This window comes from Massilia consociata (genome assembly GCF_042432755.1).
Classification (GTDB): domain Bacteria; phylum Pseudomonadota; class Gammaproteobacteria; order Burkholderiales; family Burkholderiaceae_D; genus Telluria; species Telluria consociata.
The window spans coordinates 1-57,177 of record NZ_JBHLWP010000014.1; the positions used below are offsets into that span (position 1 = coordinate 1).

48 protein-coding genes and 1 pseudogene (1 of these 49 only partly in view) are annotated in these 57,177 nt (G+C 66.0%); 24 read left to right on the top strand and 25 right to left on the bottom strand.

Going from position 1 to position 57,177, the window contains the following annotated elements; genetic code table 11:
• Positions 1-259: 259 nt before the first annotated feature.
• On the bottom strand, positions 260-3,109 hold the full coding sequence (gene uvrA, locus ACFFJK_RS16500; protein WP_379680571.1) for an excinuclease ABC subunit UvrA: 2,850 nt from the start codon (positions 3,107-3,109) through the stop codon (positions 260-262).
• 460 nt (positions 3,110-3,569) lie between these two features.
• Between uvrA and ssb the strand changes: the two genes are divergently transcribed.
• The 3 genes from ssb to ACFFJK_RS16515 all read left to right on the top strand — a co-directional run bounded on the left by ssb (position 3,570) and on the right by ACFFJK_RS16515 (position 5,518).
• Positions 3,570-4,067: a single-stranded DNA-binding protein gene (ssb, locus tag ACFFJK_RS16505; RefSeq protein ID WP_258827380.1), complete on the top strand. Its 498-nt coding sequence runs from the start codon at positions 3,570-3,572 to the stop codon at positions 4,065-4,067.
• 106 nt (positions 4,068-4,173) lie between these two features.
• Positions 4,174-5,010: a helix-turn-helix domain-containing protein gene (locus tag ACFFJK_RS16510; RefSeq protein WP_379680573.1), complete on the top strand. Its 837-nt coding sequence runs from the start codon at positions 4,174-4,176 to the stop codon at positions 5,008-5,010.
• 91 nt (positions 5,011-5,101) lie between these two features.
• Entirely contained in the window at positions 5,102-5,518 is a 417-nt protein-coding gene (locus ACFFJK_RS16515; protein ID WP_379680575.1) for an SRPBCC family protein, read from the top strand.
• A 12-nt stretch (positions 5,519-5,530) separates the two neighbouring features.
• On the opposite strand, the gene ACFFJK_RS16520 is transcribed toward ACFFJK_RS16515, so the two are convergent.
• From ACFFJK_RS16520 to ACFFJK_RS16555, 8 genes are all read right to left on the bottom strand, one after another.
• A complete protein-coding gene (locus ACFFJK_RS16520; RefSeq protein WP_379680577.1) occupies positions 5,531-7,567 on the bottom strand; it encodes a tetratricopeptide repeat-containing diguanylate cyclase in 2,037 nt (678 codons plus the stop codon).
• Between the two features lie 182 nt (positions 7,568-7,749).
• The gene (gene mnhG, locus ACFFJK_RS16525) at positions 7,750-8,154 is read right to left on the bottom strand and encodes a monovalent cation/H(+) antiporter subunit G (protein WP_379680579.1); all 405 of its coding nucleotides are present in this window, start codon (positions 8,152-8,154) and stop codon (positions 7,750-7,752) included.
• Positions 8,151-8,429, bottom strand: a complete 279-nt coding sequence (locus ACFFJK_RS16530; protein ID WP_379680580.1) for a K+/H+ antiporter subunit F — start codon at positions 8,427-8,429, stop codon at positions 8,151-8,153. Before ACFFJK_RS16530 ends, mnhG begins: the two co-directional genes overlap by 4 nt.
• Positions 8,413-8,946 carry a Na+/H+ antiporter subunit E gene (locus ACFFJK_RS16535; RefSeq protein ID WP_379680582.1) on the bottom strand — a complete coding sequence of 178 codons (534 nt, stop codon included), beginning with the start codon at positions 8,944-8,946 and terminating at the stop codon, positions 8,413-8,415. Before ACFFJK_RS16535 ends, ACFFJK_RS16530 begins: the two co-directional genes overlap by 17 nt.
• A complete protein-coding gene (locus tag ACFFJK_RS16540; RefSeq protein ID WP_379680583.1) occupies positions 8,943-10,589 on the bottom strand; it encodes a monovalent cation/H+ antiporter subunit D in 1,647 nt (548 codons plus the stop codon). The genes ACFFJK_RS16535 and ACFFJK_RS16540 overlap by 4 nt, the downstream gene beginning before the upstream one ends.
• Positions 10,586-10,930 carry a Na+/H+ antiporter subunit C gene (locus ACFFJK_RS16545; RefSeq protein ID WP_379680584.1) on the bottom strand — a complete coding sequence of 115 codons (345 nt, stop codon included), beginning with the start codon at positions 10,928-10,930 and terminating at the stop codon, positions 10,586-10,588. The genes ACFFJK_RS16540 and ACFFJK_RS16545 overlap by 4 nt, the downstream gene beginning before the upstream one ends.
• Entirely contained in the window at positions 10,930-13,854 is a 2,925-nt protein-coding gene (locus ACFFJK_RS16550) for a monovalent cation/H+ antiporter subunit A (protein ID WP_379680585.1), read from the bottom strand. The genes ACFFJK_RS16545 and ACFFJK_RS16550 overlap by 1 nt, the downstream gene beginning before the upstream one ends.
• 33 nt (positions 13,855-13,887) lie before the next feature.
• Positions 13,888-14,763 (bottom strand): universal stress protein, encoded by an 876-nt coding sequence (locus tag ACFFJK_RS16555; RefSeq protein WP_379680586.1) that lies wholly within the window; start codon positions 14,761-14,763, stop codon positions 13,888-13,890.
• A gap of 181 nt (positions 14,764-14,944) precedes the next feature.
• Between ACFFJK_RS16555 and ACFFJK_RS16560 the strand changes: the two genes are divergently transcribed.
• The 5 genes from ACFFJK_RS16560 to ACFFJK_RS16580 all read left to right on the top strand — a co-directional run bounded on the left by ACFFJK_RS16560 (position 14,945) and on the right by ACFFJK_RS16580 (position 21,322).
• Complete coding sequence (locus ACFFJK_RS16560; protein ID WP_379680588.1) at positions 14,945-16,705, top strand: ABC transporter ATP-binding protein; 1,761 nt, start codon at positions 14,945-14,947, stop codon at positions 16,703-16,705.
• A 538-nt stretch (positions 16,706-17,243) separates the two neighbouring features.
• Positions 17,244-18,398 carry an MFS transporter gene (locus ACFFJK_RS16565; protein ID WP_379680589.1) on the top strand — a complete coding sequence of 385 codons (1,155 nt, stop codon included), beginning with the start codon at positions 17,244-17,246 and terminating at the stop codon, positions 18,396-18,398.
• 247 nt (positions 18,399-18,645) lie between these two features.
• Positions 18,646-19,305, top strand: coding sequence for a DUF4254 domain-containing protein (locus tag ACFFJK_RS16570; RefSeq protein WP_379680591.1), 660 nt, complete (start codon positions 18,646-18,648; stop codon positions 19,303-19,305).
• The gene (locus ACFFJK_RS16575; protein WP_379680593.1) at positions 19,302-20,156 is read left to right on the top strand and encodes a glycosyltransferase family 2 protein; all 855 of its coding nucleotides are present in this window, start codon (positions 19,302-19,304) and stop codon (positions 20,154-20,156) included. Before ACFFJK_RS16570 ends, ACFFJK_RS16575 begins: the two co-directional genes overlap by 4 nt.
• Complete coding sequence (locus ACFFJK_RS16580) at positions 20,153-21,322, top strand: glycosyltransferase family 9 protein (RefSeq protein WP_379680594.1); 1,170 nt, start codon at positions 20,153-20,155, stop codon at positions 21,320-21,322. Before ACFFJK_RS16575 ends, ACFFJK_RS16580 begins: the two co-directional genes overlap by 4 nt.
• Before the next feature lie 37 nt (positions 21,323-21,359).
• Here ACFFJK_RS16580 and ACFFJK_RS16585 read toward each other — a convergent pair whose 3' ends face one another.
• From ACFFJK_RS16585 to ACFFJK_RS16595, 3 genes are all read right to left on the bottom strand, one after another.
• Positions 21,360-22,337 (bottom strand): glycosyltransferase family 9 protein, encoded by a 978-nt coding sequence (locus ACFFJK_RS16585; RefSeq protein WP_379680596.1) that lies wholly within the window; start codon positions 22,335-22,337, stop codon positions 21,360-21,362.
• A gap of 169 nt (positions 22,338-22,506) precedes the next feature.
• Complete coding sequence (locus ACFFJK_RS16590; protein WP_379680598.1) at positions 22,507-23,859, bottom strand: N,N-dimethylformamidase beta subunit family domain-containing protein; 1,353 nt, start codon at positions 23,857-23,859, stop codon at positions 22,507-22,509.
• Positions 23,856-25,535 carry a carbamoyltransferase family protein gene (locus ACFFJK_RS16595; RefSeq protein ID WP_379680599.1) on the bottom strand — a complete coding sequence of 560 codons (1,680 nt, stop codon included), beginning with the start codon at positions 25,533-25,535 and terminating at the stop codon, positions 23,856-23,858. Before ACFFJK_RS16595 ends, ACFFJK_RS16590 begins: the two co-directional genes overlap by 4 nt.
• A gap of 227 nt (positions 25,536-25,762) precedes the next feature.
• On the opposite strand from ACFFJK_RS16595, the gene nudC reads away from it, so the two are divergent.
• Positions 25,763-26,584, top strand: coding sequence for an NAD(+) diphosphatase (nudC, locus tag ACFFJK_RS16600; protein ID WP_379680601.1), 822 nt, complete (start codon positions 25,763-25,765; stop codon positions 26,582-26,584).
• 18 nt (positions 26,585-26,602) lie between these two features.
• On the opposite strand, the gene ACFFJK_RS16605 is transcribed toward nudC, so the two are convergent.
• Positions 26,603-27,463 (bottom strand): hypothetical protein, encoded by an 861-nt coding sequence (locus ACFFJK_RS16605; RefSeq protein WP_379680603.1) that lies wholly within the window; start codon positions 27,461-27,463, stop codon positions 26,603-26,605.
• Positions 27,464-27,605: 142 nt separating this feature from the next.
• On the opposite strand from ACFFJK_RS16605, the gene folE reads away from it, so the two are divergent.
• The 3 genes and pseudogenes from folE (at position 27,606) to ACFFJK_RS16620 (ending at position 29,327) form a co-directional block, all read left to right on the top strand.
• Positions 27,606-28,172, top strand: a complete 567-nt coding sequence (gene folE / locus ACFFJK_RS16610; RefSeq protein ID WP_379680605.1) for a GTP cyclohydrolase I FolE — start codon at positions 27,606-27,608, stop codon at positions 28,170-28,172.
• A gap of 96 nt (positions 28,173-28,268) precedes the next feature.
• Positions 28,269-28,544, top strand: a pseudogene (locus ACFFJK_RS16615) (transposase); the annotation flags it as partial.
• 174 nt (positions 28,545-28,718) lie between these two features.
• A complete protein-coding gene (locus ACFFJK_RS16620; RefSeq protein ID WP_379680607.1) occupies positions 28,719-29,327 on the top strand; it encodes a phosphatase PAP2 family protein in 609 nt (202 codons plus the stop codon).
• A gap of 174 nt (positions 29,328-29,501) precedes the next feature.
• On the opposite strand, the gene ACFFJK_RS16625 is transcribed toward ACFFJK_RS16620, so the two are convergent.
• Positions 29,502-29,915 (bottom strand): hypothetical protein, encoded by a 414-nt coding sequence (locus ACFFJK_RS16625; RefSeq protein ID WP_379680608.1) that lies wholly within the window; start codon positions 29,913-29,915, stop codon positions 29,502-29,504.
• A gap of 121 nt (positions 29,916-30,036) precedes the next feature.
• Between ACFFJK_RS16625 and ACFFJK_RS16630 the strand changes: the two genes are divergently transcribed.
• The gene (locus tag ACFFJK_RS16630; RefSeq protein WP_379680609.1) at positions 30,037-31,287 is read left to right on the top strand and encodes an RtcB family protein; all 1,251 of its coding nucleotides are present in this window, start codon (positions 30,037-30,039) and stop codon (positions 31,285-31,287) included.
• Positions 31,288-31,312: 25 nt separating this feature from the next.
• On the opposite strand, the gene ACFFJK_RS16635 is transcribed toward ACFFJK_RS16630, so the two are convergent.
• The 7 genes from ACFFJK_RS16635 to leuA form a co-directional block, all read right to left on the bottom strand.
• Positions 31,313-31,942, bottom strand: a complete 630-nt coding sequence (locus ACFFJK_RS16635; protein WP_379680610.1) for an HAD hydrolase-like protein — start codon at positions 31,940-31,942, stop codon at positions 31,313-31,315.
• 141 nt (positions 31,943-32,083) lie between these two features.
• Complete coding sequence (locus ACFFJK_RS16640) at positions 32,084-32,563, bottom strand: MSHA biogenesis protein MshP (RefSeq protein ID WP_379680611.1); 480 nt, start codon at positions 32,561-32,563, stop codon at positions 32,084-32,086.
• Positions 32,560-33,414, bottom strand: coding sequence for a prepilin-type N-terminal cleavage/methylation domain-containing protein (locus ACFFJK_RS16645; protein ID WP_379680612.1), 855 nt, complete (start codon positions 33,412-33,414; stop codon positions 32,560-32,562). Before ACFFJK_RS16645 ends, ACFFJK_RS16640 begins: the two co-directional genes overlap by 4 nt.
• On the bottom strand, positions 33,411-33,866 hold the full coding sequence (locus tag ACFFJK_RS16650; protein WP_379680613.1) for a type IV pilus modification PilV family protein: 456 nt from the start codon (positions 33,864-33,866) through the stop codon (positions 33,411-33,413). The genes ACFFJK_RS16645 and ACFFJK_RS16650 overlap by 4 nt, the downstream gene beginning before the upstream one ends.
• Positions 33,856-34,371 (bottom strand): pilus assembly FimT family protein, encoded by a 516-nt coding sequence (locus ACFFJK_RS16655; RefSeq protein ID WP_379680614.1) that lies wholly within the window; start codon positions 34,369-34,371, stop codon positions 33,856-33,858. The genes ACFFJK_RS16650 and ACFFJK_RS16655 overlap by 11 nt, the downstream gene beginning before the upstream one ends.
• Positions 34,368-37,112 carry a DUF6701 domain-containing protein gene (locus ACFFJK_RS16660; protein ID WP_379680615.1) on the bottom strand — a complete coding sequence of 915 codons (2,745 nt, stop codon included), beginning with the start codon at positions 37,110-37,112 and terminating at the stop codon, positions 34,368-34,370. Before ACFFJK_RS16660 ends, ACFFJK_RS16655 begins: the two co-directional genes overlap by 4 nt.
• A gap of 144 nt (positions 37,113-37,256) precedes the next feature.
• Complete coding sequence (gene leuA, locus ACFFJK_RS16665) at positions 37,257-38,939, bottom strand: 2-isopropylmalate synthase (protein WP_379680659.1); 1,683 nt, start codon at positions 38,937-38,939, stop codon at positions 37,257-37,259.
• Positions 38,940-39,666: 727 nt separating this feature from the next.
• Here leuA and infA point away from each other — a divergent pair.
• From infA to ACFFJK_RS16685, 4 genes are all read left to right on the top strand, one after another.
• Positions 39,667-39,930: a translation initiation factor IF-1 gene (gene infA / locus ACFFJK_RS16670; protein ID WP_379680616.1), complete on the top strand. Its 264-nt coding sequence runs from the start codon at positions 39,667-39,669 to the stop codon at positions 39,928-39,930.
• Positions 39,931-40,082: 152 nt separating this feature from the next.
• Positions 40,083-41,264 (top strand): DesA family fatty acid desaturase, encoded by a 1,182-nt coding sequence (locus ACFFJK_RS16675; RefSeq protein WP_379680618.1) that lies wholly within the window; start codon positions 40,083-40,085, stop codon positions 41,262-41,264.
• A gap of 93 nt (positions 41,265-41,357) precedes the next feature.
• Positions 41,358-42,986 (top strand): ATP-binding domain-containing protein, encoded by a 1,629-nt coding sequence (locus ACFFJK_RS16680; protein ID WP_379680619.1) that lies wholly within the window; start codon positions 41,358-41,360, stop codon positions 42,984-42,986.
• 164 nt (positions 42,987-43,150) lie between these two features.
• Positions 43,151-44,236 carry an NHL repeat-containing protein gene (locus ACFFJK_RS16685; protein WP_379680620.1) on the top strand — a complete coding sequence of 362 codons (1,086 nt, stop codon included), beginning with the start codon at positions 43,151-43,153 and terminating at the stop codon, positions 44,234-44,236.
• A 17-nt stretch (positions 44,237-44,253) separates the two neighbouring features.
• Here the strand turns inward: ACFFJK_RS16685 and ACFFJK_RS16690 are convergent, their stop codons facing one another.
• On the bottom strand, positions 44,254-44,811 hold the full coding sequence (locus tag ACFFJK_RS16690; RefSeq protein WP_379680621.1) for an NMCC_0638 family (lipo)protein: 558 nt from the start codon (positions 44,809-44,811) through the stop codon (positions 44,254-44,256).
• A gap of 246 nt (positions 44,812-45,057) precedes the next feature.
• On the opposite strand from ACFFJK_RS16690, the gene ACFFJK_RS16695 reads away from it, so the two are divergent.
• On the top strand, positions 45,058-46,284 hold the full coding sequence (locus ACFFJK_RS16695) for an extracellular catalytic domain type 2 short-chain-length polyhydroxyalkanoate depolymerase (RefSeq protein ID WP_379680622.1): 1,227 nt from the start codon (positions 45,058-45,060) through the stop codon (positions 46,282-46,284).
• A 279-nt stretch (positions 46,285-46,563) separates the two neighbouring features.
• Positions 46,564-47,850 carry an MFS transporter gene (locus ACFFJK_RS16700; protein ID WP_379680623.1) on the top strand — a complete coding sequence of 429 codons (1,287 nt, stop codon included), beginning with the start codon at positions 46,564-46,566 and terminating at the stop codon, positions 47,848-47,850.
• A gap of 68 nt (positions 47,851-47,918) precedes the next feature.
• On the opposite strand, the gene gyrB is transcribed toward ACFFJK_RS16700, so the two are convergent.
• The 3 genes from gyrB to dnaA all read right to left on the bottom strand — a co-directional run bounded on the left by gyrB (position 47,919) and on the right by dnaA (position 53,339).
• Entirely contained in the window at positions 47,919-50,396 is a 2,478-nt protein-coding gene (gene gyrB, locus ACFFJK_RS16705) for a DNA topoisomerase (ATP-hydrolyzing) subunit B (protein WP_379680660.1), read from the bottom strand.
• Between the two features lie 213 nt (positions 50,397-50,609).
• Entirely contained in the window at positions 50,610-51,716 is a 1,107-nt protein-coding gene (dnaN, locus tag ACFFJK_RS16710; RefSeq protein ID WP_379680624.1) for a DNA polymerase III subunit beta, read from the bottom strand.
• Positions 51,717-51,938: 222 nt separating this feature from the next.
• A complete protein-coding gene (gene dnaA / locus ACFFJK_RS16715; RefSeq protein ID WP_379680625.1) occupies positions 51,939-53,339 on the bottom strand; it encodes a chromosomal replication initiator protein DnaA in 1,401 nt (466 codons plus the stop codon).
• Positions 53,340-53,709: 370 nt separating this feature from the next.
• Between dnaA and rpmH the strand changes: the two genes are divergently transcribed.
• From rpmH to mnmE, 5 genes are all read left to right on the top strand, one after another.
• A complete protein-coding gene (rpmH, locus tag ACFFJK_RS16720) occupies positions 53,710-53,844 on the top strand; it encodes a 50S ribosomal protein L34 (protein WP_040378179.1) in 135 nt (44 codons plus the stop codon).
• 30 nt (positions 53,845-53,874) lie between these two features.
• Positions 53,875-54,273: a ribonuclease P protein component gene (rnpA, locus tag ACFFJK_RS16725; RefSeq protein WP_379680626.1), complete on the top strand. Its 399-nt coding sequence runs from the start codon at positions 53,875-53,877 to the stop codon at positions 54,271-54,273.
• Positions 54,270-54,542 (top strand): membrane protein insertion efficiency factor YidD, encoded by a 273-nt coding sequence (gene yidD, locus ACFFJK_RS16730; protein WP_379680628.1) that lies wholly within the window; start codon positions 54,270-54,272, stop codon positions 54,540-54,542. The genes rnpA and yidD overlap by 4 nt, the downstream gene beginning before the upstream one ends.
• A gap of 10 nt (positions 54,543-54,552) precedes the next feature.
• Complete coding sequence (gene yidC, locus ACFFJK_RS16735; RefSeq protein WP_379680630.1) at positions 54,553-56,223, top strand: membrane protein insertase YidC; 1,671 nt, start codon at positions 54,553-54,555, stop codon at positions 56,221-56,223.
• Between the two features lie 74 nt (positions 56,224-56,297).
• On the top strand, positions 56,298-57,177 hold the 5' portion of the coding sequence (mnmE, locus tag ACFFJK_RS16740) for a tRNA uridine-5-carboxymethylaminomethyl(34) synthesis GTPase MnmE (protein ID WP_379680631.1). 497 nt of this gene lie beyond the right edge of the window; only the first 880 of its 1,377 coding nucleotides appear in the window; its start codon is at positions 56,298-56,300; the stop codon falls past the right edge of the window.

Below are 57,177 nucleotides of genomic sequence, written 5' to 3' on the forward strand. Positions count from 1 at the left end.
GGGTGGCTGGAAGGGCAGCCCTAGCGAAACCAAGGCTGGCCCTATTACCATGCTGCACGGCCTCCAGCGGTTCAACGGAGTGATGCAGGGTTGGAGACTTGCAAAGATGTGGGGCTAGGTTAGGGCGAAGGCCGGGATCCAAATTTTGGTGCGTATCACTTACATGTAAAGCAGTGAGAACGCAACGGACTTGGGTTCCGGCCTTCGCCGGAACGACGATTCGAACGCTAGCGGCTAGCTTCGGGCGATCGACTACCGCTCAGGCCCTCAACAACGGCTTCAAATACTTCCCGGTCACGCTCGCCTTGTTCTCCGCCACATCCTCCGGCGACCCGCTCGCCACGATCGTGCCGCCCCCCGCGCCGCCTTCCGGTCCCAGGTCGACGATCCAGTCGGCCGTCTTGATGACGTCGAGGTTGTGCTCGATGATCGCCAGCGTATTGCCCTGGTCGCGCAGGCGGTGGATCACCTTCAGCAGCAGGTCGATGTCGGCGAAGTGCAGGCCGGTGGTCGGCTCGTCCAGGATGTACAGCGTGCGGCCCGTGTCGCGCTTGGACAGCTCGAGCGACAGTTTCACACGCTGCGCCTCGCCGCCCGACAGCGTGGTCGCGCTTTGCCCCAGCTTGATGTAGCCCAGGCCCACGTCCAGCAGGGTCTGCAGCTTGCGCGCGATGACCGGCACCGGCTTGAAGAACTCGTGCGCGTCTTCTACTGTCATGTCCAGCACTTCGGTAATGCTCTTGCCCTTGTAGTGCACCTCGAGCGTCTCGCGGTTGTAACGCTTGCCGTGGCAGACGTCGCAGGGCACGTACACGTCCGGCAGGAAGTGCATCTCGACCTTGATCACGCCGTCGCCCTGGCAGGCTTCGCAGCGGCCGCCCTTCACGTTAAACGAGAAGCGGCCCGCCGAGTAGCCGCGTTCCTTCGCGGTCGGCACCGTGGCGAACAAATCGCGGATCGGCGTGAACACGCCGGTGTAGGTCGCCGGGTTCGAGCGTGGGGTGCGGCCGATCGGCGCCTGGTCCACCGAGATCACCTTGTCGAAGTGCTCCAGGCCGTGGATCGCGTCATGCGGCGCCGGCTCGGTCTGCGAACCGTACAGGTGGCGCGACAGGGCCGGGTACAGCGTGTCGTTGATCAGGGTCGACTTGCCCGAACCCGAGACGCCCGTGACGCAGGTCATCAGGCCGACCGGCAGCGTGAGCGACACGTTTTTCAGGTTGTTGCCGGTGGCGCCGGTGATCACCAGCTGGCGTGCCGGATCCATCCTGGTGCGCTTCTTCGGCACCTCGATCTTGCGGCGGCCGTCCAGGTACTGGGCGGTCAGCGAATGCTCGCTCTGCATGATCTCCGGCAGCGAACCGGCCGCGATCACCGCGCCGCCATGCACGCCCGCGCCCGGACCCATGTCGACGATGTAGTCGGCGGTACGGATTGCATCCTCGTCGTGCTCCACCACCAGCACGCTGTTGCCGATGTCACGCAGGTGCTTCAGGGTCGCGATCAGGCGGTCGTTGTCGCGCTGGTGCAGGCCGATCGACGGCTCGTCCAGCACGTACATCACGCCGGTCAGGCCCGAGCCGATCTGCGAGGCCAGGCGGATGCGCTGCGCCTCGCCGCCGGACAGGGTATCCGCGCTGCGGTCGAGCGACAGGTAGTCCAGGCCGACGTTGTTCAGGAACTTCAGGCGCGCCGTGATTTCCTTGATGACGCGCTCGGCGATGTCCTTCTTGGCGCCAGTCAGTTCCAGCGTTTCGAAGAAGGCGAGGGTGTCGCGCAGGGGTTTATCGGAGACTTCATAGATCGCGCGCTGCTGCGCGCCCTGGCCGATTTTCACGTAACGCGCTTCGGTGCGCAGGCGCGCGCCGTCGCAGGCCGGGCATTTCTTCTCGTTGATGAACTTGGCCAGCTCTTCCTTGACCGCCATCGAGTCGGTTTCGCGGTAGCGGCGCTGCAGGTTGTTGACCACGCCCTCGAAGGTGTGCTCGCGGATCACGGTGCGGCCGCGCTCGTTCACATAGCTGAACGGGATCGCGGTCTTGCCCGAGCCGAACAGCACGGCATCCTGCGCCGTCTTCGGCAGCGTCTCGAAAGGTTTGTCGAGGTCGAAGTCGTAGTAGGCCGCCAGGTTCTGCAGCATCTGGTAATAGAACTGGTTGCGGCGGTCCCAGCCCTTCACGGCGCCGGAGGCCAGCGACAGGTGCGGGAAGGCGACGATGCGCTTCGGATCGAAGAACTCGATGTGGCCCAGGCCGTCGCACTCCTGGCAGGCGCCCATCGGGTTATTGAACGAGAACAGGCGCGGCTCGAGTTCCTGCAGCGAGTAGCCGCAGACATTGCAGGCGAACTTGTTCGAGAACACCGTTGCCTTCTCGGTGTCCATTTCATAGGCGACAGCGCGGCCGTCGGCTAGGCGCAGGGCCGTTTCAAAACTTTCGGCCAGGCGCTGCTTGATTTCCGGGTTCACCTTGACGCGGTCGATGACGACGTCGATGCTGTGCTTTTCCGTCTTTTTCAGCTTCGGCAGATCGTCGATCTCATGGATTTTCGCTGCGTTCACGCCGCTCTGGATGCGGAAGCGCACGAAGCCCTGGGCCTGCATGGCCTGGAACAGGTCGCCATGCTCTCCCTTGCGGCTGGCCACGACCGGCGCCAGGATCATCAGCTTGGTGCCTTCCGGCATGGCCAGCACGGCATCGACCATCTGCGACACGGTCTGGGCCGCCAGCGGCTCGTGCGGGTGCTGCGGGCAGTACGGGGTGCCGACGCGCGCGTACAGCAGGCGCAGGTAGTCGTGGATTTCGGTGACGGTACCGACCGTGGAACGCGGGTTGTGCGAGGTCGCCTTCTGCTCGATGGAAATCGCCGGCGACAGGCCCTCGATCAGGTCGACGTCCGGCTTTTCCATCAATTGCAGGAACTGGCGCGCATAGGCCGACAGCGACTCGACATAGCGGCGCTGGCCTTCGGCGTACAGGGTGTCGAAGGCGAGCGAGGACTTGCCCGAACCGGACAGGCCGGTGATGACGATCAGCTTGTTGCGCGGCAGGTCGAGGTTGATATTCTTGAGGTTGTGCGTGCGAGCACCGCGGATCCGAATTTCTTCCATTAGGTTTTTTGCAGGCTTTCAGTAAAGTTTGCAGGGCCGGCGCACAAAAGACTGTCGCGGTGAGCGGGCCAATCAGGGAGAACCTAGTAGTGTAGCGGGTTTTTCGAAGTGCTGTACATGCATCCAGCACTTTTATGCCGCCAAGACACGTTTCGATGATAATCTGGAACCATGCACCCGGTAACAGGTGGCAAGGTGTGCCTGGGCTGTCCTGTATGTGGGCCGTTTGCGCTGCCGTTCAATGACAAAGCGTTCAGATCCAGAAAATTTTCGAGGATTGGCGGGTCAAACCCGGGATTTTCATGCTCGACCTGGCGCAATCGGGCACGTGGTCAGCGCCACAAAATGTCCTTTTTTTCTCTGCCTTTCGGCCCCATAATAGTTGGTTGCAGCACCACGTTCCCTGACGTTGAGTACCCACGCAGAGTCAGGGCTCTACAAAATTTATTGGAGTAATAACATGGCATCAGTCAACAAGGTCATCATCGTCGGCAACCTGGGCCGTGACCCGGAAATCCGCTACATGCCGAGCGGCGACGCGATCGCGAACATCGCGGTGGCCACCTCGTACAAGTCGAAGGACCGCCAGACCGGCGAACAGAAAGAGCTGACCGAGTGGCACCGCATCTCGTTCTTCGGCCGCCTGGCCGAGATCGTCGGCCAGTACCTCAAGAAGGGCTCGTCGGTCTACGTCGAAGGCCGCCTGCAGACCCGCAAGTACACCGACAAGGACGGCATCGAGCGCTACGCAACCGATATCATCGCCGAGAACATGCAGATGCTGGGCGGCCGCCAGGGCATGGGCGGCGGCAACGACATGGGCATGGATGACGGCGGTGGCTACGAGCCGCAGCAGCGTCCGGCCCCGCGCCAGGCCCCGCCGGCCCCGGCCGCCCGCCCGCAGCCGCAGCGCCCGGCGCCGAACTTCTCGGACATGGACGACGACATTCCGTTCTGAACCCGGCTTCCTGTAGCAGGAAGCTCTCTCGAAAGCCACATGCGTCTATGACGCATGTGGCTTTTTTATTACCATGCCGGTTCCGATTTCATACAGGTGGCGGCGCATGAGAAACGTGATCCTGCCGGACGCCCGGCTGGCCAGATATGTCAGGATGTTCATGGTGGGACGCTTCGACGGCGGACTCGTTCACCTGCCGGCGTCGGCGGATATCCAGCTGCTTATCTACCTCGACGGTGGCGCATCGATGCACGATGCGCGAGGCGGCTGCGCGGCACTGCCGGATAGTTTCGTTGCAGGTGCAACGATGCAGCCGCGCTTGTACGCGGTCAGTCCCGGCAGTACTTTTTTCGGCATCGTGTTTCGCCCTGGAGGATTCCGCGCCTGTTTCGGCATACCCGCCGACCTGCTTGCCGGACAGCTTGTCGCGCTCGATGCCCTGCTTCCAGGCAGTGTCGTGCATCGCTGGCGCACCCGGTGCCATGATGCCCGTGGAACGACCGAATTGCTGCAGGCGGCCGCGTGGCTGCTCACCGCGATGGCGCCGGCATCGCGCCCCGTTCCACCGATGCCTGTGCTGCCGCTGGGCGCCCTGCTGCAACCGGTGCCGGGCCTGGCGGCAAGGCTGGGCGTGAGTCCGCGCCAGTTCGAGCGCCGCTTCCTGGCCGACTACGGCATTGCGCTGCGCGATTTCCGGAGGCTGGCACGCTTTTCCTGCAGCCTGGCACGGTTGATGTCGCATTCCACCCGGTGCCGCCCGGTCCTGGCTGATATCGCGGCCGATGCGCACTATAGCGACCAGGCCCATTTCACCCGGGATTTCCAGCAGTTCGTCGGCGCCACACCCGGCCACTACCTGTTGCGCCGCGCGGCAGAGGATTCCATCTATCGCCTGTGGCAATTTGATCGGGACACACTCGACGCTTATACCGACCTGGCGTGATGGGCCCGGGCAAACGCATGTCGCTTCGGTTCAAGCTTTTCCTGCGCGACGATCCTATGCTCGTGCATCGCTCAGTGAGGGAGAAACCAGCATGGAAATTGTCGAGTCCATTCTCATCGAAGCATCCCCGGCAGCCGTGTTCGCCATCTATGCCGACGTCGCGCGCTGGCCGGCATGGGATCCCGATACCCGTGCCGCCAGCATCGATGGCAGCTTCGCCAGCGGCGCCACCGGCCGACTGGCGCCGGCCAAGGGTTTCGAGGTGCCAATGCAATTCATCTCGGTCGAGCCGGACCGGGGATTTACCGTCGCGTCGCGCGTGCTGTTTTCGACGATGCTGTTCGACCACACGTTGCACCCCACGGGCGCCGGGGTCGTCGCGACGCACCGGGTGTCATTCCACGGGCCTTGCGCCTGGTTCCTGCGGCATCTGGTCGGCAGGCGGGTCCGGCACGGCTTGCCGGTCACGATGCGGCGCCTGAAAGCTTTTGCCGAGGGCCGCTCGTAAGGTTTTCCGGCGCTACGCCGGCGCGTCGGGGCTCGGCCCGTGCACGCACACGATCTCGACCAGCCCTTCTGCCGAAGCGGCGCCCGCCGCACCGTCGAGCGCAGCCAGCACCGTTTCCACCGGCGCGCGCATGCCGCTGACGATGCGGGCCTGGTTGCGGCCCTGCGCCTTGCCCTGGTATAGCGCCCAGTCCGCCAAGCGGATCGCGCCCTCCCATTCGCCAATGTCGGCAGCGCACAGCGAGGCCACGCCTGCGGTGAGGGTGACCGGCACACGGCAGGTTTGCGCATCGACCGGCGCGGAACCGACCGCATCGAGGATTCGCCTGGCCAGTACGGCAAGGTGGTCCGGGTCGGTAGCAGGGGCGTAGACCAGGAATTCCTCGCCGCCCCAGCGCAGCACGATGTCGGTATCGCGCACGGCCGCAGCAAGGCGGCGGGCGACTTCCACCAGTACGGCGTCGCCCACTGCGTGGCCCCAGCGGTCGTTGATGCTTTTGAAATGGTCGATGTCCATCAACACGAAGCAATCGGTGCCGGAAGCGGCGCCCGCACGCCGGTCTTCCTTGCTTGCGCTTCGGGTACGCATCTTTTCCAGGAACGCGCGCCGGTTGTGCAGCCCCGTCAGCGGGTCGCGCATCGAATGGTATTCCAGTTGGCGGTTGAGCTGCTGTAGTTGCGCATTGCTGCGTGCCGCGCGACGGTACAGCACATAGACGATGGCACAGGCCAGCACGGTGAGCACGATGGCAAAGCCGGTCGCCCACTGCGCCCTGCGCCGGCTGGCCAGCTCGGCGTCCTTCAGGACGTTTTCGCGTTGCAGGAGTGCGATCTGGCGGGTACGCTGGCTGGCATCGAATTCTTCCTGCAGGGCTGCGATGGCACGATCGCGGGCGCTACGGGCGCTGCGCTGCTGCAGCGCCTGCTGTTCGCGGACGGTCGCCAGCGCGTTGCGGTGCAACCCCGCGGCTTCCTGCATGCGGCCTTTCTCATCCAGCATGGCTTCCAGGTCCGCCACGGCACCGGCTTCGCGCAGCTGGACGATGACGGCATCGACGTATGGCTCGCCTTGCGCCATCTTTCCTTGTCCCATCAGGGCAAAGCCCAGGTTGGCCTTGGCCATGATGATCAGGTTCTCGTCCTTGACCCGGGTGGACACCTCCAGGGCCTTGCGCGCCTCGTCTTCGGCGCGCATGTAATCGCGCTGGCGCAGGAAGTAGTCGGCGATATTGCCGCGGATCGAGGCTTCGATGCCGCCCAGTCCTGCGCGCTCGGCCAGGACCAGCGCCTGCTGGAAGGCAATGATGCCCTCGCCGTCACGCCCCAGCCTGATCAGGGCGATGCCTTCGGTAAGCTGCAGCGCAGCGATCGACGTGGCGGCGGCGCCCGTTTCGGCCACACCCTGGCGCGCCGTTTCGACCGCCTTTTCCGGGTGGTCGGTATTGATGTACAGGTGCGCGATTCGCCCGTACAGGGTGGCGCGGTGGTCGCCCGCGTCGGCCATGCCCTCCAGCTGCCGCAGTGCGCGCAGGTAGGCTTCCAGCGCCTTGTCGAACCGGGCCCGCGCGTTATGGACATCGCCCAGCACGCTGTCGACCGACGCAACGACGGTCGGCGGCGCATCGACCGGCACCTCGGCCACGATATTCTCCAGCACTGCCTGCGCCTTGTCTGCCTGGTGCTGGTCAAGCAGTTGCCGTACTTCGCCAAGGCGGGCACGCGCCGCGGTCGCGCTGTCCTTGTGCGCGAGGGCGAGCGCGCGTATCTTGCGCTCGACGGCGTACGACTGTTCCCGCTGGCCGGCGTCTTCCCTGAGCCAGACTTCGGTGCGCAGCATATCCCGGTGCAAGGCATACGGTACTGTCTCGCCCATGGAGGCTTGCAGGATTTCCAGCTTGCGCAGGGCTGCCCCGGTCGAGCGTTCGGCCAATTCATGGATCGCACGCAGTTCCGCCCGTGCGTCGGCCGAAGACAGGGCGCCATGGGCATTGGTTCCCAGCAGCGAAGCGGCAAGGAGGAGCGCGGAAACAACGCGGCGGGAGGAAAACATGGCGACAATCGGTAAGAACGCTTGGCAAAGGAACTGCGATACACAGTTACCGATTATCGACTGGAATTATTATTGCCTCAATGGAATACTAGACTTGAGGCTTGTACGCTACGTCCATGATGTTCACGCACAACAGTAAGAAAGCGGGCTGGCGTGCGCGCAGCGGGCGGCAGCCGCTGCGCCTACCGGGGTTCGGGCGGAAGCTCGTTTTCTTCCACGCGGGTGGTGATGCTGTACACGTCGCCGGCCGTTGCGCCGGCATCGTGCCGGCGAGCCCGCAGGTCGCGGTAGACCGCGGCGCGCATGACCGTCATGGCCACCACGGGCGCCGTCAGCAGCAGGAACACTGCGATGATGAGCTCGTGGATCACGAGGCGCGACTGCGTCACCGTGAAGTAGATCATCGATGCCAGCAGCAGGCAACCGGCGCCTAGCGTCGTCGCGATCGCGGGGCCGTGAATGCGCTGGTAGAAGTTGCGCAGCCGTAGCAGGCCGAGCGCGCCGGTCAGGATGATGCTCGCGCCCAGTATCAGCAGCAGCGCCACCGGCAACGCGGCCCAGCCGGGAAGGTGTTCGATGCCGCTCATTCGATGATCTCCCCGCGCATCAGGAATTTCGCCAACGCCACCGTTGACACGAAGCCCACCAGTGCGATGAGGATCGCGACCTCGAAGTAGATCTGGGTGCCGAAGCGGATGCCCAGCACGAGCGCCAGCAGCATGCCGCACATCCACAGCGTGTCCAGGGCCAGTACGCGGTCGTGCGCCGAGGGGCCGATCAGCAGGCGTATTGCACAGAAGGCCATCGCCACCAGCACGCACACCAAGGCGTAACCAATCGACAGCTCAAGCAGGGTTTCCATTCTTGTCCTCCGGGTTGTAAGTGTCGCCCTCGAAGATCTCGATCAACGGTTGCTCGTAGCGCAACTTGATGGTGTCGACCCACCACTGCGCGTCATGCAGGTCGAATACGTGCAGCGAGAGTTCGTACCGATCGGGCAGGATCTCGACCCATACCGTCCCCGGCGTCATGTTGATGAGGCAGGACAGCATGGCCAGGCCGTAGGGGTCGCGTATCGTCAGCGGCACGCGGATGAACTGCGAGTTGACGGTCTGGTAGTCCCTGAACAGGATGATGCGGCACACGTTGAAACAGGAACGCACGACTTCGACCAGGGCCATCCCCATCAGCCGCAGGAAGGTGAGCGGCGCGCGCAGGCGTGGGTAGCCGAACGGCTGCAGGCGGCGCGACAGCAGCGGCACCGCGATGCCGAGCGCGGCGCCGAACAGCACATTGGCCGGATCGAGCGCCTGGTTGAGCAGCAGCCACATGGCGCACAGCGCCAGCGACACGATGGGGTAGGGCAGCCACGGCATCATGGTGCCTCCGCAGTGTGGGTGGGCGCCGGCACGGAAGGCGTACCGCGCACCCGGTCGATGTACAGGCCGGGCCGGTGGATGTCGGCGCTGGCCCGCGCCAGGTAGTCGAACACCGGCTGCGCCTGGATCGTGAGCAGCACCGACACCAGCAGCAGCCCGGCCACCGGCATCGCCTCGGCCGCATGCAGGCGCGGCGGCCCCATGATTTCCGCGGCCCAGAAAGTGCGCACGCCAAAACGCATCAATGACACGATGGTCACCAGCCCGGACACGAACACCAGCGCCATCAGGCCCCATCCGGTGCCGTCGATGGCCGGCATGCCCGGCCCCGGGTTGAGCAGGGCGTGGAACATGCCGAACTTGGCGACGAAGCCCGACAGCGGCGGCAGTCCGGCAATGGTGAGGGCGCAGGCGGCGAAGGCCAGCGACAGGAAGGCCATGGCCGCCGGCAAGCCCTTGCCCTTCGGCTCGGCCGGCAAGTCCTCGACCGCGAACGCTTCCATCGTCAGCGCCAGCATCGCCGCGCCGGGCGTGCGGATGCGGTCGATCAGCTCGATCAACAGTACGAAGGCGGCAACCGCCAGGGTCGAGGCGACGAAGTAATACAGGCCAGCCGTCACCAGCAGCGGCTGGCCGTAGCCGATGACCGCCAGCAGCGTGCCCGAGGAGACGATCGCGGCATACCCTGCCATGCGCCCGGCCGTGTCGGTGGCCAGCATGCCGGCGGCGCCGAACACGATGGTCGCCATGCCGCCCCACAGCAGGGCATCGTAGCCGAAGCGCAGGGTGTCCTCGAAGCCCGCTTCGGTACCCTGTGGAAAAACGAGCAGCCAGATGCGCAGGAGCACATACGCGCCGACCTTGGTCATCAGGACCAGCATCACCGCCACCGGCGGCGACGCCGCCGCATAGGTGGTCGGCAGCCAGAAGCCGAGCGGCCACATGGCGCCCTTGACCAGGAAGGCCAGCGCCAGCACCGCCACCCCGGCCTTGAGCAGGCCGGCCTCGGGGTCGACCAAGGCGGGAACACGGCCGGCCAGGTCGGCCATGTTGAGGGTGCCCGTGGTCGCGTAGATCATGGCGACCCCGATCAGGAACAGCAGCGACGCCGCCAGGTTCACCACGATGTATTGCATGCTCGCGCGCAGGCGCGCCACGTTGTAGCCGTGCAGGAGCAGGCCGTAGGAGGCCGCCAGCATCACCTCGAAGAACACGAACAGGTTGAACAGGTCGTGCGTCAGGAAGGCGCCGTTGATTCCCATGAGCAGGAACTGGAACAGCGAGTGGAAGTGCACGCCGATGCGGCTCCAGCGCGGCTGCGCGTAGTGCAGGGCGGCCAGCGCCATCAGCGCGGTCAGCACCAGCATCATGCTCGACAGGCGGTCGGCCACCAGCGTGATGCCGAAGGGCGCGGCCCAGTTGGCGGCGAAGTAGACGCCGATGTTGCCGGTGAAGCCAGGCCCGCCGCCGTCGGCCAGCCATACCAGGGCCAGCGCGTTGGCCAGCAGGGCGAGCACCGAGCCGTAGGCGAGCGCGAACTTCAGGTGGTGCCGGCCTTGGGTGAGGGGCGCCAGCAGCGCGCCGCACAACAGCGGCAGCAGGACCGGGACGACGACAAGGTGTTGGGTCCAGGCAAGCGTCATGCTTCCGGCTCCTCTCCGTCCACATGGTCGGTGCCGGTGATGCCGCGCGAGCCGATCATCACCACCAGGTACAGCGCAGTGGTGGCAAAGCCGATGACGATGGCCGTGAGCACGAGCGCTTGCGGCACCGGGTCGGCCAGGGCCGCCGGGTCGGGCGTGGTGCCGGCGGGCGTGAGCGGCGGCCGGTCCACGGCCAGCCGGCCCATGGCGAAGATGAACAGGTTCACGGCGTAGGACATCAGCATCAGCCCGGTGAGTACCTGGAAGCTGCGCGGGCGCAGGATCAGCCAGATGCCCGATCCGAACACGATGCCGATGGCGATCGAGAGCACGGCTTCCATTACTGGATCTCCTTGGTTGGGGCGAGGGCGGCGCTGGCGGCGCTGCCCGGGTTGCGGGTGGCGCCGGGCGGGACGCGGCGGCTGCGCAGCGACTGGTGCGCGAGCGCCACCAGGATCAGCATCGTGGTGCCGACCACCACGAGGAACACGCCGAGGTCGAACACGAATGCCGAGGGCAGGTGCAGTTCGCCCAGCAGCGGCAGGGTGACGTGGGCGGTATGGCTGGTCAGGAAGGGGTAGCCGAACAGCCAGGCGCCGATGCCGGTGCCGCAGGCCGTCGCCAGGCCCCAGCCGATCCAGCGGTGCGGACGCAGGCGCAGGTGCGATTCGACCCAGTCGGTACCGGCTACCATGTACTGCACGATGAGGGCGGTGGCAAAGATCAGGCCCGCCACGAAACCGCCGCCCGGCAGGTTATGGCCGCGCATGAAGAAGAACACGGCCATCACGCCCATCACCGGCAGCAGGAAGCGCAGGTAGACCGCCTGCACCATCAGGTAGCCGCTGCTGGCCTGCTGCGCCGGTTTCTGGGTGATGGCCGGGTCGGCGTCGCTGGCCTGCTGGAACGGAATGGCGATGCTTTCGGGCGCCGGCCGGAAGCGGCGCAACAGCGCGTACACGGTGAGCGCCACCGCCGACAGCACGGTGATCTCGCCCATGGTGTCGAAGCCGCGGAAGTCCACCAGCAGTACGTTCACGACGTTTGATCCGCCGCCCTCGGGCAGCGCGCGCAGGACGAAGAAGTCGCGCAGGCTGGCGTTGCCGGGCAGGGTCAGCACGGCATAGCTCGCCGCTGCCAGCCCCAGCCCGCCGGCGACCGCCACCAGTGCGTCGCGCGAGCGGCGCACCCAGGTCCCGGGCGGGATGCGTTCGGCCAGGTTCGACGGCCGCAGGCGCGGCGGCAGCCAGCGCAGGCCGAGCAGGATCAGCACCGTGGTCACGGTCTCGACCATCAGCTGGGTCAGCGCCAGGTCGGGCGCCGACAGCCACAGGAAAGTGACGCTGGTGACGAAACCGGTGCCGCCCACCAGCGCCAGCGCCACCAGCCGGTGGTACTTGGCTTTCCAGGCGGCGGCCACCGCGCAGCCGGCGCCGATCAGCCACAGCAGAGCGAACAGCGGGTCGGCCTTGGTCAGCGGCGGGACGATCAGGTCCTGGACCGGCTTCGCCAGCAGCAGGGGCACCGCCACCAGGGCCAGCATCATCAGCAGCAGCTGGGGCTGCAGGCGGCGCGTCCCGGTCCAGCGCAGCAGCCATGCGGCGCCCTGCGACAGGCCGAGCAGGGTGCTTTCGTACATCTGCGCGCCTTTCAGGCGGTGCAGCACGGGCACCCGGTCGCGCTCGCGCAGCTCGAACTGGTTGCGCAGCAGCAAGTAGCACAGCACGCCGCCGCCCAGTGCCACCAGGCTCATCACGAGCGGCAGGTTGAATCCGTGCCAGATTGCCAGGCTGTACTCCGGCATGGCGGGGCCGAGCACCGACTGCGCCGTCACCGCCAGCACGTCGCCCACCACGCGTTCCGGCAGCACGCCCACGGCAATGCACAGCAGCACCAGGCATTCGATCGGCACCCGCATCCAGCGCACCGGTTCGTGCGGTTCTTCCGGCAGGTCGTGCGCGAGCGGCCCGAAGAACACGCTGATGAAGCGCAGCGAGTACACGACGCTGAACAGGCCCATCGCCACGGCGGCGATCGACATCCACCAGTTCTCGGTGCCTCCCACGTGCATGGTCTCGGCAAAGAACATTTCCTTGGACAGGAAGCCGTTCATCAGCGGCACACCGGCCATGGCGGCGCTGGCCACGATCGCCAGCGCCGCCGTGTGCGGCATGGCGCGCCTGAGGCCGCGCAGCATGCGCATGTCGCGCGTGCCGGTTTCGTGGTCGACGATGCCCACCGCCATGAACAGCGAGGCCTTGAACACGGCATGGTTCATCGTGTGGAAGATCGCGGCCACCACCGACAGCGGCGTGCCGATGCCCATCAGGACCGTGATCAGCCCGAGGTGGCTGATGGTCGAATAGGCCAGCAGCCCCTTCATGTCGTGCTGGAAGATCGCAAAGAAGGAACCGATCACGAGGGTGCAGACCCCGGCGCTGCCCAGGAGCCAGAACCATTCCTCGGTACCGCCCAGGGCCGGCCACAGGCGCATCAGGAGGAACACGCCGGCCTTGACCATCGTGGCCGAATGCAGGTAGGCGGAGACCGGCGTGGGCGCGGCCATCGCATGCGGCAGCCAGAAGTGGAATGGGAACTGGGCGCTCTTGGTCAGTGCCCCCAGCGCCACCAGGACCAGGGTCGGCAGGTACCAGTCGTGGGCGCGGATGGTGTCCCCGGCCGCCAGCACCTTGTCCAGATCGTAGCTGCCGACGATATGGCCGAGCAGCAGCACGCCGGCCAGCAGGCACAGGCCGCCGATGGTGGTGACGGTAAAGGCCATGCGCGCGCCGCGCCGCGCGTCGTTGCGCTCCTGCCAGTAGCCGATCAGGAGGAAGGAGGTAGCGCTGGTCAGCTCCCAGAACACGACCAGCTGGATCAGGTTGCCCGACAGGACCACGCCGAGCATCGCGCCCATGAAGGCCATGATGTAGGCGTAGAAGCGGGCGACCGGGTCGCGCCGTGACATGTAATAGCGCGCATAGAGCAGCACCAGCAGGCCGATGCCCAGCACCATGATCGTAAATACCCAGGCCAGGCCGTCCATGCGCAGGACCAGGTCGAGCCCGAGCGATGGCAGCCAGGAGAAGCGCGCCTGCAGCACTTCGCCGGATGCGATGGAACCGAATTGGGAGACGGCCAGCACCAGCGCGGCAACGGTAATGGTGCCGGAGATGGCGGCCGGCCGGTTGCGTGAAGCGGTGGGCATGCACCCGGCCAGGAAGGCGGCGGTAAACGGCAGCAGGACGAGCAGCAGGAGCATCATCGGGCTTGCCCTCCGTGGCGGCAGCGGTGCGGATCAGCCATCGCCGCCTCCTTGTGCCGCGGGCACCACCAGTGTGTCGCAGGCCAGGTGCTGCAGCAGGTCGTCGCTGCGGCTGCCCATGAACACGCGCGCCATGCCGGACTGGCGCCGCACCCCGAGCACCACCAGCTGCAGCGCCTGCTCCAGTGCGTAGCGGGAGATGGTGTCCGGGACGCTGCCGTGGCCGATGAAGGTCGCAATGTGCTCGCGCGCGCCGGCGGGCAGGGCGCAGCTGTCGAGGAAGCGTTCGCTCGCCGCCAGGGCTTCCTGTACCGCGCCGGCCACCGGCTCCGCAACCGCCTCGAGGACATGGAACAGGACGATCCGGCGTCCCGGGAACAGGCGGACGGCGGTGGCGAGCGCGCGCCGCGCCGCGTCCGAGAAATCGTTCGCCACCAGGATCCGGTCGTAACTGCCGCGGGTGCGCTGGCGCACCACCAGCAGCGGCTGCATCAGGCTTTGCGACAGGCGCTCGGCGGTGGAGCCGAGGATCAGCTGCTGGAAGGTGTCTTCGCCGGATGCGCCGGTGACGACCACGGTGTCGTCGAGGGCAGAGGCCGCGCCGAGGATGTTGTCGATGACGTCCCCCTCCATCACTTGCAGGGAGGGGGAAAGTCCGGTGCCGGCGAACTCCGCCTCCAGTTCGCGGCGCGCGGCAAGTTCGAAGGCTCCGGTGGTGCGCTCACCGTCCAGCCACGAGCTGACTTCCTCGGGCGTACGGGGGCCTTCGCGCACGGTCAGGACGACGAGTTCGGCCTGCCATTCGCGGGCCAGTTGCTTCGCGCGGTCCAGTGGACGGTCGCAGCGCGCGCACAGGTCCGTCGCGAGCAGCAATCGCTGGGGGGATGGTCCGCTGGTACTGTCGTTCAAACAAACCTCCATGCTGGAGTGAGTGGCAAATGGCTCTACTTTACTGTTTTTGCATGGGAAAAGGCAACGCGTTACTCTGAAATCAACTTAAATTCGTAGTGGGCGGAACGCGTGCTCGATGCGGGCAACGACCGGGAACGCCGTGCGCCGCCCCGAACGGCCGCGTTGGTAGCATGCCGACATGCACATCCTCTGGATCTACCTGCGCCCGCACTGGCGCCTTGCCGCGCTGGCGCTGCTGCTGGCCGCTGCCGCACAGGTCCTGAACCTGGTCGACCCGATCATCTTCGGGTGGATCATCGACGACTATGCGCTCAACCCCGGCAGCCGGTCCGACGACGAACTGGTGGCGGGCGTGCTGCGCCTGCTGGGCCTTGCCGTGCTGGTGGCCCTGCTGGCGCGCCTGGCCAGGGCGCTGCAGGAATACGTGACGCGCCTGGTCGTGCAGAAGCTGGGGGTGGCGATCTTCAACGACGGGCTGCGCCACGTGCTGCGCCTGAAATACCAGGAATTCGAAGACCTGCGCAGCGGCGAGACGCTGTCGCTGCTGCAGAAGGTGCGCGCGGACAGCGAACGTTTTATCAACACCTTCATCAATACCGTGTTCGCGTCGCTGGTCGGGGTGGGCTTCCTGGTGTGGTACGCGGTGACGAAGCACTGGCTGCTGGTGCCGGTGTTCCTGGTCGGGGTGCTGGTGCTGGGCGGGCTGACCGGATTGCTGAGCCGCGAGATCAAGACCCAGCAGCGCTCGATCGTGCGCGAGACCAACCGCAACTCCGGCTTCATCACCGAATCGCTGCGCAACATCGAACTGATCAAGAGCCTGGGCCTGACCTTTACCGAGATCCGGCGCCTGAAGGCACAGACCGACAGCATCTTCGCGCTCGAGATGCAGAAGGTGAAGCGCATCCGCCTGCTCTCCTTCCTGCAGGGCAGCACCCTGAGCCTGTTGAAACTGGCGATCCTGTTCGCGCTGCTGTGGCTGATCTTCCGCGACGTCCTCTCGCCCGGCGAGCTGATCGCCATGCAGTTCATCTCGGTGGCGATCTTCGCGCCGCTGCAGGAGCGGGGCAACATCATCCTGGCGCACCGCGAGGTGGAGGCGTCGCTGCTCAATTTCCGCAACCTGATGGACAAGCCGATCGAACGGCGCCCGCAGGACTTCGTCGAGATCGGGCCGCTCGAGCAGATCCGCTTCGCCGAAGTCGGCTTTCGCCACAAGGGGGCGCCGGAGGACGCATTGGTCGACATCTCGTTCAGCGCCTCGCTGGGCCAGACGGTCGCCTTCGTCGGCCCGTCCGGCTCGGGCAAGTCGACCCTGGTAAAACTGCTGGTCGGACTGTACACGCCGGCGCGCGGCAAGGTGTACTACAACGAGATCTCGACCGAAGACCTGCGCTACAACGAGGCGCGCCGCCAGATCGGCTTCGTGACGCAGGAAACGCACCTGTTCGCAGGAACGATCCGCGACAACCTGCTGTTCGTGAAGCCCGATGCGAGCGACGCGCAGATCATCGCCGCGATGGCGCAGGCGTCCTGCGCCGGCCTGGTGGAAAAAGCGCCGCAGGGGCTGGACACCGTCATCGGCGAGCGCGGCATGAAGCTGTCGGGCGGCGAGAAGCAGCGCCTGTCGATCGCCCGCGCCCTGGTGCGCGAGCCGCGCCTCTTGATTTTCGACGAGGCGACGTCGGCGCTCGATTCGCTGACCGAAGAGCAGATTACCAACACCGTGCGCAGCATTTCGGCGCGGGCCAGCCAGATCACGATCCTGATCGCGCATCGGCTGTCGACCGTCATGCATGCGGACACGATCCACGTGCTGGAGAAGGGCCGTGTCGTCGAAACCGGTTCGCACGATGCGCTGGTGGCGCAGAAGGGACTGTATTACGCGATGTGGCGCCAGCAGATCGGCGAGCGTCCAGTGCCCGCCCATCTGTCTTAGCCGGCGGCGCGGCCGCAGGAACGGCGATCAGACGGCCTGCAGATACCGCTGCGCTCGCTTTGTATTTCACAATTGAAGTATTAAATGAGCGTAATAGATTTAGTGAATAATGGATATAAAGAGACTGAAGATTTATTGCCCAGCTCGATTATCTTTTAAATCCATTTGCACCAATGCATATTGTGAGCAGTTCTAGCGATCTCAGCATTTCTTGAGTTTTCTCAAGTTCTGAGTGCAGCATGCCTGCCGCGAAAACTTCACGAACTCAGCAGTAATTTCCTTCATTTGTACGCTTTTGCAGCACTTCTTTGCTGCTTTCCCATGCTTTTGTGCAGCTTCGACAATGAAGTTGTCATCTTTGCGTCGACGCAAAACAACGGTCAAAAATTTTTTTCCGTACGGCAAACACAAATTTTTTCTGGTGTTTAAAATTGCCGTCCATCAGCTTCCTGACGTCAATTTTTAAATCGATGTTTTATTTCAGGTCCGGCTGGCAGTTCTGAATACACCCGAAAAAATTTAACAATTGACCGTTTCGATGCACACCACTGTTTCCGCACCGCGTACTTCCACTTTCGCGCAGACCCAGCAATACACTCTGCCGGTCCTGTTTGCACTGTTCGGCCTGGTCATGGGCTCGTGGGCTGGCCGTATCCCGGCCCTGGCCGAACGCGTCCAGGTCTCCCACTCGGCACTGTCGATGGTGCTGTTGTGCGGCGGCCTCGGCGCCGTCCTGTCGTTCCCCGTCTCGTCCTTCCTGATGGGCCGTTTCGGCGCCCGCAAGTCGCTGCTGATCTCCGGCATGGCGCTGCTGGCCGTGCTGGTCGCGATCGGCATGGCGCCGACCGTGCCGCGCCTGATGCTGGCGGTCCTGATGCTGGGCCTCACCGCCAGCACCTACGACGTCGCCATCAACTCGGCCGCCACCAAGCGTGAAAAGGATACCGGCAAGGCCGAACTGTCGAAGCTGCACGGGATCAGCTGCGCCGGCGGCCTGGCCGGCGCCACCCTCGGCAGCCTGATGGCCAGCATGAAGATTGCTCCGGCCACCCACTTCATCATGCTGGCCGGTCCGCTGGCCCTGCTGCTGTGGGCTGCTTTCAGCATGATGGATGCCGACGACAGCACCGAGCAGGTCGAGAAGAAGTCGTTCTCGCTGCCGCGCGGTCCGCTGGCACTGCTGGGCGCGCTGGGCTTCCTCGGCGCCATGTGTGAAGGCAGCATCGCCGACTGGAGTGGCGTGTTCCTGAAAGAGCACTTCGGTGCATCGGACGCCCTGGCGCCGCTGGCCCTGTCCTCGTTCTCGGTGATGATGCTGCTGGCGCGCCTGGTCGGCGACAAGCTGAAGGTCCGCTTTGGCGCCCAGCGCCTGGTGACCATGGGCTCGACGGTGGGTGCGGCCGGCCTGTTCTTTGCCGTGATGGCGCCGAACGCCTACGCCGCCCTGGCCGGTTTCGCGATCGCCGGCCTCGGCCTGGCACTGCTGTTCCCGTTCGTGTTCAGCGCCGCAGGTAGCCAAGGACCCATGGCCCTGGCCGCCGTTGCCAGCATGGCCTACAGCGGCACCCTGATGGGTCCGCCCGTGATCGGCGGCATCGCCCACTTCGTCGGCATGCAGGGCGCGATCGGTTATGTCGGCGGCCTGGCAGTGGTCATCGCCCTGGTCGCCAGCCGCACCCGCCTGCTGAAGTAATGATTCAGCCGGCCGCGGCCGGCAAGTTCCTCCTGCGCCGTCCCCGGACGGCAACCCTCTCCTCGCGCGGCGAGAGCCGCATTTCCACGCAGACGTGCCACAAGCCGTCTGCGTTTTTTTTGCATTCTCCTTGTTGCGGCACCCGGTTTGCGCTATCCCAAGCGGGGCGTAGCATCACCGAACTTCACCGATTCCGCTGTCTCCAACGGATGTGTTCCCAGTCGAACCTGTCCATGACGGAGACCCCATGTCCAGCACAGTCGATGCTGCCACCCCTGTCGCGGCCCTTGCTGCCGCTGCGGTGACGCAGTTCCATGACGACGAGCTCTCCCGGCCCGACTGGCCGGCTCCGCATCGGGCGGGCGAGCTGCCCGGCGCCTGGCGCGCCATCGACACCAATCACCGCTGCAACTGCCAGCTCTGGCAGGAGGAAGACCGTGCCCGCCGGGTCGACGTCCCTGCGGCCGAGATCGCCGCCAGCAAGCGCCTGATCGACCGCTACAACCAGCAGCGCAACGACGCGGTCGAGGCGATCGACGAGGCCTTGCTTGCGGAACTCGACTGCGCCGATCCGGCGCCCGGGGCACGCCTGTCGAGCGAGACGCCCGGAGCGATGATCGACCGCCTGTCGATCCTGTCGCTCAAGATTTACCACATGCGCCTGCAGACCGAACGCGGCGAAGCGGGGCGCGAGCACGTGCAGGCGTGCAGCGCCCGGCTGCAGCGCCTGATCGCGCAGCGCCATGACCTGGCGGCCTGCCTCGACCAGCTGCTGCGCGAAGCGCGTGCCGGCCAGGCCTATTTCAAGGTGTACCGCCAGTTCAAGATGTACAACGACCCGGCGCTCAATCCCTACCTGTACGGGCGGGCCGCCGGCGAGCGCAGCGCCGGCCAGGAGCGGCCTTGAGCCTGCCGCGCATCGATGTCCTCGTGCCCACCTGCGGCCGGCCTGCAGCGCTGGCAGTCACGCTGACATCGATCAGTGCGCAGGATTATCCCGACCTGCGCGTCGTGGTCTCGGACCAGACCGAAGGAGCAAGTGCCCTCGGCCGGCCCGAAGTCGTGGCCGTGCTGCGCTACCTGCAAGCCAGGGGCCGGCCTGTCGAGACCTGGCACCACCTGCCGCGGCGCGGCATGGCGGAACAACGCGCCTTCCTGTTGGCGCAGGCACAAGGGGAGTGTTGCCTGTTCGTCGACGACGACGTCATCCTCGAACCGGACCTGCTCACCCGCCTGCAGCGCCTGCTTGCACAACACCGGTGCGGCTTCGTCGGCAGCGCCCTCCATGGCCTGAGCTACCTCGGCCAGCAGCGGCCCGAGCAGGAACAGATCAGCTTCTGGGAAGGGATGGTCGAGCCGGAAACCGTGGTTCCGGGTAGCGGCGCCTGGCCAAGGCACCACCTGCATAGTGCCGCCAACCTGTTTCACCTGCAACAGCGCCTTGGCGCACCGCGCGAGGCATCGCGCGCTTACCGCGTGGCCTGGGTGGGCGGTTGCGTCCTGTTCGATACCGCCAAACTGCGGGCTGCGGGCGGCTTCGAATTCTGGCGCGCGCTGCCGGCCGAGCACTGTGGCGAAGACGTGCTTGCGCAATTGCGCGTGATGGCCCGCTTCGGCGGCTGCGGCATCTTGCCATCGGGCGCCTATCACATGGAATTGCCCACGACACTGCAGGCGCGCGACGTCGACGCGCCCTGGGCCTTGCCGGTACAAGGCAGCCCGCCGGCCGGGCCTGGTTCGGAGCAGGCAGGGCCGTGAGCCGGTACGCCCACCACCAGCATGCCGGCCGCCTGCCTGGTGTTGCGAAAATCGCCGTGTTGCGCCCGAATGCCGTGGGCGATTTCGTGTTCGCGCTCCCGGCCTTGCATGCGCTGAAGCAGGCTTATCCGGACGCCGAACTCGTCTTTCTCGGCAAGGCCTGGCATGCGCAGTTCCTGCAAGGCCGGCCCGGTCCGGTCGACCGGGTCATCGTCATGCCGCCGGTTCCGGGTGTGGGCGCGCCGGTCGACGGCACGGCCGACGCCGCCCTCGTGGACAGGTTCGTCGGCCAGATGCGTGCCGAGCGCTTCGACATCGTGGCCCAGATGTATGGCGGCGGACGCTATTCGAACCCGTTCACCATGTGCCTGGGCGCGCGCCTGACCATCGGCGCCTGCGCCCGCGACGCCGCGCCGACCGACCGCTGGGTTGCCCACGTCGAGCCGGGGAACCGGCGGCTGGCCTTGCTGGAGCTTGCGGCCCTGGTCGGAGGCGTCATGCCATTCCTTTCGCGCGAGCTGGCTGTCACGGCAGCAGACCGCGACGAGGCCGCCCGAGTCCTGGCTGGACACGGGCTGTCTGAAAAACCTCTGACTGGAAGGTGCCTGCCTGGGCAGGACCGGCCTGAACATACCCTCTCTAACGGCCCCGCGCCTGAAGGGGAAGCTCGGCGGCTGGTAGTGCTGCAGCCCGGCTCGTCCGACCCGCGCCGCTGCTGGCCGGCGGACCGGTTTGCCGCCATCGGCGACGCGCTCGCCGGCGCCGGCGCCGTCGTCGCGGTCAATGGCACGGTGGACGAGGCGCCCCTGGTGCGCCAGGTGGTCGCCGGCATGCGCCACCCTGCCATCGACCTGGCCGGTGCGCTGGGTTTGGGCGGGCTGTGCGGCCTGCTCGAGCGTGCCCGGCTGGTCGTGTCGAACGACACCGGACCCCTGCACCTGGCGCTGGCCATCGGTACCCCGGCCGTGGGGGTGTTCTGGCACACCAACCTGCTTGACGGGGCGCCATTGCGGCCGAGCCTGTTGCGCGCTGCCGTTTCCGCTCGGGTTCGTTGTCCGGTGTGCGGCCTTGATAATCGCGCTGCCCGCTGCGCACATCAGGCCAGTTTCGTGGCGGAGGTGAGCGTCGACGAGGTAGCCGGCCATGCACTGTCACTCCTGCGGTAAGCCGCCAGGCACCCGATCACGCTTGAGCCCGCCGGGCTCACCAGTACGGCCACATCCCGGTAGCGCGCTGGCCGCTGGGAGCGGTCCCGGCCAGCAGGGCGCGCGCGTGCTGGAGGACGACGGCGGCGCGTTCCGCGGCCGGGTCCCAGATGCAGCGGTGGCGCAGCCGGTCGAGCGGAGCCCAGCGCGCGATGTCGGCCTTGCTGAACACGACCACGCTGTTCAGGCCGAGGCCGGCGGCAATGTGGGAGACGCCCGTGTCGTTGCAGACCAGCAGCCTCGCCCGGCTCATCAGGGCGGCCATCGCGCCGATCGAGATGGGCGCCGCGGCCTCGATTGCGGGCGAGCGCATGTGCCGGGCGACTGCGCGTGCCAGCGGCGCTTCGTCGGCCGAGCCGGTCAGCACGGTGTCCAGGCCGAACTCGTCATGGAGTTCGTCCGCGACCTCGGCGAAGCGTTCCGGCGGCCAGCATTTGTCGCGCTTGCGTGCGCCCGGATGGATGCAGATGTAACTGCCGGGTTCGAGCTCCGGCGCGACTTTGCTCGCTTCGAGCTCGTCGACGTCGTCACGCCGTAGCGGGAATTCGAGATGGCTGCCCACGGCGGGCGCTCCCAGGCGCGCGGTCAGCTGCAGCAGCCGTTCCGGCTCGGCGCCGGCGTCGGGATAGGCCAGGAGCACGGTGCGGTCGGTCTGGGTCGATTCGCCACGGACGAACCCGGCCATGGTGTGCGCACCGAAACCCGCAACGATGTGGTTGGTGATGTCCCCGCTGCCATGCAATTGCAGCGCGAGGTCGCATTCCCTGCCGCAGACCGAGGCGTAATAGGAAGTCAGTTCCTCGTGGCGGACCGGCTGTTCCGGCAGCAGCGGGTGGCCGGGGAAGGGAATGAACTCGTTCACATAGGTATCGAAACGTCGCGCGAACTGGGCCGCCCAAGGCAATCCCGTCAGCACGATATGGGCGCCGGGCAGGGCGGCGCGCAGGGCGCGCAGTGCCGGCACCGCACACAGCATGTCCCCCAGTTGTAGTGCACGAAACACGATGACGGAACGGATCTCATGACGATGAAGTAAAGGGCGCCGATACATGCTTTTCTCCGATAGGTGGCCACCGGACCCGGGTACCCAACCGGGGGGGGGCGGTAGCCGGTCCAGCGGCAACGTGAGGTTTGATTGATAAAACTCAGCCGGCACACAAACGGTCGAGGACATTGCGCGTGATGCGCTCGACCTTGCGGTCGCGTGCACCACCCAGCACCTGCGCCCAGTCGGTCGTCCCCGCGGAGAACACGGTGCCGCCGCGGCGGAACATGCCCATTGCCGCCACGTGCACGCCTTCGCCGGCGCCGTGGCGTTCGCGCGGTGGCAGCTCCTGCCAGCGCCGGTCCAGCGGACACGCTGCCAGCAGCTGGTAGCCGTCGGGCGTGCGTGCCTCGTCGCGCCAGGCGGACAGGGTGACCGCACCGTCCCGGCTGACGTGGTCGACTGGCACGCCGTCGCATTCGTAGCCCGCCAGCGGCGGCCAGGTGTCGTGGCCGAGTACATCGCCCCGCGCCAGTCCGGTTCCCTCGAAGATCCAGTGTCCCGGTTGCTGCACGATGTAGCCGGTGGTATCGCGCGGACCGTCCCACCATCCGCCGCCGTGGCGGTAGCTCGCACCGGTGAGGCTGTCTTCCGGGCGTGCCGCACCGGTGGCGGGCCACCAGTGGTCGTATGCGCCGTGCTTGCCGCCCTGGTGGCAGACCATGGCCGTCCCATCGTCGACGAGATGGATGCGCCACCAGCACAGGTTGGCGCCGAACAGCGCCAGGTTGCCGCCGCCGGTGACGAAGTCTTCGACGGCGTCGCGCGTTTCCTCGGTCCAGTATTCGTCGTGGCCCACGCTGACCAGGAGCCGGTAACTCTCCAGCAGCGAGGGCTGTGCGTGGATATCGAGGTCGGTGCAGAAGTCCGCCTGGTAGCCGTTGCGGACCAGCCAGCGGATGAAGCGTGCATCCCAGTGGGCGAAGGTCTGGCGCAGCGAAGTGCAGTCGTAGTGGTCGAGCGCACCCCAGGTCTCGCCGCCGATGCCACCGCCGGGGCGCTGCAGCGAGACCCGGGCGCCAGGCGGCTGCGCCGACCGCGGCGGATTGATGTAGAAGCAGCCACCCCCGGAACAGTTGTAGGCGTGCCAGGTGGCGATCGGCAGCTTGTACAGGATCGGCTTCGTGCCCTCGCCGCGCACGACGAACAGGGCCGCGGCGGAATCGGCGGACAGGCGCAGCGATTTGCCATGTGGCGTCTCGAAATGGGCCAGGTAGACGCCCGAGGGCCAGTGGGCCCCGGTCTCGACCTGGTAGGGCGGCCATTGCCAGTCTTCGTCGGGGCGTCCGTCGGGGACGTGCTCGGCATGCAGCCAGCTGCTGCGCCATACCGGTACCAGCCCGTCTTCCCAGCGGTAGATGGCGATGCGGAAGCGTGGATGGTCGCCTGATACGTGCAGCGTCAGCGGCGCGCCCGCCTGCACGCTCGGGCTGCCCGGATAGCCCCGGATCATGCCGGCAGCTCCGGTTCGCTGCGCTTGGTGACGAGGAAGGGGGGAATGGCCAGGGCATGCAGGGGCATCTGCCGGAATGCCGCCACCGCTTCGAAGGGCGTCTCGACGATCGGCTCGTCCTTGCCGTTGAACGAGGTGTTGAGCAGGACCGGCACGCCGGTGCGTACCTCGAACCCTGCCAGCAGGGCGCGCAGCAGCGGGTCGTCGGCCGGCCCCACGGTCTGCAGGCGTGCAGTGCCGTCCACATGGGTGATGGCCGGCAGCATCGGGGCGACCTCGGGCCGCACCGGGGCGGCGAACTGCATGAAGGGCGATGCGCCTGCCAGGTCGAAGTACACGGGCGCGCGTTCTTCCGGCACCACCGGCGCGAGTGGGCGGAACCATTCGCGCTGCTTGACGCGCGCGTTGATCCAGTCGCGCACGCGCTCGCGCCGCGGGTCGGCCAGGATGCTGCGGTGCCCCAGCGCGCGCGGCCCGAACTCGCTGCGTCCCTGGTACAGGCCGACCACGCGCCCGCTGCACAGCAGGTCGAGCATGCGTGCGCACAGGGCGTCGCGTCCGCCCGGCTGCTCGACGATGAAATCGCTGGCGCCGTCGAGTGCGGCCTCGATGTCGGACAGTTGCGGCGGCGGGCCGAGATAGTCGGCGCTCCAGCGGAAGTCGCAGCGCTTGCCGGCCAGTTCGGCCAGGCCGTAGATGGCGCAGCCGAGCGCGGTGCCGGCGTCGCTCGGCGCCGGCGGCAGGAACACGCGCCGGAACGGTGTTTCGCGCAGCAGGCGTTCGTTGGCCGAGCAGTTCAGCGCCGTGCCGCCCGCGAAGCACAGGTGCTCGGCCCCGGTCTGGCGGTACAGCCAGTGCGCCAGCGCCAGCAGGGCGTCTTCGAAGGCGCGCTGGCCGGCGGCCGCCAGGTTGGCGCTGTCGGTGAAGCGCGCATCCGCGCCGCCGAAGCGAAAACGTCCCCGCTCGCGCAGCAGCGAGCGCCATGCAGAGGGGATGCCGACCGCCATGCCTTCGACTTCGAGCGGCGGCAGGCCGAGTGCGCGCGGGTCGCCGTACGGTGCAAGGCCCATGACCTTGCCTTCGTTGCCTTCGCCGGGGAACAGCGCCTGCGTCAGCAGGAAGTAGAACATGCCGAGCCCGACGAGCCGGCCGTCGTCGCGGTCCCATACCTGCTTGCCGATGCAACGCACCCCGTCGCGGCTGGCGGCGTAGAAGGAGGAGACTTCGCGCCAATCGCCGGGCGTGGTGGCGGCACCGCTCCAGTGCTCGGTGAAGTCGGCCACCGGGCTGCCCTGGCCATCGATGACCATGACCGCCGCTTCGTTGAACGGGGAAGGGTGGAACACGCTGTACAAGTGGGCCAGGTGATGCGAGATGCGCGCGCGCCGGGCGCCCCGCGACAGCGCCAGGCTGGCGGCCAGTTCTTCCTCGTACAGGGGCAGCTGCTTGAACTCTTCGTCGGAGGAGAAGCATTCGACCACGATGTCGATGGGCCGGTCGAGCCCGGGCAGGCGCGGCAGGTAATGGTCGCGCAGGTCGCCGGGCTTGCCCCAGTGGTGCTTGCGACGCGTGAGGCGTTCTTTCTGGATGGCCCAGGCCAGGTGCGAACCTTGCATGAGGCAGATGCTGGCGTCCTGGGTCCGGTTAATGCCGAGCACAACGGGGGTATCGTCCATCGTCTTCTCCTTGTTGGGGTGCGGTGCAGCGATGCGGCGATGCAGCGATCAGCCACCCTTTGAGCTGGATGAGCAGGGAATAGTTCGAGCCGTTCGATTGAGACCCGTGTGTCCCATGCGGCCAGCTTCCGGGTAGAAGAGACTAGGCGTTCTTAAGCAGGCCGAAGGACGCAGCGGCGAAAGGCGGTATCATCGGACATCCCCTTGCCGGACATATCGCCCCGACCATGCTCCAGACGCCCGCCTCGTTCACGCCACTGTTCGCACCCCGTCCCGATCCTGCACCGCTGAGCTTCCTGTTCCACGGGGGACGGCTGCTGGTGCGCGAGGATGGCCTGGCCCTGCCCGACGCCGCCACCCTCGACCGGCTCGAGGTGGACCGCACCCGGCTGCAGCCGGTCGGCCTGTATGGCGAGCGCTACTGCGAGGCCGGCTGGTTCGACAGCGAGCCGGCGCTGCCGCCAGGCCATGCCTTCCGCGGCCTGCGCTCGCTGTTCGCGGGCATGGACGAAGGGCTGCTGGGACTGGCGGCGCGGGCGGCCCAGGTGGCCGAATGGGCGCGCACCCACCGCTTCTGCGGCGCCTGCGGCAGCCCCACCATGCTCGTCGCCGGCGAGCGCTGCTACAAGTGCGTGCAGTGCGGCCACATGGCCTACCCGCGCATCTCGCCGGCCATGATGGTCCTGATCCGCAACGGCGAGAGCGTGCTGCTGGCGATGCACCTGGCTTCGCCGACCAGGCGCTTCGTGCCGCTGGCCGGCTTCCTGGAGGCGGGCGAGTCGGTGGAAGAAGCGATCCACCGCGAGGTGTATGAAGAGGTGGGATTACGGGTGCAGAACCTGCGCTATTTCGCCAGCCAGTCGTGGCCCTTCCCGCATTCGCTGATGCTGGCCTTTACGGCGGACTACCTCGACGGCGAGATCCGCGTCGACGCATCCGAAATCGCGGAAGCGCGCTGGTTCGGGCCGGACGACGAGTGGCCCGAACGGGTGCCGCACATTTCGGTGTCGAGCGTGCTGGTGGACGCGCACCGTCCGCCCGGCCGCTAGCAGCCCGGCGCCGCAAGGTCAAGGCTGGGCGGCTGCGCCCTCCGGCGCGCTGCGCACGGCCTGCGGCTTGGCGCCGGTGCTGCGCAGCTGGACGGCGCGCTGCAGCAGGTCGAACCAGAACGGGGCGCCGAACAGCGTGGTGCCGGCGGTGATCAGCCAGCCGGCCACCTGCAGCGCAAACGCGCTGTCGAACGTCGGCGGGAAGGTGCTCCAGCCGATCGGCAGCGCCCACAGCTGGCGCAGTGCTTCGCCGTCGAGCGCGGCGGGGGCCGCCTTGATCTGGGCCGCCAGCGCCGGGCTCTGCCACAGGGTCTGGAACAGGTGGATGCTGTCGATGTTGAGCAGGATCGTCAACAGCAGGGCCAGCAGGAAGGAAATGAGCAGCTGGCGCCGTTTATAGACACCGGACAGGCGCTCCATCGCGCTGTTGAACCAGCCGGCGATGCCGTCCTGGAAGCGCTGCAGGTCGCCGCCGGCCTGGCGGTACAGCGCCAGCAGCACCCGCTTGACCTGTTCGTCCGGCAGGGCCTCGATCGCCGCCTGCAGCGGGATGGACGGGCTGCTGCGCAGCGACTCCAGCAGCGCGATCGCGAAGTGGGCGGGTTCGATGTAGGATGGCCGTACCGCGAGCGGGCGCCTGCCGCGCAGTTTGCCGTGCGCGCCGCCGTGCGGATTGACCAGGGGATGGTCGTACAGGCTCTGCGCCAGCGCTTCGCAGCGCGGGTCATCCAGCATGCGCTTGACGGCGTCGAGCAGCATGTTGGCGCGCAGGCTGAACGCCGCCGCCAGCGCTTCCTGCAAGGTACTGACAACCAGCGCCAGCGTGCCGTAGCAAAATGTCAGGCCGATGGCGACTTCGAGGACCGTGCTGCCGAACATGGTGATCTCCAAGGCGGGAACCACCTTCCACGCTACCGAACCGTGGCGTAGAGACATTAACTTTGCTCAATAAATCGGCAGCAGCCAATGCCCCGGGCGCATTTTCTATATACTTGCGGCAATCGATTTTTTAAGGTTCACCATGTCTGACAAAGAAGCTTTCACCGAACACGACTGGCGTCGCCTGCTGGCCAGCCTGGGCGAGGATCCCGACCGTCCGGGCCTGCACGAAACGCCGCACCGCGTGGCGAAGGCCTGGAAACACTGGACCTCGGGCTACGACCAGGATCCGATCGAAGTGCTCAAGGCCTTCGAGGATGGCGCCGAGGAATACAACGAGCTGATCGTGGTGCGCAACATCCCGGTCTACAGCCATTGCGAGCACCACCTGGCGCCGTTCTTCGGCAAGGCCACGGTCGGCTACCTGCCGAACGGGAAGATCGTCGGCCTGTCGAAGCTCACCCGCCTGGTCGACATCTTTTCCAAGCGCCTGCAGGTGCAGGAACGCATGACGATCCAGATCGCCAACGCCCTGATGGAAGTGCTGGAGCCGAAGGCGGTGGGCGTGGTGGTCAAGTGCCGTCACCTTTGCATGGAAAGCCGTGGCATCCGCGCCATCGGCGAAGAAACCATCACCTCGGCCATGCTGGGCGAACTGCAGCCGAACCTGGCGCTGCGCACGGAATTCCTGGCGCTCGCCCGCGATTAAGGACCTGCATCCCTGGTAACCCGGCCACCATGGCCGGGCTTGCCTTGGAACCTGTTCCGGATCGCCCGCCTCCAAGCCATATTTGGAGAGCGCGCCATGGACCGTCCGGCCTACCCCAGCGATATTTCTCGCGAACAGTTCGAGCCCGTGCGCGGGATCCTGGAAGGGGCGCGCCGCAAGACGCGGCCGCGCAAGCACGACCTGTACGACGTGTTCTGCGCGGTGCTGTATTTCCTTCACACCGGCGCGACCTGGCGCAGCATGCCGCCCGGCTTTCCGCCGTGGCGCACCGTGCACGAATACTTCACGCAGTGGACCATGCTGCGCGACGGGGACCGCACCCTGCTCGAAAGCGTGCTCGAAAAATGCGGCCGCGAAGTAGAGCTGACCCAACTGCGTCATATGCTCGATCGTCGTTGAGCCCTAACAGCAAGCAGCAAGATTGTCACTAAATTGTCACAATCTGTTGCACTTCTCGAAATGTGCGCTGCTACAGCTCGGCTAAGCTAATGAAAAATTATCAATTTCTCATCGTTAGCGGCCACCATGTTCGAGCACCTCAACCTCATCCTGTTTTCTGCATTGAACGCCCATGCCGGCCTGACCGGCTGGCAACTGCTGGGCGCCCTGTTCGCGGCCGAATGGCTGATCTTCCTGGTTCCGCTGTCACTCGTGACGCTCTGGATGGCCGGACCCGGCCCGGCGCGCGAGATCGCGCTGCGTGCGTTCATCGCAGCGGCGTGTGCCCTCACGCTCAACGCCCTGATCGGCCAGTTCTGGTACAGCCCGCGCCCGTTCGTCGCCGAGGTCGGCCACACCTTCCTGCTGCATGCCCCGGACAGCTCCTTCCCGAGCGACCACGCCACCAGCATTTTCTCGGTGGCCCTGGTGCTGGCGTTCAGCAGGGTCACCCTGGCGCGCCGGATCGGCCTGGTGCTGCTGCCGCTGGCGCTGGTGATTGCCTGGTCGAGGGTATACCTGGGCGTGCATTGGCCGAAGGATATGGTTGGGGCCTTGCTGGTGTCGGCAACGATGGCGATGCTGGTTTACACGCCGACGTTGCGGGCAGCTTGCGGACAATTGCTGCCACTGGCAGAAAGGGTATACCGCCGCGTGCTGGCGGTGCCGATCGGACGCGGATGGCTGCGTCCATGACCGGGTAGCACGGCCGGCAGCGCGCCGGCCGCCGCCTGCCCCGGCGCGAGGGGATCCAACGCACGCAGGACGCGTGGGCGGGTGCCTGCGCCGGCCGTGCTTCCTGGCGTTGTGGCGTCCACCATGCCGGCGCCGCCGTGCGCCTGCGGCCGGTGCATGGCCCGATGCCTCGCCCTATGCCTCGGCCGCCTCCGCGGTCTCGAACACCAGCTTGCCGTGCTCGTCGAGGTGGAACACGCCCAGTATCTGGCCGGTCACGGCATTCGCTTCCGGCGCCTCGAGCTGGGTGCAGCCCTGGGTTTCGACCTGCCACACATCTTCGCCCGCGCGCAGCGTATAGACGTCGGGACCGCTGGCGAACAGTTCGATTTCCAGCCCCGACAGCGCCACTTCTCCCAGCTCCATTTGCCGCTGGCAGTCCGGCAGGCGCGCGGCCGTCAGGCGCAGCGTCGCTTCCTTGCTCCAGAAGTAATCCTGCAGGACACGCACTGTCAGGGCGTGGTCGTTGCGGTCGATCTGGTAGGTGGCCGTATCGTTCACGCAGCCGGCCAGCAGCAGCGGAGCGAAGAGGGGAAGAAGCTTGCGCATGGGAGATCCGTCGTCGAATGATGCAGGAATGCATCGTCTGACGGAGTATAGAAGCGCCCACAGGCATGCGCAACCCGATGATGTGCTCCCCGCTTTGCCGATTTGCGCGATCATAGGCCCTATGAAACAACATGACACCGAACTGGACATCGAGCTGCTCTCGCCACCAGGCGGCAAACCCGTCAAGATGTGGACGCAGGGCGTCCCGGTCGAGGCCGAAGCGAAGGAGCAACTGGAAAAGCTGGCGCAGTTGCCCTTCGTGTTCCACCATGTCGCCGTGATGCCCGATGTGCACGTCGGTAAAGGCTCGACCATCGGCAGCGTGATCCCGACCCTGGGCGCGGTGATCCCGGCCGCGGTCGGCGTGGACATCGGCTGCGGCATGATGGCGGCCAAGACCACGCTGCGCGCCGGCGATTTACCGGACAACCTGGGCAAGCTGCGCAGCGCCATCGAGCAGGCGGTGCCGCACGGTATGTCGCCCAAGATCCGCAACAACAAGGCCAGCCGCGACATCGGCTCCTGGAACAACGCGCCCCCCACGGTCGACGCCGGCTGGGCCAGACTGAAAGACGAGTTCGACGCCATCTGCCGCAAGTATCCGAAGCTGCGCGGCAGTAATCATTACAAGCACCTCGGCACGCTCGGCAGCGGCAACCATTTCGTCGAAGTCTGCCTGGACGAGGAAGGATTCGTGTGGCTGATGCTGCATTCGGGCTCGCGCGGCGTCGGCAATGCGATCGGCACCCATTTCATCGAGCTGGCGCGGCAGGACATGCGGCGCCACATGGTCAACCTGCCCGACCAGGACCTGGCCTATCTGAAGGAAGGCACCCAGCACTATGACGACTACGTCGAAGCGGTCGGCTGGGCGCAGAAGTTTGCGCGCATCAACCGCGAAGTGATGATGCAGAACGTCATCCACGCGGTGCGCGGCGTCATCCCGAAACCCTTCGAGACCCATGTGGAAGCGGTCAATTGCCACCACAACTATGTGCAGAAGGAGCGCCACTTCGGCAAGGATGTGCTGCTCACGCGCAAGGGCGCGGTGTCGGCGCGTGAGGGCGAGCTCGGCATCATCCCGGGCTCGATGGGCGCCAAGAGTTTTATTGTGCGCGGCAAGGGCAACCCGGAAAGTTTTAATAGCTGCAGCCACGGCGCCGGCCGCGTCATGAGCCGCACCGAAGCCAAGCGCCGGTTTACCAGGGCGGACGCCGAGCGCGCCACCATGGGCGTCGAATGCCGCAAGGACGAAGGCGTGATCGACGAGATCCCGATGGCTTACAAGGACATCGACGCCGTCATGCACGCGCAGCGCGACCTGGTCGAAGTCGTGCACACGCTCAAGCAGGTCGTGTGCGTAAAAGGTTAGCCGCTTTCGAGCTCGGCCGCTTGCGTCAGGAGCGCATGATGTGCAGCAGTTCGGCTGGCGTGCCGAATTCGCGTTCCGGCGCCACCCGCCGCAGCACCTCGATCGGGGCATAGCCCCAGCTCACCGCGCCGAAGGCCACCCCAGCCTTGCGCGCGGCCTCGCCATCCGTTGCCTGGTCGCCCACGTACAGCGCGTGCGCCGCCGGTACCGCCGCCCGCTGCACCACCTTGCGGATGCGCGAGGCCTTGCCGAACACCGACATCCCGCATTCGTACTGCCCCACCAGTCCGCTCAGGGTGGGCCCCAGCACCAGCCGGATGTTCTGCTCGGAGTTCGACGACACGATCGCCAGCCGCACGCCCGCGCGGTCGAGCGCGTGCAGCACCTCGCCCACGCCGTCGAACAGCGGAATGCGCGATGCGTTCTCGCGCATCATGCCGATGAAGGTGCGCGAAGCCAGCGGCAGCTTCCAGGCCGGCATGCCCACGTAGCGCATGATCGCGCGCGTGTCGTGGTGGCGCAGGCCCTGGGCTTCGATTTCGTCGAGGCGGCGGAAGCCGTGCCGGTCGGCGATCGTGTTGAACACGCTGAGGAAGAAAGGGAAGGAATCGGCCAGCGTGCCGTCGAAATCGAAAATGGCGAGGCGGTAAGACATGGCGCGCATGAGCAGGTCGGGACGCCCCGATTATAGGCCGGATGCCCAGTCCGGCCGCACAGTTCAGATGGTGCCGCCGCGGCTGGCCGTTGACTCCCTGAGAGAATAGTTCCGTGGCAAGCGAGTCTGGCGCTGCCTGTCCTAGTAGCAGTCCCTGCTGTCGCTCGTCATGCAGACGGTCGCGGTGCGCCGCCGTTCGGCGTAGTCGGGCGCCTGGACGCTGCCGTTGTCGGGGCAGGAGGACGCGGCGCCGTTGCAGGCGACGGCATCGACCTGGTAGATGTGCTTCACCACCGGCACGCCGGGCGCGGCTTCGCCCTCGTTGAACGGCGTCCGCGCCGTGCACGTCACGGTCACCCGGAACCCGGTGTCCGCCAGGAAGTCGCTGAGGGTCTGGCCCGCCGGGCAGGCAGTTGCGCCGCCATCGTTGGCGATCCGGTAGATCATCCATTCGACGCCGGCCCGTGCCGCCTGGCTCGCCCGTGCGCCAAGGACCGCCTGGTTGACCGTGTCCTGCTGGACCGAGGTCAGGCGCAGCATGGCGGCCGAGATTCCGGCCACCACCACCAGCAGCACGATGGCCGCGATGGCGGCGAAGCCATGCTGGCGGCTCCTGTTCATGGCACGTTGTCCACGTGTGCGCCCAGGGTCAACGGCACGGACTCGCCGCCGGCGCTCAAGGTCAGTTGCAGCTGCAGGAAGCCGCTCTCCTGGGTGGCGCCCAGGTTGGGCGAATAGCGGAAATCGCAGCCTTCCACATGGGTCGCCAGCACGGCCGCCGTCGGCAGCGCAACGTCTGGACAGCTGGCGGCAGGCGCCAGCGCATCGCGCGTGATCCGGTACAGCGTCCCGGTGCCGTTGCCGGCGCTGTCCCTGCCGGCGCCGGCGCACACATACGACACCGAGGGCTGGCTGCCCGGCACCACGACGAAGCGGCCGCCGGTGTAGCCTTGCGGCAGGAGATACGGTACGGCCAGCGTGATGCGGTGCTCGCCGGTGGTGGCGCCGGCGGTGGCGGCGACGGAGCGGATCGCCGCGACGGTGAGCCCCTGGTACAGGTCATCGGTATTCTGGTTGCCGATGACGACGAGGTCATTCGCGGCGACCGGATGGGTAAAAGGCGTCAGCACATCGAAGTCGGCGCTGGCCGCGAACTGGTCGAGGAAGGCGCCCGGTGCTGCGGCGTTTTCGACATCGGGGCCGCTCCGGAAGCGGCCGCCGTCGACGGTCGGCACCAGTTCCACGCACTGCGGCGACACCTGGCGCAGCGAATTCGGCACGGCGCTGCGCACGTCGGTGACGATCCTGCGCAGCGCGGTCTCCGCCTGGTCGGTGAGGGCGGCCCGGCGCTCGACCATCAGGTAGCCCCGGATCGTCGGCCCGAGCTGCATCGAGGCGATGCCGGCGACGATCCCGACCAGCACGATCACGACCACGATTTCGACCAGCGTCACGCCCGATTGCCGTGTCATGGCCGCGTCCTCCATCCGGTCAGCGTAAAACTTCCGGCGCCATGGCGGACCGTGACCCGGATGCGCGCGGCATCGCCCGCCGCCGCAATGCCGGTGACGCCGCCTGCCGCCAGCGCCTCGACGGTGACCGTGACGGTATAGCGTTCCAGGCCGTTGAAGCCGCCGCCGCCGATGTCCGTGACGGGACTGTCGGCCGGGTAAGCGTTGAAATCCCAGATGTCGTTGTAGTCGGTGCGGGTGCTGCCGCCCGCGGCGGGGGCATAGGGCTTGAGCAGGACTTCCTCCATCATGCTCTCGGCGATGGCCACCATCTGCCGGGTGACGACCGGATCGGTGCTGGCGCGGGTGGCGCGGGCGAAGGCCGCCACCAGTCCCGCCAGCGCGACCGAGAGGATCACGATGGCAATCACCAGTTCCACCAGGGTGACCCCGGCCATGCGCCTAGCGGACATGGCCCGTGCTCCCTTCGATGCGGATCGTGCGCCGCACCGCGCCTGCCTCCATGATGCGGATCTCGTCGCTGCGCGCGACCGGCGCCATGCCCGCCACATCCTTCGAGACGGTACCGTCCGGATGGAAGTACAGCGCGATGCTGGCCGCGTCCGCGAAGCCGCCGCGGCCGCTCACGATGCCGCTGCCGCTGCCGGTGATGTCGTATCCTGTTCCCGCAGGGTCTGCGGCCAGGGTACAGGGCGCCGCGCCCGCGGCCGGCATTCCCGCCTGCTGGCGGATGCGCAGCGTTACCGCATTGCCCGCCAGGGTCGCGCACACGAGCCGGCGCCGCGCGACGGCGGTCTTGTGTGCATGGCGCAATGCGCTGCTGACCTGGTCCCCGAAGACCAGGGCCCCGGTGCCGCCGCTGCCCATCAGCCTGGGGAGGCCGATGGCGGCAACCACGCCCAGCAGGACGATCGCCGTGACCAGTTCCACGATCGTGAAGCCGCCGTGCCGCTTCACCGGAAGACCTCGCGCACATGGATGATGCGCCGGGTCTCGGGAGCGAACACGCCGAAGGTCGCGCGGCCGGACGGGTCGACCAGGTCGCCGGGCCTGCAGGCGTGGGCGGCGCGCAGCCACTCGCGCGCGGCCGGGGTGCTGTCCGGGCGGTCGAGCAGGCAGGCATTGTCCTTCATGGCCCCGGCCGGGCCCAGGTTGACCGCGATGTCGGCCCATCCCGAACCACCGCTGGCCTCGTCCACCACGAGCGGCCCGACGCCGTTCACCAGCGCCAGGCCGGCGCTGCCCACCCTGCGCACCTGGAAGGGCACTGTCGCCGGCGTGGACCCCGGCTGCCGGGTCGAGGTGATCGCGAATGCGCTGGCCGGGATGGTGGTGTAGCTGTCGTCGGTATTGAGCAGCCAGCTGCTGCCGGTCCAGTATTCGGCCATGACCGGCAGCGACAGCCGGCTGCCCCGGCTGCCGAAGGCGTTGGCGATGCGCAGGCGCCCGCTGCGGATTTCCGGCATGGCGCCCGTCTCCGCCGCCTCGGGGGCGCCGCCATGGTGCGAGCTCACGGTGCCCGTGGCCTTGGCATTGGTGGCGCGCAGCCGGATGCGGGTGGGCCTGGCGGGTGTGGAACCGAAGGCATACGCCGGCCTGGCGGTCGCGACGCCGCCCGCGAAACTGGATGCCGCGATGCCGGTCACCGACAGGCTGCCGGGCGGGCTGGCGAAGGCGGCGCCGCCCGCGTCGACCGCCGCCAGCGCGACGCCTTCGCTCAGGCCCAGGTCCGCGCTGTAGTTTTCGGTGACGGTGCCCTGGCTGTTCATGGCGCTGACCTTCAGCGTGAACGGCTCTTTCGAGTAATAGAAGGCGCGTCCCGCCTGCACGCCCGTCTCGGCCAGCTCCACCTTGAAATACTGGGGGATGAAGGGGCCGATGGCGCCGGAGCAGCCGGCGGCGGCGCCATCCGTCGTGCCGGCGGCGCCGAGGGAGGGAATGCCCATGAAGCCGGCCAGCGAAGCCTTCAGGTCGATCCTGCCGACCTCCGACCAGTTCAGCGGGACCATTGCCACGCCGTTCGCGAAACGCACGCCCTTGACGTCGAGGGTTCCTGCGGCGCCGCCCTGGGCCAGGCAGTCGATGTTAACGGCGACCGCATGCCCGCTGGCGCCGGCAGCGTCCAGCCTGGCAGTATCGAAGTTCTTGGTCACCGTACCGGCGGCATTCAGCGCTTTTACTTCCAGGGTGAAGTCGGCGCCGGCCCGCAAGGGGCCTGCGGGCTGCGCCAGTGCGAAGCGGGCGGGAACCGTGGTGAAGCGCACGCTGCCCTGCGCCTCGACGCCCCTGCCGGTGTCGATCGACGCGGACAGCATCATTTCTCCTGCGTCGCCATAGGCCAGCCTGATCGGGCTCCTGCCGTCCTTGTCGAAGGTCGTGCTGCGGGCCTGGCCGGGCACATTGCAGACCAGATCCGCGCCATTGAGCCGGAGCTGCTCGCCGCCGGCCGCCGGTTTGTTGTAGGTGCAGGCGTACCGCACGTCGTGGATCGCGTTCGCGAACGCCGGCACGCAGGCGGTGGCCTGCGGGTTGGCCCTGACCGCTTGGATGGCCTTGTCCTGGAGGACGCCGGCGACATGGTCGCCGACATCGATCAGGAGCTTGACGCCGCCGGTGAAGCTCATGTTGCAGCTGCGCGCACCCGTGCTGCTGTCGATGCAGCTGGCGCCCGATGCCGGCATCGGCGACGGGCTGGCAATACCCAGCATGATTTTCTCTGCACGCAGGTATGTGGCGCTGACCTGGGTCGAGGATTGGCCCCGGGGAATCCAGAGCGCGGTGCCGAAAGGGTTGATCCTGCCGCGTACGCCGCCCGTGTGGAGCGCGCTGCAGGCGGCGTCGGCGCAAGCCTTGACGGTCAGGGACTCGGGCACGCAGGTGTCGCCGCTGCCGTCATGGGTGATTACCAGATGGTGCAGGCTTGTGGCCGGGCTGGCACAGGTCGGGCCGCCGGGCATGTTGACGGCATGGCCGCTGTAATTGGTGACGCAATCGCACTTGTTCTGTGCGGTACCGTTCTTGCAATAAATCGTGCCGCTGACGCGGCCTCCCGAGTCGAGGCGAGCCGTCGCGACATAGGCCGAGCCGGTCACGTGGGCGTCCGACGCCTGAAGGTACAGGCTGTGCGAGTCGACGTCCCCATCCACGCTGCTGTGCGAGGCGAGGCTGATCGCGCTGCTCGCATTCACGTGCCCGGTGATGCGTGCGGAGGAGCCGATGTAGACGTTGCCGCCGGTGACATTGGCGCGGATGCTGGCGTTGGCCCCGATGCTGATGGCCCCGCCGGCTTCGATGCTGCCGCCGGAGACCTGGAGCTTGCCCGGTTTGACGGACGCGAGGTTCAGGTCGCCCGAGACGACCAGCCTGGCCGTGCCGCTCATCTTCAGGCCCTGGTTGGGGCCGACGGCAACGCTGCCTTTGACCTCGAGCGTGTAACCGTCGGCGATGACGACCGTGTCGTCCGGGCTCGGGTGGGCCGGCTGGGGGCAGGTATAGACCTTGTCGGCCAGGTGGCAGGTGTCGATGGGCCGGCCATCGAACTTGAGCTCTGCCGCGCAGGCGCTGACGCCGGCCTGCAGTCCCGCCAGCGCCAGGGCAAGCATCGCCAGCCGGCGCAGCAGCGCCCCGCCGGGCAGGAACGTGGCAAGGACCGCGGACAGCAGCGCGGACGAGCGCGCGAACGGGGAGGGAAAAGACACGGCCGGGCCTGCGTCATGAGCATCGATGCACGAAAGTCTGCATCAGATGACCCGGCCGGACAACGCGACTTTCGTTCCGGCAACGTTGCTTTGATCGCTTTGTTGCCCTACCTCAAAAATGTAGGTCCGATATTCCGCGCCGCGTCATGCGGCGATGGCCTGTTCTTTCGCGCCGGTGGCAGCCAGGTGGCGGTTCACCGCCGACACTACCGCCCGGAACGAGGCCGTCACGATATTGCTGTCGATGCCCACGCCGAACAACGTGGCGCCGTTCCCCACGCGCAGCTCGACGTAGCAGGCCGCGCGTGCGTCGGCGCCCATGCCGATGGCGTGCTCGTGGTAGTCCATCAGGCGGATGTCCAGGCCAAGCGCGTTCACGAACGCATCGATCGGGCCGTTGCCGCTGCCCTGGAGCAGCTGAGGCGCCTGGTGGCGCGCCACGTTCAGCTCGATCTGCACGCCGTGCGCGCTGTCTTCCACCATGCGGTGCGAGACGTAATTCCAGGGCGATGCCTGCTCCAGGTATTCGCGCGAGAACAGGGCGTGGATATCGGCGGCGGCGATCTCGCGGCCGGTCTCGTCGGCCACGCGCTGCACGGCGCGCGAGAACTCGATCTGCAGGCGGCGCGGCAGCTCGAGGCCGTATTCCTGCGCCAGCAGGTAGGCCATGCCGCCCTTGCCGGACTGGCTGTTGACGCGGATGACCGCGTCGTAGCTGCGGCCCAGGTCGGCGGGGTCGATCGGCAGGTAGGGCACTTCCCAGATCGCATCCGGCTTCTGCACGGCGAAGCCCTTCTTGATGGCATCCTGGTGCGAGCCGGAGAAGGCGGTGAACACCAGGTCGCCCGCATACGGGTGGCGCGGGTGCACCGGCAGCTGGTTGCATTCCTCCACCAGCTGGCGCACCGCGTCGATGTCGGAAAAATCCAGGCCCGGGTCGATGCCCTGGGTGTAGAGGTTCATGGCCAGCGTCACCAGGTCGACGTTGCCGGTGCGTTCGCCGTTGCCGAACAGGCAGCCCTCGACGCGGTCGGCGCCGGCCATCACGGCCAGCTCGGCCGCCGCCACGGCGGTGCCGCGGTCGTTGTGCGGGTGCACGCTGATGACGAGCGCATCGCGGCGCTCGAGGTGGCGGCACATCCACTCGATCTGGTCGGCATAGACGTTCGGGGTGCTGGCCTCCACCGTGGAGGGCAGGTTGACGATCATCGGGTTGGCAGGCGTCGGCTGCCACACGCTGCTCACGGCGTCCACGATCTGCTTCGAGAAATCGAGTTCGGTGGTGGAGAAGGATTCCGGCGAATACTCGAGGCCCCACTGGGTCTGCGGATGCTGCGCCACCAGTTCCTTGATCAGCTGCGTGCCCTTCACCGCGATCTGCACGATCTCTTCCTGCTGCATGCCGAACACCACGCGCCGGAACACCGGCGCCACCGAGTTGTAGACGTGGACGATGGCGCGCTTGGCACCCATCGCCGACTCCACCGTGCGGCGGATCAGCTCTTCGCGTGCCTGCGTGAGCACGATGATGGTCACGTCGTCGGGGATGCGGTTCTCCTCGACCAGCATGCGCACGAAGTCGAAATCGGTCTGCGAGGCCGAGGGGAAGCCGACCTCGATCTCCTTGATGCCGATTTTGACGAGCATCTCGAAGAAGCGCAGCTTCTTCTCGGGGCTCATCGGCTCGATCAGGGCCTGGTTACCGTCGCGCAGGTCGGTGCTCATCCAGACGGGCGGCCTGGTGATGGCGCGGCCGGGCCACTGGCGGTCGGCGAGCGGGACGGCGGGGAAGGGACGGTATTTGGCGGCGGGGTTCTTCAGCATGATCGTTTGCTCCTGGTTGCGGTACACGGTGGACCCTTCGGGACAAGGAAGGGGAAGGGCCTGGGTGTGGCGAGGGGCTGCCGGACGGGCCACGAACGCTAGGCCCGGCAACCGATCGGTAGCTTTAGCAGCAGGCGAAAACGGGCGCGCGAACCGGCCGCCAGGACAAGGCTGGTGGCGGAAAACGACAGTGCTGGGGCTGGGAACGTGGACATCGGTACAACTTTCCTGGACTGCTTGTGTGGCCGGCTGGTGCCGGGACGTACGGCGTGGATTACGCGCGTAGTAGCAGGGCTGCCGGCGATAGCGCGCCAGCGGCAGTTAGGGAAGTCGACAGATGCAGGTGGAAGGACATGCGGTCCACTCTACGAGATGATCGAACGTCATGTCAAGAAAAAATTTGTGCACTGCGGGAGGGCCGGGTGCAAAGCGGATGAGGCCGCTCAAGCCCCCTTTCTGCGCTGCATCGTCATTACTGGTATACTGGAGGCCTGTCGTTGAAGCAGCGCTTCCGACACTCTTCCGGCAACGCGACGCACCATGCGCGACGTCGCCGCCCAAGCCTCCGCACCTGTCAGGTTGCGCGCTTTCCTCACCGTCCGACCCTGGCCTTGGCCAGGCCAGCACCAACAGCACAACCCGCCGCCTTGGAACGACCTGGCGGTGCGACCGATATTTCCAACGAGCCCGTGCGCCGCCCGGGCCGACAGCACGCATTAGGAGAACCAGCATGGCAAAAGAAGAACTGATCGAAATGAACGGACTTGTGTCCGAAATCCTGCCTGAAATGCGTTTCCGCGTTGACCTCGACAATGGCCACAAGCTGATCGCCTACACGTCGGGACGCATGAAGAAGAACCACATCCGCATCCTGGCGGGCGACCGCGTGACGCTCGAGCTCTCGCCCTACGACCTGAACAAGGGCCGCATCATCTTCCGTCACATCGAAACCCGCGGCCCGTCGGGCCCGCGTCCGGCCCCGCGCCGCCGCTGATCCGCTACTGATCCGGCACCTGCCCCGGCAGGTGCCGCGATAGCACCAATCTCTGTTCATCCCGCAATCCGGCGTCGCCCGGATGCCGCTTACCGTACCATCATCCTGCCCTGGCCAAGCCTGGCCGGGGCACGTGAAAACGGGAGCCTGCGATGGATGCGCTGTTACGTTTCCTGGACGATGGCCTGCTGCAGGCATCGGCACTTGGCATCGTGGCCTATACGCTGCTCGCCACGCATGTGACGATTGTCGCCGTCACCGTCTACCTGCACCGCCACCAGGCGCACCGCGCGCTGTCGCTGCATCCCCTCGTTGCCCATTTCTTCCGCTTCTGGCTGTGGCTCACCACCGGCATGGTCACGCGCGAATGGGTGGCTATCCACCGGCGCCACCACGCCCACTGCGAACGCGAGGGCGACCCGCACAGCCCGCGCCAGGTGGGCCTGCGCACCGTACTCTTCCGTGGCGCCGAGCTCTACCGCACTGCCAGCCACGACACCGCCGCCATCGACCGCTACGCGGCCGGCTGCCCGGACGACTGGATCGAACGCCGCCTGTACAGCCGCTTCACGTGGCAGGGCGTGGGCCTGCTGCTGGTCGTCGACGTCGCCTTGTTCGGCATCGTCGGCCTGTCGGTCTGGGGCGTGCAGATGCTGTGGATTCCCGTGCTCGCCGCTGGCGTGATCAACGGCATGGGGCACGCCATCGGCTACCGCAATTTCGACTGCCAGGAAGCCGCGACCAACATCGTGCCCCTCGGGATCTTGATCGGCGGCGAAGAGCTGCACAACAACCACCACACCTTCGCCACCTCGGCCAAGCTGTCGGTGAAATGGTACGAATTCGACGTGGGGTGGATGTATATCCGCATGCTGCAGGCGCTGCGCCTGGCGCGGGCGCGGCCGCTGCCCGCCGCGCCCGGCATCCGCTACCGGCATGCCGAGGTGGACGCCGCCACGCTGCGCGCCGTGCTGGGCAACCGCGCGCGCGTGATGGCGGCCCTGTCCGCACGGCTCAAGCCCGTCTGGCGGCAGGAACTGCGTGGCATCGCCTTCACCGGCGGGCTCGACCGCAAGACGGCCCTGCGCCTGCTGCGCCGCGACCCCGGCTACCTGGACGGCTACGAGCAGGGCATGCTGGGCGGCCTGCTGGCAGCCAGCGAACCCCTGCGCCAGCTGCAAGCCCTGCGCGAGCAGCTGGCGCAGCTGTGGCAGCGCTCGCTTGTCACCGAAGAGCAACTGATGGAGGCGCTGAGCGCATGGTGCGCGAGGGCGGCGGCCGATGGCTGCGCCCAGATGCGCTTGTTTGCCGCTGAATTACGTGGCTATTCGTAGCGCCATTGGCATCCTCCATTTCAACGGTGCTGGTAACAACCGTGATCGGCTTTACAATGTTTTCATCTTAAAAACAGGTGAGCCCGACGATCCATGGCCCATATCCATCCTGCCGGCTGGCGTGAGATGTCCGTCACCGGTTCCGCCGCGCGTGAAATCGAAACCCTGACGCTTCTCGAGAAGCGGCTGTCGGATGCACCCTACGAGATCTACCACGGCGTGCACTGGACGAACGTCGAGCACGGCTTCTCGGCCTACGGCGACATCGACTTCATCATCCTGGCGCCGAACGGCAGGCTGCTGCTGATCGAGCAGATCGCCGGCTTCCTGAACGAGACCAAGGACGGCCTGGTAAAAAACTACCAGGGCAAGCCGCGCAGGATCCGCCACCAGATCTTGCACACCATCGAAGGCTTCTCCAAGCGCTACCAGGGAGAATTGTCGATCGATTACCTGCTGTACTGCCCCGACTACATCGTGAAGGATCCGCAGCAGGCCGGCATCGACCCCAGCCACATCATCGACGCCACCAACAAGGGCCGCCTGGGCGCGATGATCCGCGAAATTTTACCCATCACAGCGCGCACCGAAGAGTTCGACAAGGTCACGCGCTACCTTGGCGACACCCTGAGCCTGCGGCCCGACCCGAGCTCCATGATCGGCTGCGCCACGCAGATGGTCACGCGCCTGTCCGGCGGCCTGGCCACCTGGGCGCGCCGCCTGGAATTCCACCCCTACCGCCTGCGCGTGATGGGCACGGCCGGCAGCGGCAAGACGCAACTGGCGCTGGCCGAGTACACGGCCGCGTTAGATGCCGGCCTGCGCCCCCTGTACGTCTGCTTCAACCGGCCGCTGGCCGACCACATCGAACGCCTGGTCCCGGCCGGCGGGCGCGTGGCCAACTTCCACGAACTGTGCGACGCCTGGCTGCGCGCCCAGGGCAAGACCCCGGACTACGGCAAGCCCGACGTCTGGGAAAAGATCGAAAACGCCCTGGTGGCCGCCGACCTGCCCGAGACCTGGCAGTACGACGTCCTCATCGTCGACGAAGGACAGGATTTTTCCGTCACCTGGCGCGACATCGTGCTGCGCATGCTCAAGGAAAACGGCCGCGGCATCTGGCTGGAAGACCCCGACCAGAACCTGTACGGCAAGCCGAGTGTGTCGCTGCCGGGCTGGGTGGTGCTGCACTCGAACACCAACTACCGCAGCCCGCGCCAGATCGTGCAGATGCTCACGTCGATCGGCGCGGTGAGCCAGCCGGTGGAGGCGGGCAGCCCGTTCAAGGGCGCCGACATCGAGGAACTCACCTACCCGGAAGGCGACGTCGAGGCGATGCTGGCGCAGACCCGGCGCGCCGTCACCACCTGCCTGGCCGCGGGCTTCGGGCGCCAGGACATCGCCATCTGCTCCTTCCGCGGGCGCGAAAAATCCGCCATCCTCAAGCTCGATAAACTGAGCGACGCCCACACGCTGCGCTCCTTCACCGGTGCCTACGACCTGTTCGGCAACCCGGTGTTCCGCGAAGGCGGCCTGCTGGCCGAATCGGTGTACCGTTTCAAGGGGCAATCGGCGCCGGCGCTGATTTTTACGGAGATCGACTTCGAGGACATGGACGAGCTGACGCTACGTAAGCTGTTCGTCGGCATGACGCGGGCGAGACTAAAACTGGTGCTGGTGATGAGCGAGCGGGCGTCAGTACAAATGCTGGACCGGATGTGACGATAGTGTGCAATGCACGCGGCAATAATGAAAAACACTTTCCTTGGAGCCGACATTCCGGCGCAGGCCGGAATCCAATTTTGCATGCATAAGCTGCGCATTTCACCCTGCCGCGAACGCACGACGTGTTAGCATTTTGCTCTTCAACTCCCGGAGATGAGCACATGAAAAAGCAGGTGGTAGCGAACCCGGCGCGCAAGCGCCTCAAGCTGGTCGGGGCATCCGCACTCATGCTCTTGCTGTCCGCCTGCGGCGACCACCCGCCGAAGGATGACAAGAAGGACGACAAACCGCCCCCGGTGCAGGCCGCGATCAGCATCGTCGCCGGCAGCGCCACCGAATCGGGCAGCCGCGACGCCACCGGCACATCGGCACGCTTCGACAGGCCGAGCGGCATCACCATCGACACTGCCGGCAACCTGTACGTTGCTGACCGGGACAACAACACCATCCGCAAGATCACGCCGGCCGGCGTGGTAACCACGCTTGCCGGCTCGGTGGATGCACGGGAAATCATCGACGGCGTCGGCGGTGCTGCACGTTTCCTCGATCCGAATGCGATCACGATCGACAGCAGCGGCACCCTCTTCGTCACGGATTACCTGCATATCCGCAGCGTAGGCACGGGCGGGCAGGTCAACATCGTGGCAACGCTGCCGACCGGGACTGGCGACGGGCGCAACACCGGCGCGCTGGTCCCGCAAGGCGTCGCGGTCGACAAGCGCGGCAACCTGTATGCGACCAACCGATACGGCACACGCCGCATCAGCGGGACGGCCACGACGATACTGGAAGGTATCAATGCGCCGAGCAATGCATTCGGCACCCTGGGTGCGCCGGCACGCGGCATCGCCGTCGACGGCAGCGACAACGTCTATGTTGCCACCATACAGAACACGATTGCCCGGACGAACGGCTCGACCACCCTGTCGCACCTTGCGGGCACGGCGAACGTCACTGGATCGGCTGACGGCACCGGCAGCGGCGCCAGCTTCGGGCAGGTGGTGGCGCTGACTGTCGACCCGCAAGGCAACGTGTATGCGGCGGACGACACCAACTACCTGATCCGCAAGATCACGCCGGCCGGCGTCGTCACCACCGTCGCCGGCACGCGTGGGTCGACCACCCTGGGCACCGGCGCCTTGCCGGGCAGCCTGGCCAGCCTGGGTGGCATCGTCACGGACGGCAAGGGCAACCTGTACGCGACCTCGGGTCACGCCGTCATCAAGATCGTCCTGCCGCAGCAGTAAGGCCTGCCGCCGCTGCCTCAGTGCCCGATGGCGGCGGTGGCCACGCCCTGCGCCACGCTCTTGGTGCTGGTGGTGGTGGTCAGCGCGAACAGCGGCTTGCGCTGCGAGCTGTCGGTGCTCCACTCGTAGGCCACGGTGCGGCGGGTGCCGTCCGTGCCCTGGGTGGAGGTGCTGCGCTTCTTCTCGCTGCGGAAAGGGGCGGGTGCGGCGCTCACGACCTTCTCGAACATGTCCTGCGCCGCCAGCGCCGGGACCGTCTTGGCGTACAGCGCGCACAGGTTCTTGTCGTTGTGGACCACCAGGATGAACTGGCCCTGCTTGCTCGGCACCATCCAGGCCGCGCCTGGTGAACCCTGCAGGAACATGGCGGCCTTTTCCGCCGGCAGCTGCGTGGCTGTCTTCTTCAGCTGGCTGCGCAGGCCGTCGAAATCGTGCAGGTACTTGATGCAGTGCGAGGTGTAGATGTCCATGAAGGCCGCGGCCTGCTGTTCAGGCGCCGCGACGCCGATCGTGGGCAGCAGGGTGCCGCCGACGGCGCCGACGGTGATGGCGGCATTGCGAAAGTGCTTGTGCATTCTTGCTCCGGCTGAGTAAGGACTGGTGCGGCTATGATGCGTTAGTCATCGGATTCGTGTCGCACGGCGGGATGCCTGCGCGCATGCGCCCGTGAAACGACGCACACCGCCTGTGCACCGATGCGCCGGCTGTCCGCTTGACTATGTCCTTAGCTCAACTATTCTGGTTCCAGCCACAAGCACGATGGCTGGAGCGTCGCCCGCCGACGACTCCGCACAACAACGACAACATCGGAGACGGAAAACATGAAGCTTCAACCCGGACTATCCACGGGGCTGACCGCCCTCGTCCTTGGCCTGTTTCTCAGCCTGCCTAGCGCAGGCGCCCATGGCGCGGTGGTCGCGCTCCCGAAGTACAACGTGAGCGTGGATGAGGTGTCGGTCTCCGGCTTCTCGTCCGGCGCCCACATGGCTGCCCAGATGCACTTCGCGTACTCGAAAACGGTGAAGAAGGGCGCCGGCATCATCGCCGGCGGGCCGGTCTACTGCTCGCAGGGCAATGCCGCCATCGCCACCGGCCCCTGCATGGCGAATACCGCCTCGCGCAACCTGCCTTACCTGATCTCGGTGGTGAACACCTGGTCCGGCAACGGTTACATCGACCCGACCAGCAACATGGCCGCCTCCAAAGTCTACTTGCTGTCGGGCACGATCGATTCGACGGTGCGCCAGCCGGTGATGAACGACCTGCGCACCATGTACGGCAGCTACGTGCCGTCGGCAAACATTTTCTACAAGAACAACCTGACGGCAGAACACGCGATCCCGACGGATTTCTTCGGCAACGGCTGTGCCATCAACGGCTCGCCGTTTGTCAACAACTGCAACTTCGATACCGCGGGCGAAATCCTCAAGTGGATCTACGGGCCGCTGAACGCGAAGAATGCCGGCCTTCTAAGCGGCAGCTTCATCAACTTCGACCAGGCCGCCTTCTGGGGCAACCGCAACCCGAACACGCACGGCATGGCGAGCAGCGGCTACGCCTATGTGCCGGCCGCCTGCGCCGCGGGACAGGCCTGCAGGCTGCACGTGGCCTTCCACGGCTGCATGCAGAACGTGGCCAGCGTGGGCACGGCCTTCTACCAGAACGCGGGCTACAACCGCTGGGCCGATACGAACAGGATCGTCGTTCTGTATCCGCAGGCGATGGCAAAGGCGAACAACCCGGGCGGATGCTGGGACTGGTGGGGCCACGACGACGTGAACTTCCCGGCCAAGAGCGGCGGGCAGATGGTGGCGATCAAGACCATGATCGACAAGATCGTCAGCGGCAATGCGGCAGCGCCGTTCACCTGTACCTCGTGGTACAGCAGCAACTACGCGCACGTGGTGAATGGGCGTGCCTACCGTGGGGCTGACGGGCAGGTGTATGCGGTCAATTCGAACCAGTACCTGGGGTATTACCTGACGACGGCGTACACGGATGTGAGAAGGACGTCGGCAGGGTATTACGCCTACGGTAGGTGTTCCTGATCCAGCACCCGGTGTGCACGAAAGGCCCGGCACACCTGTCATGCTGCTCAGTCAAGCGTAGGGTGGCCGGGTTTCCCGGCCGCGCGTCCAACTCCAGTGTGATCCGCCACCGCGCACCAGAGCGTTGGACGCATAGCGGTCACCCACCGTTTTTGCGCTAACTGAACGGCATGGCGGGTATGCCGGGCCCTTTTCGTGGTTGTCGTAATTTGGCGCCAGTCGAATATCGTAGTAACGATTATATTTCCCTCCATCAACGCCGTTTGATAGCATTCCGAAATGAACGCTATCCCTGCTCACCAAGTCACCCCACCACGTATCCGTCGCCGCCAAACCATCGCACTCGTGCTGCTGGTTGTCACCGGCGTCATCAATTACCTCGATCGCGCCACGCTGGCCGTCGCCAACGAATTCATCCGTGCAGACCTCGGCCTCTCGCTCGGCGAGATGGGCCTGCTGCTGTCGGCCTTCTCCTGGAGCTATGCGCTCTGCCAGCTTCCGGTCGGCGCGCTGGTCGACAAGATCGGGCCGCGCTGGCTGCTCGGCGCGGGCCTGGTCGTGTGGTCGCTGGCGCAGGCCGCGGGCGGCCTCGTCTCGACCTTCGGCTGGTTCGTCCTGGCGCGCGTCGTACTGGGTATCGGCGAGGCGCCGCAGTTCCCGGCGGCGGCACGCGTCGTGAGCAACTGGTTCCCGATCAGGGCGCGCGGCACGCCGACGGGAATCTACAACTCGGCCTCGCCGCTGGGCTTTGCGCTGGCGCCACTGTGCCTGTCCCCCTTGATCGCCGCGACCAGCTGGCATTGGGCATTCTTCGTCACCGGTGCGCTTGGCATCGTGGCGGCCGTGGTCTGGGTGATGCTGTACCGCGACCCGGTGCGCGAGCAGATGACCAAGGAGGAGCTGGCCTACCTCGACGAAGGCCAGACGGTGGAGCCGGCGCGGGAAGCCGGTTTCGCGTCGTGGCGTGCCCTGTTCCGGCACCGCGCCACCTGGGGCATGCTGCTCGGCTTCTTCGGCTCGGTCTACCTCAACTGGGTATACCTGACCTGGCTGCCGGGCTATCTGCGCGCGGAGCGCAACATGGACGTCGCCTACGTCGGCGTGGCGGCCACGATTCCCTTCCTGTGCGGCTTCGCCGGCGCCCTGGTGGCCGGGTGGGCTTCCGACCAGATCACCCGGCGTGCGTCATCGGTGCTCGCTGGCCGCCGAACGGCGGTCGTGATCGCCATGCTGGGCATGGTGGCGTTCACGATCCCTGCGGCGCTTGTCCAAAGCAATACGGTGGCCATTGCCTGCATCTCGGTGGTGATCTTCCTGGCCAATGCGGCATCGGCCTGCTCCTGGTCGCTGGTCACGGTCGTGGCGCCGCGCAGCCGCATCGCCTCGCTGGGGGCGATTCAGAACTTCGGCGGCTTCATCGGCGGGGCGCTCGCGCCAATCTTCACTGGCTACATCGCCCAAGCCTGGTCCTTCGTGCCGGCCTTGCTGACCGGCGCCGGCATTGCCTTCCTCAGCGCGATGTCGTATCAGTTCCTGGTGGGTAAGGCCATCCCTGAGCAGGACTGATCTTATACCGGCGAAAAAAAAGCCAAGCTTGAACAAGCTTGGCTTTTTCTTCGTCCATACTGGATGGCTTACACGTCAATATTCCCCGCCTGCAGCGCATTGCTCTCAATGAAGTTACGGCGCGGCTCCACCTCATCGCCCATCAGCGTGGTGAAAATCTGGTCGGCCGCAATCGCGTCCTCGATCTGCACCTTCAGCAGGCGGCGCACGGTCGGGTCCATCGTGGTTTCCCACAGCTGTTCCGGGTTCATCTCGCCCAGACCCTTGTAGCGCTGCTTGCTCACGCCTCGCTCGGCTTCCTCGCGCAGCCATACCATCGCTTCGTGGAACTCGCGCACGGCGAACTCCTTCATCTTCTCGCCTTCGCCGCGGCGGATGATGGCGCCTTCGCCGATCAGGCCCTGGAAGGTGGCGGCGGCGTTGGCCAGCACGGCGTAGTCGTTGCTCTGCACGAAGTCGGCATCGATCGAGGTCACCTGCACGTTACCGTGGCGCATGCGCTCGATGCGCAGCGCATGCTTTTCGCTCAGTTCGTCCGAACGCACGCCCACCTTCACGGCCGGGTCGTTGATCGCCGCTTCCATCGCCTTGGCCGAGGCCGCGGCGTTGTCCAGCGTGGTCATGTCCAGCGTCACGCCGCCCATGATGGCGGTGAGTGCGGCGCGGTCGATCACGCGGGTCAGGCGCATCATGATGGCGTTGGCCAGGTTGTACTGGCGCACCAGCTCGGCCAGGCCTTCGCCGGTGATCGGTTCGGCGCCGTCGCGCGGGATCAGGGACGCGGTGTTCAGCGCCACCATCATCATGTAGCTCGCTTCCTCCAGGTCGTCCTTCAGGTAGCGCTCGTCGCGGCCGGCCTTCACCTTGTACAGCGGCGGCTGGGCGATGTAGATGTGGCCGCGCTCGACCAGCTGCGGCATCTGGCGGTAGAACAGCGTCAGCAGCAGGGTGCGGATGTGGGCGCCGTCGACGTCCGCGTCGGTCATGATGATGATGCGGTGGTAGCGCAGCTTGTCGACGTTGAATTCGTCCGGGCCGATCGAGGTGCCGAGGGTCGCGATCAGGGTGGTGATCTGCTCCGACGACAGCATCTTTTCAAAACGCGCCTTTTCCACGTTCAGCACCTTGCCGCGCAGCGGCAGGATGGCCTGGAACTTGCGGTCGCGGCCCTGTTTTGCGGAACCGCCTGCGGAGTCACCCTCAACGATGTACAGCTCGGCCAGCGCCGGGTCGCGTTCCTGGCAGTCGGCCAGCTTCGACGACAGGCCCAGGCCGTCCATCACGCCCTTGCGGCGGGTGAGGTCGCGCGCCTTGCGCGCCGCTTCGCGGGCACGGGCCGCTTCCACGATCTTGCCGCAGATGATCTTGGCGTCGTTTGGCTTCTCCATCAGGAAGTCGGTCAGCGTCTTGGCCACGATCTCTTCCACCGGGCCGCGCACTTCCGACGACACCAGTTTATCTTTGGTCTGCGACGAGAACTTCGGCTCCGGCACTTTGACCGACAGCACGCAGGTCAGGCCTTCGCGCATGTCGTCGCCCGAGATCTCGACCTTGGCCTTCTTGGCGAAGTCGTTCTCGTCGATGTACTTGTTGATCACGCGGGTCATCGCCGCGCGCAGGCCGGTCAGGTGGGTGCCGCCGTCGCGCTGCGGGATGTTGTTGGTGAAGCACAGCACCTGCTCGTTGTAGGCGTCGTTCCACTGCATCGACACGTCCACCGAGATATTCGTGCCCTGCTCGGACACGCGCTCGCCGGTTGCCTGGAACACGGTCGGGTGCAGGACGGTCTTGGCCTTGTTGATGTACTCGACGAAGCCGCGGGTGCCGCCCTCGAAGGCGAACACTTCTTCCTTGCCGGTGCGCTGGTCGCTCAGCTTGATGTTGACGCCGTTGTTCAGGAACGAGAGTTCGCGGATGCGCTTGCTCAGGATCTCGTAGTGGAACTCGACGGTGGTGAAGATTTCCTCGTCGGCCCAGAAGTGCACCTCGGTGCCGCGCTTGTCGGTGTCGCCGATAATCTTCATCGGCGAGACTTCCACGCCGTCGACGACTTCGATGATGCGGTCCACCGGGACGCCGCGCGAGAATTCCAGCTGATGGATCTTGCCTTTTTGGCGCACGGTCACGCGCAACAGCTTCGACAGCGCGTTCACGCACGATACGCCCACGCCGTGCAGGCCGCCGGAGACTTTGTACGAGTTCTGGTTGAACTTGCCGCCGGCGTGCAGTTCGGTCAGGGCGATCTCGGTCGCCGAGCGCTTCGGCTCGTGCTTGTCGTCCATCTTGACGCCGGTCGGGATGCCGCGGCCGTTGTCGGTGATCGAGATCGAGTTGTCGGAGTGGATCGTGACATGGATCTCGGTGCAGTAGCCGGCCAGGGCTTCGTCGATCGAGTTGTCGAGCACCTCGAACACCAGGTGGTGCAGGCCGGTGCCGTCCGAGGTGTCGCCAATGTACATGCCCGGACGCTTGCGAACCGCTTCCAGGCCTTCCAGGATCTGGATCGAGGAGGCGCCGTAATCATCCGCCTTGGTGGCGGGGGACATTTCTGCTTGGGTAATCTCGGACATGGACTGCTTTCTCTATAAAACGGGTAATTCAGGACTGCTCGGCATTCACCAGCAGCTCCTGAACCGTCGTTCCCGCGTAGGCGGGAACCCAATTGTTGCGTGAGTGCTTACACACTTGGATTCCCGCCTGCGCGGGAATGACGGGTTCAAGCTATCTCTGAACTCTGACGATAGCGGGCGCTCGACTAATCAAATCCGCATCGGCATGACGACATACTTGAAGTCGCCATTGTCGGGAATCGAGATCAGCGCCGACGAGTTCGAGTCGCCCAGCGCGATGTTCACCTGGTCGCACTTCAGGTTGTTCAGTACGTCGAGCAGGTAGGTCACGTTGAAGCCGATGTCGATGGCGTCGCCGCCGTAGTCGATCTCGAGTTCTTCCACCGCTTCTTCCTGGTCGGCATTGGTCGAGCTGATCTTCATGACGCCCGGCTCGATAATGCAGCGCACGCCCTTGAACTTGTCGCTGGTCATGATCGCAGCGCGCTGCAGCGAACGCAGCAGCTCGTCGCGGCTGATCGTGAAGTCGTTCTTGTAGCCCTTCGGGATCACGCGGGTGTAGTCGGGGAACTTGCCCTCGACCAGTTTCGAGACCAGCTCGATGTCGGCAAAGCTCAGCTTGACCTGCGAGGCGGCGATGTCGAGGCGCACTTCCTCGTCGCTTTCTTCCAGCAGGCGCTGCAGTTCGATGATGGTCTTGCGCGGGATGATCACTTCCTGGCGCTCGAACGACTGCTCGGCCGCCACCTGGCAGAAGGCCAGGCGGTGGCCGTCCGTCGCCACGGCGATGATATTGTTCCCGTCCAGCACCAGCAGCAGGCCGTTCAGGTAGTAGCGGATGTCCTGCTGGGCCATCGCGAAGTGCACCATGTTGAACAGGTGCTTCAGCGTCTTTTGCGGCAGGGTCACCGAGGCGTTGTAGCTGTCGGCCACGGAGACGGTCGGGAATTCCTCGGCCGCCAGGGTCTGCAGCGCGAAGCGCGACTTGCCGCTCTGGACGGCCAGGCGCTTGTTCTGCAGGGTCATGGTCACGTCGCCCGATTCCGGCAGCGCGCGCAGGATGTCGAGCAGCTTGCGCGCCGCCACCGTGGTGCCGGTCACGTCGTCGCCGGAGCCGATATTGGCGTGCGTGGTGATCTGGACTTCGGTGTCGGTCGAGAGGAACGAGACGCTTTCGCCGTCCTTGCGAATGAGGATATTGGCCAGAATCGGCATGGTGTGCCGACGCTCGACAATACCGCTCACGATCTGCAGTGGCCGGAGAAGCGTGTCTCGGGTGGTTTTGACCAGTTGCATAGATATCCTCAGTTTTATGTATTAGATGATTTTGTTGCTATTGCACTATTTTGCCAATTGCCGGGAGAGAATACAAACCTCTCCGAATATTGGGGCGGTAACCGCTTTTCGTAGGGTGGTCGGCTTCGCCGACCGCGCGTTCAGCCAGTGCCGGAATGGTCAATGCGCGTCAACTCACCAGGCCGTTGAACGCGCGGCCGGCAGAGCCGGCCACCCTACGCTTTAGCCTTTCAAGGTTTGCTCCAGCACGTGCAGTTCGTGGTTGCACTCGGCATTCTTCTGGCGGTCCTGGGCGATCTTGCGCACGGCGTGCAGCACGGTCGTGTGGTCGCGGCCGCCGAACAGCTCGCCGATCTCCGGCAGGCTCTTCTGCGTCAGCTCCTTGGCCAGGTACATCGCGATCTGGCGCGGGCGGGCGATGTTCGCCGGGCGGCGCTTCGAGTACATGTCCGCCACCTTGATGTTGAAGAAGTCCGCCACCGTCTTCTGGATGTTCTCCACCGAGATCTGCCGGTTCTGCACCGACAGCAGGTCCTTCAGGGCTTCCTTCACCACGTCGATGGTGATGTCCTTGCCGTGGAAGCGCGAGTAGGCCAGGATCTTGCGCAGCGCGCCTTCCAGCTCGCGCACGTTCGAGCGCAGGTGCTTGGCCACGAAGAAGGCCACGTCGTCCGACAGGGTCACGCCTTCGGACTGCGCCTTTTTCAAAAGAATCGCCACGCGCATTTCCAGTTCCGGCGGCTCGATCGCCACCGTCAGGCCGGAGTCGAAGCGCGAGATCAGGCGGTCGTCCATGCCCGTGATCTCTTTCGGATAGGTATCCGAGGTGATGATGATCTGCTTCTTGGCCGCGATCAGCGCTTCGAACGCATAGAAGAACTCTTCCTGCGTGCGGCTCTTGCCGCCGAAGAACTGGATATCGTCGATCAGCAGCATGTCGAGCGAGTGGTAGTAATGCTTGAAGTCGTCGAAACCCTTGCGCTGGTAGGCGGTGACGACGTCGCGCACGTACTGCTCGGCGTGGATGTAGCGGATGCGCGCGCCCGGCTGGTCGGCCATCACCTGGTTGCCGATCGCGTGGATCAGGTGGGTTTTACCGAGGCCCACGCCGCCGTAGAAGAACAGCGGGTTGTACGACACGCCCGGGTTGTTCGCCACCTGGATCGCGGCGGCGCGCGCCAGCTGGTTGGCCTTACCGGTCACGAAGCTGTCGAAAGTCAGGTCCGTGTTGATACGGCTCTGCTCGCGCTTGGGCGAGTTGGCGACGTTGACGTTGCCCTGGGTGGGCGCTTCCGGCTGGCGCGGCGCATTGAAATTGGGCGCCGCGCCGCCGTCGGCAGCGCCAGCCGCGGCCGGCCCCGCCGGCTTCTTGGCCGGGTTGTTCTTCGGGTCGAGCACGAACTGCACCTCTACCGGCGCCTCCCAGTACTGGCAGGCGAGCTCGGTGATGCGCTTGGCGAACTGCGTCTTGACCCAGTCGAGCTTGAAGCGATTCGGTGCGGCGATGCGCAGCTTGCCGTCCTCGTAGTCGAGCACGACGAGCGATTTGATCCACGCACTGTATTGCTGCGGCGTCAGCTCGAGTTCCAGCTGCGCGGAACAGGTCTGCCAAAAATTTTCCATACTTCGCTAGTTGATACGTAACACGCTATTTTACCTGTCTCGGCCGGAGTTATCCACAGGTTGGCCCCACTATTTTCAACCGAAATGGCGGTTGACGGGACGCTGCAGGACAAGTAGGGAGGGAAGGGGAGGCGCTCATCGGGAAACAACAGCGTTCTTGACAGCTGGACTGAAAATCGAGTCTAATTCAGGGTTCCCCGTCCGTGCACCTCATCAAACTGACAATGTTAGTGCGACTTCGCCCGGGCGACATAGAGTATTTGCTGAGGCGTGACGCTGGCTTAACCATCTGCGAACTGTCATTGGCGACGAATCCTGACACGACGTCAGACCCGATTTTGCACTTTCTTTTGCTTTAAGCGAGACCACCATGAAACGTACTTACCAACCTTCCGTCGTCCGTCGCAAGCGCACGCACGGCTTCCGCGCACGTATGGCTACCCGTGGTGGCCGTCAAGTCCTGAACGCACGCCGCGCCAAGGGCCGCAAGCGCCTGGCTGTCTAAGTTTCCTTAGACCAGATCGACGCGGTCGGTATGACAGGCGAAGGTTCGCACGACTTCGCGCGCGTTCGGCGTATCGTTAAAACGGATGAGTTTTCATCCGTTTTTCGTTTGCGGCCGGCGCAAAAATCCGCGCATTTCGTGCTCTATACCCGACCAAGCACGCTGCCGCATGCGCGGCTGGGCGTCGTTGCGGCCAAGCGTTTCGCGCCGCGCGCCGTGACCCGCAACACGATCAAGCGCGTCACGCGCGAAGTGTTCCGCACCAGCCAGCTCCAGCCGCTCGATTGCATCGTGCGCCTCGCGCGCCCGGTCAACACCAAGGACGGGCCGGCGACCACGCGCGCGCTCAAGCGCGCGCTGCGTGCAGAACTGACGCGCCTGTTCGCGTCGCAACGTCCCCGCCGGGCCAACCCGCCCCCGACGCCATGAAGACGCTGCTGGTCTGGTTCCTTCGCGGCTACCAGCTGCTGCTGTCCCCGATGCTCGGGCAGACGTGCCGTTTCTACCCGACCTGCTCCAACTACGCGATCGAAGCGCTGCGCACCCATGGTGCGGCACGCGGTTCACTGCTGGCCGCGCGCCGCGTGTGCCGCTGCCATCCGTGGAACCCGGGCGGCGTCGATCCCGTGCCGCCCGCGCCGGACAAGGGACAAGATCGGCAATCCCCTCCAGCCGCTCGCGGTTGTAACCACTCCTGACTAGACTCCAATGGAACTCAATAAACGTACCGTCCTGTGGATCGTGTTCGCCATTTCCCTGATTGTTCTCTGGAACAATTGGATGGTGGCTAACGGCAAACAGTCGCTGTTCTCGCCGGCACCGCCGACCGCGCAGGTTGCGCAGCAGCAGGCCAACCCGAATGACGTGCCGGCCGCCCCCCAGGCGGGCGCCGCTGCCGTTCCCGGCACGCCGGGCGCCGCCGTCCCGGCCGCACCTGCGGCGCCGGCGAGCCAGCGCATCACCATCACCACCGACGTGGTGAAGGTCGACATCGACACCCTCGGCGGCGTCATCAAGCGCCTCGAGCTGCTGCAGTTCGCGGACGAGATCGACAAGACCAGGAACAAGGTCCTGTTCAACGTGGGCGGCAACAACACCTACCTCGGCCAGACCGGCCTGGTCGGCTCGACCCCGGCCGGCGTCATGCCGAACCACACCACCCCGTTCGTGGCCCGTCCGGGTGTACGCACGCTCGGCGCCGACGGCACCGTGCAGCTGGTGATGGATGCGGAGCAGGGCGGCGTGCGCCTGACCAAGACCTTCACCTTCCGCAAGGGCGACTACACCATCGGCGTGCGCCATGACGTGACCAACCTGACCGCCGCGCCGGTGCAGCCGTCGCTGTACCTGCAGCTGCAGCACGACGGCAACAAACCGCCGACCGATTCGTGGTTCATGCCGAGCTACACCGGCCCGACCATGTACACCGAGGAAGACAAGTACCAGAAGCTGGCCTTCGAGGACATCGAAGACGGCAGCGTCCGCCATTCGACCAAGGCCAACAACGGCTGGATCGCGATCTCGCAGCACTTCTTCGTCTCGGCCTTCATCCCGGCCGACAAGGCGCCGCGCGACATCTTCACCAAGAAGATCGCCACCAACCTGTATGCGATCGGCACCGTGCAGCCGCTGGGCACCGTGGCGCCGGGCGCCACCGTCTCGAACGATTCGCGCCTGTACTCGGGTCCGCAGGACGAGAAGACCCTGGAAACCATTGCCCCGGGCCTGGACCTGGTCAAGGACTACGGCATGCTGACCATCATCGCCAAGCCGATCTTCTGGGTGATGGACCACCTGCACTCGCTGCTGGGTAACTGGGGCTGGACCATCGTCGCGCTGACCGTCCTGATCAAGCTGGCCTTCTTCCCGCTGTCGGCCGCCGGCTACCGCAGCATGGCCAAGATGCGCGTGGTGACGCCGAAGATGCAGGCGATCCGCGAGCGCTTCAAGAACGACCCGCAGAAGATGCAGCAGGCCACCATGGAGCTGTACAAGAGCGAGAAGATCAACCCGCTGGGAGGCTGCCTGCCGATCCTGGTGCAGATGCCGGTGTTCTTCGCCCTGTACTGGGTGCTGCAGTCGTCGGTCGAGATGCGCGGCGCGCCCTGGATCCTGTGGATCGACGACCTCACCCAGCCGGACCCGTACTTCATCCTGCCGGTCATCTACGCGGTGTCGATGTACATCACCACCAAGCTGAACCCGCAGCCGACCGACCCGGTGCAGGCGAAGATGATGCTGTTCATGCCGCTGGCGTTCTCGGTCATCTTCTTCTTCTTCCCGTCGGGCCTGGTGCTGTACTGGGTGGTCAACAACATCCTGTCGATCGCGCAGCAGTGGGTCATTACCAAGAAGTTCGAAGAGGGCAAGGCGAAGTAATCGCCCTCCGGCTTCGGTGGAAAAGCCCGCGCTTGCGCGGGCTTTTTACTTGCCACATCCCTTACAATCCCCCCATGAAACTCGACATCTCCCCCATCGCCGCCATCGCCACCGCCCCCGGCCGCGGCGGCATCGGCGTCGTGCGCGCCTCCGGCAAGTCGCTGGCCGGCCTGATCGACGCCCTGTTCCCCGGCGTGAAGCTGGCCCCGCGCCACGCCACCTACATCCCGTTCAAGGCCGCCAACGACGACGTGATCGACCAGGGCATCGCCCTGTACTTCAAGGGCCCGCATTCCTATACCGGGGAAGACGTGCTGGAACTGCAAGGGCACGGCGGCCCGGTCGTGCTGCAGATGCTGCTCGCGCGCGTGCTCGAAGCGGGCAGCCCGCTAGGGGTGCGCCTGGCCGAACCGGGCGAGTTCACCCGCCGCGCTTTCCTGAACGACAAGCTCGACCTGGCACAGGCCGAAGCGGTGGCCGACCTGATCGACGCCTCCACCGAAGCCGCCGCGAAATCGGCCTCGCAGTCGCTCTCCGGCGCCTTCTCGCAGGTGGTGCATCAACTGGTGGACCAGACCATCAACCTGCGCATGCTGGTCGAGGCCACCTTGGACTTCCCGGAAGAGGAAATCGACTTCCTGGAAAAATCGAACGCGCGCGGCCAGCTCGCCGGCATCGTCGATGCGCTGGAAAACGTGTTCCGCCAGGCGGCGCAAGGCGCACTGCTGCGCGAAGGCCTGAACGTGGTGCTGGTCGGCCAGCCGAACGTGGGCAAATCCTCGCTGCTCAATGCGCTGGCCGGGGCCGATGTGGCGATCGTCACCCCGATCGCCGGCACCACGCGCGACAAGGTCACCGAGACCATCCAGATCGAAGGCATCCCGCTCAACATCATCGACACCGCCGGCATCCGCACCGATGAAGGCATCGACGTGGTCGAGCGCATCGGCATCG

Bases quoted from the DNA above. Each gene is read 5' to 3' on its own strand.
- ACFFJK_RS16510 (WP_379680573.1), top strand. From the start codon at position 4,174: ATGAGAAACGTGATCCTGCCGGACGCCCGGCTGGCCAGATATGTCAGG.
- ACFFJK_RS16625 (WP_379680608.1), bottom strand. From the start codon at position 29,915: ATGCGCAAGCTTCTTCCCCTCTTCGCTCCGCTGCTGCTGGCCGGCTGC.
- ACFFJK_RS16620 (WP_379680607.1), top strand. From the start codon at position 28,719: ATGTTCGAGCACCTCAACCTCATCCTGTTTTCTGCATTGAACGCCCAT.
- ACFFJK_RS16685 (WP_379680620.1), top strand. From the start codon at position 43,151: ATGAAAAAGCAGGTGGTAGCGAACCCGGCGCGCAAGCGCCTCAAGCTG.
- rnpA (WP_379680626.1), top strand. From the start codon at position 53,875: ATGACAGGCGAAGGTTCGCACGACTTCGCGCGCGTTCGGCGTATCGTT.
- ACFFJK_RS16650 (WP_379680613.1), bottom strand. From the start codon at position 33,866: ATGTCCGCTAGGCGCATGGCCGGGGTCACCCTGGTGGAACTGGTGATT.
- ACFFJK_RS16560 (WP_379680588.1), top strand. From the start codon at position 14,945: ATGCACATCCTCTGGATCTACCTGCGCCCGCACTGGCGCCTTGCCGCG.
- ACFFJK_RS16545 (WP_379680584.1), bottom strand. From the start codon at position 10,930: ATGGAAGCCGTGCTCTCGATCGCCATCGGCATCGTGTTCGGATCGGGC.
- ACFFJK_RS16565 (WP_379680589.1), top strand. From the start codon at position 17,244: ATGCACACCACTGTTTCCGCACCGCGTACTTCCACTTTCGCGCAGACC.
- ACFFJK_RS16515 (WP_379680575.1), top strand. From the start codon at position 5,102: ATGGAAATTGTCGAGTCCATTCTCATCGAAGCATCCCCGGCAGCCGTG.
- yidD (WP_379680628.1), top strand. From the start codon at position 54,270: ATGAAGACGCTGCTGGTCTGGTTCCTTCGCGGCTACCAGCTGCTGCTG.
- ACFFJK_RS16635 (WP_379680610.1), bottom strand. From the start codon at position 31,942: ATGTCTTACCGCCTCGCCATTTTCGATTTCGACGGCACGCTGGCCGAT.
- ACFFJK_RS16680 (WP_379680619.1), top strand. From the start codon at position 41,358: ATGGCCCATATCCATCCTGCCGGCTGGCGTGAGATGTCCGTCACCGGT.
- ACFFJK_RS16675 (WP_379680618.1), top strand. From the start codon at position 40,083: ATGGATGCGCTGTTACGTTTCCTGGACGATGGCCTGCTGCAGGCATCG.
- ACFFJK_RS16520 (WP_379680577.1), bottom strand. From the start codon at position 7,567: ATGTTTTCCTCCCGCCGCGTTGTTTCCGCGCTCCTCCTTGCCGCTTCG.
- ACFFJK_RS16605 (WP_379680603.1), bottom strand. From the start codon at position 27,463: ATGTTCGGCAGCACGGTCCTCGAAGTCGCCATCGGCCTGACATTTTGC.
- ACFFJK_RS16630 (WP_379680609.1), top strand. From the start codon at position 30,037: ATGAAACAACATGACACCGAACTGGACATCGAGCTGCTCTCGCCACCA.
- ACFFJK_RS16595 (WP_379680599.1), bottom strand. From the start codon at position 25,535: ATGGACGATACCCCCGTTGTGCTCGGCATTAACCGGACCCAGGACGCC.
- folE (WP_379680605.1), top strand. From the start codon at position 27,606: ATGTCTGACAAAGAAGCTTTCACCGAACACGACTGGCGTCGCCTGCTG.
- ACFFJK_RS16690 (WP_379680621.1), bottom strand. From the start codon at position 44,811: ATGCACAAGCACTTTCGCAATGCCGCCATCACCGTCGGCGCCGTCGGC.
- ACFFJK_RS16585 (WP_379680596.1), bottom strand. From the start codon at position 22,337: ATGCTGTGTGCGGTGCCGGCACTGCGCGCCCTGCGCGCCGCCCTGCCC.
- ACFFJK_RS16590 (WP_379680598.1), bottom strand. From the start codon at position 23,859: ATGATCCGGGGCTATCCGGGCAGCCCGAGCGTGCAGGCGGGCGCGCCG.
- ACFFJK_RS16535 (WP_379680582.1), bottom strand. From the start codon at position 8,946: ATGATGCCGTGGCTGCCCTACCCCATCGTGTCGCTGGCGCTGTGCGCC.
- ACFFJK_RS16550 (WP_379680585.1), bottom strand. From the start codon at position 13,854: ATGATGCTCCTGCTGCTCGTCCTGCTGCCGTTTACCGCCGCCTTCCTG.
- ACFFJK_RS16640 (WP_379680611.1), bottom strand. From the start codon at position 32,563: ATGAACAGGAGCCGCCAGCATGGCTTCGCCGCCATCGCGGCCATCGTG.
- yidC (WP_379680630.1), top strand. From the start codon at position 54,553: ATGGAACTCAATAAACGTACCGTCCTGTGGATCGTGTTCGCCATTTCC.
- ACFFJK_RS16695 (WP_379680622.1), top strand. From the start codon at position 45,058: ATGAAGCTTCAACCCGGACTATCCACGGGGCTGACCGCCCTCGTCCTT.
- nudC (WP_379680601.1), top strand. From the start codon at position 25,763: ATGCTCCAGACGCCCGCCTCGTTCACGCCACTGTTCGCACCCCGTCCC.
- gyrB (WP_379680660.1), bottom strand. From the start codon at position 50,396: ATGTCCCCCGCCACCAAGGCGGATGATTACGGCGCCTCCTCGATCCAG.
- ACFFJK_RS16645 (WP_379680612.1), bottom strand. From the start codon at position 33,414: ATGACACGGCAATCGGGCGTGACGCTGGTCGAAATCGTGGTCGTGATC.
- ACFFJK_RS16700 (WP_379680623.1), top strand. From the start codon at position 46,564: ATGAACGCTATCCCTGCTCACCAAGTCACCCCACCACGTATCCGTCGC.
- uvrA (WP_379680571.1), bottom strand. From the start codon at position 3,109: ATGGAAGAAATTCGGATCCGCGGTGCTCGCACGCACAACCTCAAGAAT.
- ssb (WP_258827380.1), top strand. From the start codon at position 3,570: ATGGCATCAGTCAACAAGGTCATCATCGTCGGCAACCTGGGCCGTGAC.
- ACFFJK_RS16530 (WP_379680580.1), bottom strand. From the start codon at position 8,429: ATGGAAACCCTGCTTGAGCTGTCGATTGGTTACGCCTTGGTGTGCGTG.
- dnaN (WP_379680624.1), bottom strand. From the start codon at position 51,716: ATGCAACTGGTCAAAACCACCCGAGACACGCTTCTCCGGCCACTGCAG.
- ACFFJK_RS16540 (WP_379680583.1), bottom strand. From the start codon at position 10,589: ATGACGCTTGCCTGGACCCAACACCTTGTCGTCGTCCCGGTCCTGCTG.
- ACFFJK_RS16570 (WP_379680591.1), top strand. From the start codon at position 18,646: ATGTCCAGCACAGTCGATGCTGCCACCCCTGTCGCGGCCCTTGCTGCC.
- dnaA (WP_379680625.1), bottom strand. From the start codon at position 53,339: ATGGAAAATTTTTGGCAGACCTGTTCCGCGCAGCTGGAACTCGAGCTG.
- rpmH (WP_040378179.1), top strand. From the start codon at position 53,710: ATGAAACGTACTTACCAACCTTCCGTCGTCCGTCGCAAGCGCACGCAC.
- mnhG (WP_379680579.1), bottom strand. From the start codon at position 8,154: ATGAGCGGCATCGAACACCTTCCCGGCTGGGCCGCGTTGCCGGTGGCG.
- infA (WP_379680616.1), top strand. From the start codon at position 39,667: ATGGCAAAAGAAGAACTGATCGAAATGAACGGACTTGTGTCCGAAATC.